Genomic DNA, 57,671 nt, shown 5'->3' with positions numbered 1-57,671 from the left:
ACCTCGTGGCGGGGCGAATTCACCGACGAATACTTCGCGCAACCTGCGGCCGATCCGGCCCAGTTCGGTCTCCCCACCGAGGACGACGGCGCCCGCGACGATCCGCTGCTGTCGGACCGCTCCTGGGCGTTCTCCGACTATCACCCCGATCTCGCGGCCCTCGCCGCGGCGCCGACTCGGATCGTGATCGCTGTCGGTGAGGAGTCGCTCGGCGTGCTCACCGGGCGTACCGCCGTGGCCACGGCCGAACTGCTCGGTGCACAGCCGGTGGTGTTCCCGAGCCATCACGGCGGATTCCTCGGCGGCGAGTTCGGCTATGCCGGGCAGCCCGAGGCGTTCGCGCACAAGCTGCGGGAAGTGCTCGACGACAAGCGGTGAGGTGGTCGATCAGGGCGTGTGCCGACGCGCGCGCCCTACTCCCACAGCGGGTCCGGTAGCAGGCCCTCGGAGGTGCGGAAGCGTCGGGCGAATCCGGCGAGCAGGTCCTGTGATTCGGGGGAGAGGTCGACGGCAAGCCGCATCAACCGCCGGAAATGCGGGTCGGAGAACTCGCCGACCAGCTCCGCCTGTGTCGCGCCGGGACGTGGACCAGTGGAATAGGAATCCCGTACCGCACCCACTTCAACGCTCCCGATCACCTAGATGTTGATAGGTAACTTACCGGCAAACCTGGCAGAACGCCGGGGATATCGCGCATTCCGTGTCGGCGAGTTGCCCGAGAAGTATTGAGCACAGCACTGTTTGGTGATGTCGAACTCCCATCCGTGGTGGTCCACTTGTCAGGAGTGGGAAGTTCGACCGCCGCGCGCTGCCTCGAAGGCAGTGATCCGCGCGGCGGAGGAGATGGGTTCCCGGTGGACAGCACACGGTTGGCAACCATATGGCTCGGTGTGCTGTGCTCAGCGGCCGGTCGGTCTGGGTCTGGATGCCGCCACGCCGGATGCGCTGCGGAGCACACCGACCGCCTGACTCGTGGGGTACGACTCCGGCCAGGCCGTACCCCACGGGGTTGGGTGGCGATCAGCTCGCTTCGGGTGCGGCGACCTCGCGGAGACGGCCGTCGCTCAGCTCGAGCCAGCGCTGCACTCGGATATCGGCGAGGAAGCGTTCATCATGGCTCACCACGACGAACGCGCCGCGGTAGGCGTCGAGCGCGCTCACCAGCTGGCCGACGCTGACCAGGTCGAGATTGTTGGTCGGCTCGTCCAGCAGCAGCAATTGCGGCGCCGGTTCGGCGAACAGCACACACGCGAGGGTGGCGCGCAACCGTTCGCCGCCGGACAGCGCCCCGACCGGCAGCTGTACGCGCGAGCCGCGGAACAGGAAGCGCGCCAACAGATTCATCCGTTGCGCATCGGGCAGATTCGGGGCGAACGCGGCCAGATTGGCGGCGATGCTGCGGTCCGGATCGAGCAGGTCGAGTCGCTGGGACAGATAGGCGACCCGGCCCTCCGCACGACTGATCGTCCCCGTGTCGGGCATCAGATCGCCGTGCACGAGACGCAGCAGGGTGGACTTGCCCACTCCGTTGGGGCCGGTCACGGCGATGCGTTCGGGGCCGCGAATGGCCAGATCGGCGCCGTCTCCGGCGAAGATCTGACGGTCGCCGAACCCGAACCGCAGCCGTTCGCCGAGGAATACGGTCCGCCCGGCCGGTACCTCGGTACCGGGCAGTTCGAGGGCGATCTTCTGTTCGGCGCGCAGCGCCCGCCCGGCCTCGTCCAGTTTCGCCTTGGCGGCGTCGACCCGAGCGCTGTGGGTCTCGTCGGCCTTACCCGCCGATTCCTGGGCGTTACGTTTCATCGTCCCGGCGAAGATCTTCGGCAGCCCGGCGTTGCCGAGATTGCGGGCGGCGGTGCTCGCCCGGCGCGCGGCGCGTTCCCTGGCCTGTTGTAATTCGCGCTTCTCGCGCTTGACCTCCTGTTCGGCGGTGCGGATGTTCTTCTCGGCGATTTCGCGTTCGGCTCGGACGGCAGCCTCGTAGGCGGTGAAATTGCCGCCGTGGAAACGGATATCGCCGCTGTGCAGTTCGGCGATCCGGTCCATACGATCGAGCAGGGCGCGGTCGTGGCTGACCAGTAACAGGCACCCGCTCCAATCACCGAGCACGTCGTAGAGCCTGTGCCGCGCTGCCAGATCGAGATTGTTGGTCGGCTCATCGAGCAACAGGACGTCGGGCCTGCGTAACAGCTGTGCGGCGAGCCCGAGCGAGACGATCTGGCCGCCGCTGAGCGTATGCAGACGGCGGGTGAACGGGATGCCGCCGAGGCCGAGCCGGTCGAGCTGGGCACGGGTGCGTTCCTCGATATCCCAGTCGGCGCCGATCGTGGTGAAATGCTCCTCGGCGGTGTCACCGGATTCGACGGCGTCGAGGGCCGCGAGTATCGGTGCGATGCCGAGGATTTCGGCGACGGTGAGATCGCCCGTCAACGGCAGCGTCTGCGGCAGATAGCCGAGCACACCGTCGACGGCGACGTTGCCGCCGCTGGGCCGCAGGTCTCCGGCGATCAGGCGCAGCAGAGTGGATTTGCCCGCACCGTTCGGTGCGACCAGGCCGGTGCGTCCGCCGGGGACGCTGAACGACAGTTCCCGGAACACCGGGGTGTCATCGGGCCAGGTGAAGGTCAGGTTCGAGCAGACGACATAGGTATCGGACATGGAGGAGACCTCGGGTGTCGGCGGGCGCGTGCGACGCGGCTTCCGCGGATGGATGGACGAACGTCGACATGGCCACGACAGCGGCGCCGTGCGCCTGCTGGTGGCCGTCAGAGCCGGGTGACCCCGGAGATGTCGAGTTCACCTACCATGCCGGTACTCCCTGTGTTCGATCAGTCCTGGTCGACGAGGATAGCAGCCGAAGCCGCATCCGCCGCGGGTGTGTTGGCCGATACGAGGACGGCGCCGAGCGCTCCGGCGGCCTCGAGCAGGGCGTGTGAACGACTGGTGATATCGGCCTCACGCACGGCCAGCGCGGCCGCGATGTCCTCGGATCGGCGGCCGCGCGGCAGGTCCGGGACCAATGCGCGCAACGTGTCGATGCGGTATCCGGCGCGCCGCAGCTGATGGATGATGCGGGCATCGCGTACCTGGGCGGGGGAGTAGCGGCGGGTGCCCGCGGCGGTGACCCGGTCGGGAACGACCAGCCGCTCGGCATCCCAGTGTCGCAGGGTCGATGGGCGCACGCCGAGCGCGTCGGCCAGCTCGGACACGCTCATCGCATCCGATGCGTGGACGTCGGTGATCGGTTCGGCCGAGATCGCGGCGGCGGCGGCCTTCGCCATCCGTAGGTCCGTGCGTTCGCGGTCGAGCCGGGCGTGCGCGGCGTCGAGCAGGGCGAGTGCCTCGCCGACGGGCTCCCGGTGCGCCACCCGCATGATGCGTTTGGCCTCGACCGGGCCGACGCCGGCGGCCAGCGCACGATAGGCCAGGGCGGATCGCAGATGGATCTCGTCGTAGCCGCGGTAGCCCGCGGCAGTGCGCGTCGTCGGGGGCAGCACCCCGTCGCGTTCGAGATTGCGGATCTGCTGCACCGAGTATCCGGCCAGCCGCGCGATATCGACCGTCCGCATCGGTGAATGGCGGGTTGGCACCGGTATCTCCTCGATGACCAGCAGGGTTTCCGACGAAAGTCTCCACAAGCACTTTAATGAAACGCTGGAGCACATGACCATCGACGAGATCATCGACTTCGTGACGGGCCTCGACAGCGTGCTCACCCTCCGGCCGGGCCCCGAGGACGGTTCGCCGGAGATCGCGTGGGGTGACATCTTCTTCTACTACTCACCCAGCGGGGTCGTCCCCACCACCACACAGCCTTTCGCCACGATCGTGACCAAGAACTATCCGGGCGATGAGCAGTCGGGCCTCGACCGGCCCGATGCGTTCCGCGTGAATATCGCCGTGGGCAAAGAGTTGTTCGTCCGCTGGACCGGCCACGCACCGCGCGATACGGACCCGGCCACCGATTTCACCGTTACCGACACCGTGCTGCCCCACCCCGTCTACGCCTCGGCGGGGTGGCTTGCGGTCGTGCGTCCCGGACCTCGAACCGAGGAGACGGTGCGGGAACTACTGCGGTCGGCCTACGACCGCGCGCGTTCGCGGCATGATCGTCGCGCGGGTTCCTCGGGCGACCGACACCACGATCGGTGACGGGCCGGGCGAGCGACGGTCCGTCACCGACGCAGGCGACCCGTACGGGCGAGATTGCGTTTGACCGCTGTCGGCAGGCCGGGGGAATCGGCCTCGATATCGGGTTCGGCGGGATCGGCGCGGACGAACAGTGTGATGGTGGTCGACGCCTGGAATCCATTGCGCGACATCAGTTTCGATGAAGCCTCATTGCTCGATTCGACATCGGTGACGATATGGCGGGCACCACGCGCGAACAGTGCGTCACAGCAGGCTTCGACGAGTCTGCCCGCGATGCCGTGGCCCTGCATATCCGCGGCGACGGCGATCCATTCCAGATAGCCCCAGTCGTCGCGCAGTTCGAATTCCATGGACCCGAGGACGAATCCGACCACCCGATCGGAGTCGAGCGCCACCCAGCACGCGTTGTCGGGGCTGTCGAGATGTTCGGCGATCGTGGTCAGCGACCACGAGGTGTAGGGCTTGACGGAGGTGTCGTAGACCTCGTGGCCGAGGTCGAGGACCTGACGGAGATGGCCGAGGCCCATGGGGACGATCGCGATGGCGGGGTCCATGCGAACAGTTTGCCAGCGGTATGCGCGATTCAGGCGCCTTTGCGGGTGGCGGTTTTCTTGGCGGTCGTCTTCTTGGCCGGGGCGCTTTTACTCGCTGTCTTCTTCGCGGTGCTTTTCTTCGCCGGTGCGGCACGCTTCTTACCGTCATCGGAGCGGCGGCCGCTGGCTTCCAGACTGCGCTGCAATGCGGCGACCAGATCGACCACTTCGGCGTCCTGGGCGGCGGGTTCGGCCTCGGGTTGTTCGGCGACCTTGCCGGTTCCGCTGGCGATGGCCTCGTCCAGCACCCGTTTGAGTTCGATCTGATATTCGTCGGTGAACTCACTAGGATCGAAATCCTCCGACATGGAATCGACGAGCGTCTCGGCCATCTTGATTTCCTGTGGGCGCGGCGCGGTCGCGTTCTCCAGCGATTCGAACGACACCGAGCGCACCTCGTCGGGCCACAGCAGCGTCTGGAGTACCAGCATGCCGTCGCGGACGCGCAGGGCCGCCAGGCGGGTCTTCTGCCGGAGCGTGAAATGCACCAGCGCGGTGCGTTCGATCCGTTCCAGGGTGGCGGCCAGCAGCACATAGGCCTTCGGCGTGGTCGAATCGGGTTCGAGATAGTAGGTCTTGTCGAACAGGATCGGATCGATCTGATCGGTCGGCACGAATTGCAGTACCGGAATCTCGTGTTTCTCGGCGACCGGCAGTTTCGCGAAATCCTCGTCGGTGAGGATCACCTTGTCCCCCTCGGGGGATTCATAGGCCTTGTCGATATCGGCGTATTGGACCGAGTTCCCACAGACCGAGCAGACACGGTCGTATTTGATCCGACCGCCGTCCTTGGCGTGGACCTGGTGGAATCTGATGTCGTGGTCCTCGGTGGCGGTATAGACCTTCACCGGGACATTGACCAGCCCGAACGCGATCGAGCCTTTCCAGATTGACCGCATCACTCCATCATGGACGAACTGCGCCGACCTCGCTCGCCAAACGGTAACCGGAGTGTCGCTGCCGCGATCCGGACGCGCAGCGGTCGCGGAAGTCGGATGAACAGTGTGCGCATGGCGTCGGCGGTGCCTACCGCGTCGGTGCGGCCGGAGAGGTACGCGCGCTGTAGGTCGGGCGGCAGGTCGAAGAAGGCGTCGAAGAATATGGGGAGATCGGCGGATGGGAGCCGCAGCAGCGCGCGCAACCCGGCGTTGCGTAGCCCGTGCACGACCCGGCCGGTCGGCGGCCACGGTGGATCGCCCGCGGCGACGGTGTCGGCGGCGGCGAGCGCGGCGGCCACGCTGTAACCGGTGGCCGGGTGGAGGAAACCGCCGGCCGCACCGAAGCGGAAGCGCCCCGGCCTGCCGCCACTGACCGGGAACCGCACGCGCTCGATACGTTCACTGCCGTCGAGATCGATCCCGCGCGCCCGCAGGCGCCGGTGCAGCCGGGCGGCAAGTTCGGTCTGGCCGAGGGCGGGGCGTCCGGCGAGGCAGGTCTCCTCGAACAGCATCGCGCCTCCGCCCAGCGGCACCGCGTACAGAAACGAACGAGGGGCGTCGACCGGTGCGCCGTTGTCCAGGCGCCAGTCCATGAACAGCGGTGTCGTCCCGGCGCAACGGTCGGCGGGCACGACGACGCCGTAGGCGGTCTGCTCGGCCCGCGACGGCGACCGCGCCAGGCCGCGCGCATCGATGACGCGTTCGGCTCCCAGCACCGCTCCCGACGCCAGCGTCGCGGTGTGCCTGGTGAGGGCCATCGCGCGATCGGTGTGCACCTCGGCGCCGGTGATGTCGAGTGACTCGCGCAGCCGTTCGGTGTCGAGCACGGTGTACCGGCGAGCGATGTGGTGCTCGCGGTCGCCCCAGGCGACGGGCTGGTCGACGCTGGCCGCCGCCACTTCACGGTCGAGCCATTCGGGTAGCTCGTCGTCCCAGACCGCGTATGTTGCCGTCCACGCCCGATGCGGCACCGGATCGACCACCGTGACCGACGCGCCGCGCACCAGACACCGATGCGCGAGCGCTCGACCGGCCGGGCCGAGTCCACAGATGAGGACGTCGGTGGTCATCGGGTGATCGCGCGGTTGGTCGGCACCGAACGGGCGAGCGCCGCGCACGTGCGCCCGGAATCGACGTGGGTCGGACGCCCGGCGAGCGAGCACGCTCTGGTCCTCGGCCATGGGCGGCTCGTCATGGCATGCCCACCGCGGCGGTAGCACGGCATCAGGTCGGACACGGCGAATCCTTCCTCGGGCGCGCCATCGTGGGCCGGATCAGTCAACCCGACGCGCTGTCGGTCGCCGCCGCGGCCCGCGCGGCGAAGCCGTCGCAGAGCGCGTCCAGCCCGAGTTGCAGCAGATCGATCTGGGCGAAGCGGCCGTCGTCGGCCCCTTCGAGATCGGCCAGTGCGGGCGGCACCGGATGCAGTGGGTTACCGGCCAGCAGCGCGCGGAGCCCGTTCTCGTCGTCGGAGTCGAGGCCCTTGCTGGTCAGTAGCGCGGAACTGATGTGCGGCAGCGTCGCGCCGGAGATGTAGTTCCACACGGCGAACGACATCTGGGTGGCTTCGTGAGTGGAGACGTTCAACTCGCGGAAGCCTTCGACCAGCCACGCCAGACAGCCCATGCTGCTGGGGCCGAAGCTGTAGCGCGGCACCGCGAAGGTCAGCAGCACCCACGGATGCTGCTGGTAGAGGTCCCAGTCGATCCGGGCGGCGATCCGGACGCGATCACGCCAGGTCCAGTTCCGCTCGGCCGTCGACGGGTACGGGTAGCGGCCCGCGACCTCGTCGGTCATCGCGGCGATCAGCTCGTCCTTGTTGGTGACGTGCCGGTACAGCGACATGGCGCCGACGCCGAGTCGATCGGCGATGCGGCGCATGGACAGCGCGTCCAGGCCATCGCTGTCGGCCAGCTCGATCGCCACGTCGACGATGGCGGCCTTTGTGAGCTTCGGCTCGGTCATCCCATGACTACCTTTCGATGTCCGGCCAGGATGCGTACACTGTACCCGGACTTCATGCGTACGCCGTACGCGTCAGGGAGAGGAATCGTTGATGACGAACGTGGAGGCGGTGCGGCCCGCCCCGGATGCGGGCGTGGGCTCGCGGCGGGCCTGGCTCGGCCTCGGAGTGCTGGTCCTACCGGTGCTGCTGGTGTCGATGGACGTCTCGGTGCTGTTCCTCGCGCTACCGACGCTGACCGTCGATCTGGATCCCTCGGCCTCCGCCCAACTCTGGATCCTCGATATCTACGGATTCCTGATCGCCGGTCTGCTGATCACCATGGGCAATCTCGGCGACCGGATCGGCCGTCGACGCATCCTGCTGACCGGCGCGGCCGTGTTCGGGATCGCCTCGGTGATCGCGGCCTTCGCGCCCAATGCCGCGGTGCTCATCGCGGCCCGCGCGCTCATGGGTATCGGCGGGGCCACGCTGCTGCCGTCGAGCCTGTCGCTGATCTCGACGCTGTTCGCCGACGCCAAGCAGCGCGCCACCGCGATCGGGGTGTGGACGGCCTTCTTCGCGGGCGGCTCGGCGGTCGGTCCGATCATCGGCGGGGTGCTGCTGCACCACTTCTGGTGGGGCTCGGTGTTCCTGATCAACGTGCCGGTGCTGCTGATCCTGTTCGCGCTCGCCCCGGTCCTGCTGCCGGAACATCGCGCAACCGCGCTCGGCCCGCTGGATCTGCCGAGCGTCGCCTTGTCGATCGGCGGCATCCTGCCGTTGGTGTACGCGGTCAAGCACGCCGCCGAACACGGTATCGACACCGAAGCGGCGGTCACCGGATTGATCGGCGCGGTCGTGCTGATCCTGTTCGTGCGCAGGCAACGTCATCTGGACGAGCCGCTTCTGGATCTGGCGCTGTTCGGCCGCGGCCAGTTCTCGGTGGCGATCGGATCGAGCCTGGCCGGGATGATGTCGCTGGCCGCGATGAGCTATCTGGCCAGCATCTACCTGCAATCGGTCACCGGAAGGGATCCGCTGGTGGCCGCGCTGCTGGGGATTCCGATGGCGATCGCGGTGTTCATCTTTTCGATGACCGGCGCCCAGGTGGCGCATCGACTCGGGGTGCGGATCACGTTCGCGCTGGCCTTGCTCGCCGCGGCTGTCGGCAATTTCATGCTGTTCGGCGTAGGTGTGGACGGCGGGCTGGCCTGGTACATCGCGGGATCGACGATCGCCGGTATCGGCTACGGCATCACCTTCACGCTGGTGTCGGAGGTGGCGGTGTCCTCGGTACCGCCGGAGCGGGCGGGTTCGGCCGTCGGCATCTCCGAGACCAGCTTCGAACTCGGTAATGCGCTGGGGCTCGCGCTGCTCGGATCGCTGGCGGCGATGGTGTTCCGGTCGGGCGGGAACTTCGAACCGACGCTGGGCGAGACGCTCGCGCGCGACGGCGATCAGCCCGCAATCATCGACGCAGCGCGGGAATCGTTCGTGAACGGTATGCACGCCGCGACGACTGTCGGCGCGGTGATCCTGGTGGCGATGGCGGTCATCGTCCTGGTGGCGACGCCGAAAGGTCGCTGACCCTCTCGACACTTCGGCCCCTGGCAGCAGCTGCCAGGGGCCGAAGTCGTCGTGGAGCGGATCAGGAGTTGACGACCCCACCCGTCGCTGGCTGCTGCGCCTCGGCGGGCTGACCGTGCGGCGGCGCGGCGAGGGCGTCGGCGGCGCCGATGGCGGCACCGGCGGCAGCTCCGATGGCAGCCGCCGGAACAGCGATCACCGCCGCGCCGATGGCGGCACCGAGCATCGGGCCCGCGACGAGTCCGGCGGGCAGGAACGGCACCCCGGCGACCAGACCGGCCACGGCACCGACCACCGCCGATGTGGCCGCCAACGGAGTGCTCGCACTCGCACCGGCCACCGCGCCGACGGCCGCGGCGCCGACGGTCTGGCTCGCCACCCGATCGGAGCGGCTGCGTTCCATGCCGACCGAATCGAGGAAGGTGGCAAGGCCCGCCTCGGCATTGGCCGCGCCGTCGTTGACCTGGGCGGCCTGCTGCGAATCGAGCCAGGCCGGGGATTCGATCGAGACGTCACCGAAGCGCAACTGCCCCGCCGGTGGCGCGATCGGCGCGACCGGGGCCACCTGGGTGGGTGCGTGCAGATCGCCCAGCGGGGCCAGATACGCCTTGTCGGGGACCGGTCGAGACCAGGCGAGGGTGGTGTGCGCACCGGGCGCGGCCGCGGACTGCTGTGCGGTGCCGGGCGCCGCCGTCATCGCGTCGGGCGCCGTCGCGGCCTCGGGGGCGCCGGGTTCGGCGATATCCGCCGCGACCGTGGCGATGCCGAGGTGCGTCGCGGCCGGTGCGTGATCGGTCATCGTCGTCGGCTCGGCCGACTGAGTGGTGGCCGTCGCGGTGCCCGTGCCGACGAGCGCCATGACGAGTGGAACTGCGCCCGCCACGACGATCGACCCGACCTTCTGCCGCTGCGGGCTGGTCATCCTGTGCTTGGCTGTGGCCATGATTGCCTTTCATCCGGAAGTGAGTCCGATGTCTGTTCGACATTCGGACCCGCCGCACTCCCCGGATGGGTGGTGTCACGGTCCGTTCGGATCGGCGATCATTGCCGAAAGTTAGCCGGTGGCGCTACTTTTACCGGCTTCGGCCGGTGCCGCCTCCGGCTTGCCGTCGGTGACGGCGGCACTGTTGGCCGACGCGGCGCCGGAACCGGATTTCCAGTTGTTCGCGGAGGGATCGCCGAGGGCCGACATCACCACCTCGGCCTCACCTTCGTCCTCGCCGTTCATCGCCTCCAACGCCAACCGGGCGAATACCCACTGCTCGGTGGCGGCCATCTGCCCGCGGGTGCGGCCGAGGAAGGTCACGAACCACTGGATGACGGTGATGATCCGGCTGCGGTAGCCGACCAGGTAGTACAGGTGCAGGGCCAGCCACGCGAGCCACGCGATGAATCCGCCGAACTCCAGCTTGCCGACCTGGCAGACGGCGCTGAACCGCGAGACCGTGGCCATGCTGCCCTTGTTGAAGTACTTGAACGGCTTACGCTCCGCGGGCGCGTGCCCCTTCAGTCCGGCCTTGATCTGCTTGGCGGCGTAGGTCGCGCCCTGGATCGCGCCCTGCGCCTGTCCCGGCACATTCGGCACCGACATCAGATCGCCGACGACGAAGACGTTCGGATGTCCCTTGATCGTCAGATCCGGTTCGACCACGACCCGGCCCGCCCGGTCCACCTCGGTGCCGTCGGAGCGATCGGCGAGCATCTTGCCCAGCGGGCTGGCCTGCACACCGGCCGACCACACCTTGCACGCGGATTCGACGCGCCGGATGGTGCCATCGGGGTCCTTCACCGTGACGCCGTGCGCGTCCACATCGGTGACCATGGCGTTGAGCTGGATCTCCACGCCCATCTTCTCCAGCCGCCGCTGGGCCTTACCGCCCAGCTTGGGGCCCATCGGGCCGAGCACGGCGCCCGCGCCTTCGACGAGCACAACCCGCGCATCGCGCGGATCGATGTTGTGGAAGGTGCCCTCGAGGGTGCGGTCGGCCAATTCGGCGATCTGCCCGGCGAGTTCGACGCCGGTGGGGCCGGCGCCGACGACGACGAAGGTGAGCAGCCGTTCGCGCTCCTCCTGGGTGGTCGCCAATTCCGCCTGCTCGAACGCGCCGAGGATACGGCCGCGCAGCTCGAGGGCGTCGTCGATGGTCTTCATACCGGGGGCGAAGGTGGAGAACTGGTCGTTGCCGAAGTACGACTGCTGCGCACCGGTCGCCACGATCAGGCTGTCGAACGAGGTGACGGTGTCCTGGTTGAGCAGCCGGGAGGTCACCGTCTTGGCTTGCAGGTCGATATCGATGACCTCACCCATCAGCACCTGGGCGTTGTGCTGTTTACGCAGCACCAGCCTGGTCGCGGGTGCGATCTCGCCGACCGAGAGGATGCCGGTGGCGACCTGGTAGAGCAGTGGCTGGAACAGATGCGTCGAGGTCTTGGAGATCAGGGTGACGTCGACATCGGCGTTCTTGAGGTGCTTGGTCCCGAACAAGCCGCCGAAGCCGGAACCGATCACCACCACCTGGTGACGACGGTTCTCCACGGTTTCAGTGCTCATCGTCGCTGCTCCTCGACAGACTGGGGGTCGACCCCACCGAACGTTTCTGACATGGCACACGGTAGTCGGCACCCACGCCGTCGTCACGACGAGATCCCCGTAGGCCGCGCGTGTCGGTGCGACAACGCACCGTTGTTCGCTGTACGAAGTGAGGCCGGATTCCGGTGAAGCCGCCGGAGAACCCCGGAAAGAGAATACGATGGAGGTTCCTCGCCCAGGGAGGTCCGCCATGGTCGCCGTTGACCGTGCCGCCGTCGAAAAGACCCGCGTGCGTGCCGAATCGGAGAATTCCGCGCTGATCGAGATCCCGCGCGCGCATCCGATCGACCGGGCGCTGAGCCTGATTCCGGCCCGCCGTCGAGTGCTCGCCAATCCGCCCAACGGGAGTACCGCCACCGCCGTCGACGGCGATGCGGGGCTGCCCTACCTCGGTCGGGCGCTGCATTACATGCGCTGGGGACCGGCCGAAATGATGGACCGATATCGACGGTTCGGGCCGGTCACCTTGAACAGTTCACTCGGTATGGAGCGAGTGCTGGCCGCGGGGCCGGAAGCCGTCGACGAGGTGCTCGGCCGCCGTCGCCGGGATTTCGGACAGGGCTGGGACTATTTCATCGGCCCGTTCTTCCGGCGCGGACTACTGCTGCTGGAGTTCGACGAGCACATGTTCCATCGCCGGATCATGCAGCAGGCCTTCACCAGGGACCGGCTGGAGGCGCATCTGGCGTCGTTGACGCCCGTGGTGCGTGAGGTCGTCGATCGCTGGGTGCCGCCGGGACGCGGTGCGAGCCGCACGATCAAACTGTTTCCCTCGGTGAAGGAACTGACCCTCGATATCGCCGGTGAGACCTTCATGGCCGCCGATGTGGGCCCGCAGCGCCGCCGGTTGACCGACGCGTTCGTCGACTGCACCCATGCCGGGCTCGCCATCGTCCGCCATCCCATGCCCGGCGGCCGTTGGCGGGCCGGTCTGCGCGGGCGCAGGGTGCTCGAGGAGTATTTCACCGCGATGCTGCCGCAGAAGCGGCGCAGCGAGGAGCCGGACTTCTTCTCGGGGCTGTGCCACGCCCGCGACGCCGACGGTGCGGTGTTCAGCGACGCCGACGTGGTCAACCACATGATCTTCCTGATCATGGCCGCCCACGACACCACCACGACCACGACCACCGCCGTCGCCTACTACCTCGGCAAACATCCGCAATGGCAGGAGCGGGTGCGCGCCGAGGTGCGCGCGGCCGACCGTGCCGGTGCCCCGCCGACCATCGCCGAACTGGAGCGCATGGGTGATCTGGACCTGGTGGTGAAGGAGAGTCTGCGGTTGATGCCGCCGGTGCCCGGTCTGGTGCGCCGCGCGGTGCGCGATACCGAGATCTGCGGGCACTACATTCCCGCGGGCACACCCGTGGACCTGGCGTATCAGGTGAATCATCTGCTGCCGGAGCTGTGGACCGATCCGGAGATCTTCGATCCGCTGCGTTTCGCCGAACCGCGCCGCGAGGACAAATCGCATCGGTTGGCCTGGATGCCGTTCGGCGCCGGTTCGCACAAATGCATCGGGATGCATTTCGGGACGTTCGAGGTGAAGACGGTGATCGCGGCCCTTGTCCGCGACTACGAATGGTCGATCCCGGACCCGTACCGCATGCCGTGGGGATTCACCACCATCCCGTTCCCGCGCGACGACGCACCGATGCGGTTGCGGCGCATCGGCTGACCGGTGTGTTCCGAGCGGCCGACGCCCGGAACACACCGGTGGACTCAGCGTCCGGCGAGCAGCATCTCGGCGATCTCGGTGTCGGTGTCGGCGCCGTCGGTGTAGCCGCCGGTGTCACCCATGGACGTCATGATCGACAGGGTGTAGCGCTCGCCCGGTCCGGCGAAACCGACCGAGTTGACCACCCAGCCGCCCTGTTCGGCCGACCAGCCGTTCTTCAGGCCCGGTCGCATGGCCGCGCCCGCGCCCCAGACACCCCAGTGCTGGTTCATATCGACCTTGCGCATCCGGTCGAGCAGGTAGTTGCGGTCGTCGGGGTGCATCCGGTCGAGCACATGCGACATGAGCCGGTCCAGGTCGGCGGCGGTGCACTTCTGGAACGACCAATCGGGGAACAGCGCGGTGGTGGTCGGCTGCGGAACGAGCCCGGTCATGCCGTTGGCGCGGAAGGCGTTGTTGTAGGCCATCCGGTCCAGGCCCGCGTACTTGTTCCACAGCACGTCGGCGGCCTGATCGTTGGAGGTGGCCAGCATCGACTCCAGCAGGCCGCGATCCTCGGGCGACAGTCCGATCGCGCCGACGCGGGCCCGATTGAGCAGGTCGGCCGCGATGGCGAGCTTGATGGTGGAGGCGGTCCACACCGAATCCTCGGCGTGCTCGTTGGCGTACACGCCGCCGGAGACCCGGTCGCGCAATACGTAGCCGGTGACGCCGGGCCGGTTCTTCAGATAGGCGTTCACCTCGGCGATCCGGCTGCTCATATCGCAGTCGAAGCCGGACAGGCAGGCCTGGGTGTGCGCGGGCGGCGCGGCCGCGGCGGTAGGCAGGATGGCGGGCACACCGGGAAGCGCGATGGCGGCGGCGGCGAGGACACAGGCGGATGCGGCGACGCGGGGAACGGCCCCGGTAGCGGCCATGGGGAAACGCACGAGGGACCACATTGGCATATCCGTGCGCCCGGCGCACGTCTTGAGCTCAGCGGCCGCTTATGGTAGCGGCGCCGTTATCGCTGTGCGGCAAGAACTTTCGGCGCGCTGATCAGCGCTGGATGGCGTGCTGCTGTGCGGTGGCGCCCTCGTTGAGGCGGTGGCAGTGTTCGAACGCCTCGGCGTGCTGGTCACGCGGCCATGAGTGTAGGACGACGGTGCGGCCGTAGCAGCGCGAGTTGACGAGCTCCCAGCGGTCACCGATGCGGCGGACGGTGAACCCGCCTCTCGGTACCAGGGGAATCACCATCGCATCCATGAAACGTGAACCAGCCTTTCGGTGCAGTCTCCCGTTCCTCCCCGGGGAAGGACTGTGGCACAGCGGGCCGCCGATCCCTGGATGACACGGCCGAATACCCATCGTGTATGTGGCCTATGTCACGCGGGGTGTGATGGGCCGCTGCGGTTGCGCGTCGGTCGCTGGGCGTATAACGGGTGCACGAAGCGCCGAGGTGCTCGACCCGAGGCCGGTGGTGTGTGGCCGGGCGTGCCGAGGCGGACCGCATCGGAGGAGAGGGCGCGCATGCCGCTGCACATCCATCGCGGCGAACGCGCCGACGTGCTGGCCGACGCGCTGGCCACGCTGCTGTCGGACCCACTGCCGGATCCGTTCGCCACCGAGGTCGTCGCGGTACCGGCCAAGGGTGTGGAACGTTGGCTGACACAGCGGCTTTCGGGCGTCCTTGGGGTATCGGCGTCCTCCGGCGCCGATGGGATCGCCGCCAATATCGCCTTCCCCTCGCCCGCTGCGCTGGTGGCCGAGGCGCTGGCCGTCGCGGGCGGGGTGACGCCCGAGGACGATCCGTGGGCGCACGACCGGATGGTGTGGACGTTGCTGCGGGTGATCGACACGTCGCTGACGCAGCCGTGGTGCGCGGTACTGGCCAGGCACCTCGGCGTGCGCGAGGGTGCGTCGAGCCACCGCGCCGGTCGCCGCTACGCCACCGCCGCTCATCTGGCGACCCTGTTCGACAGCTACAGCGCGCAACGTCCGCGGCTCATCGCGGACTGGGCGGCGGGCGCCGATACCGATGGCGCCGGGCAGCCGGTACCGGAGGATCTGCGCTGGCAGCCCGCGCTGTGGCGGTGCCTGCGGGAGGAGATCGGCGCGCCGAGCCCCGCGGAGCGACTCGGGCCCGCCTGCGATGTCCTGCGCGCCGAACCGGCAACGGTGCCGCTACCCGACCGGGTCTCGCTGTTCGGCCCGACCAGGTTGCCCGCCGATCAGCTCGCGGTGATCGCGGCCCTGGCCGAACATCGCGATGTGCACCTGTGGCTGACCCATCCGAGTCCGGCGATGTGGACGGCAGTGCAGAGCATCGCCCCGGCCCGCACCCGAGCGGAGGACGGGACCGGCGCCGCCGTCGACCATCCTTTGCTGGCGGGCCTGGCGCGTGACGTGCGGGAGTTGCAGCAGCGGCTGCCCGCGGCCGCAACAGATCAGCGGTATGGCCGGGGTGGCGGCGCCGATACTGGTTCGGTTCCCGATGCGGACGGCCCGCCGAGCCGGGTCGCCGGTGGCTCGCCGGACACGACTGTCGAACAGGCCGAGGTGGGTGGACGTGGCGCCGAGTGGTCCGGCTCTGTTGCCGACTCCGGTGCGGGTGGACACGTCCGTGCGTCCACGAGCGCGGAAGTCGGTGGCGATACCGGAAGCTCCGACCGCCCCGAGGTGGCCGGGAGGCCGCATCGCGCGACCTTGCTGCACGCCTTGCAGGACGGCCTCCGCACCGATCGCTGGCCCGCCGCACCTGCCGCTGCGGACGGCAGCGTGCAGATCCACGCCTGTCATGGTCCGGCGCGGCAGGTGGAGGTGCTGCGCGATTGTCTGCTCGCCATGTTCGCCGCCGATCCGACCCTCGAACCGCGTGATGTGCTGATCATGTGCCCCGAGGTGGAGGCGTACGCTCCGCTGGTGCGTGCGGCGTTCGGGCAGCGGGTGCCGGGATCGGTTGAACAGGTGGGGGATTCGGGCCAGCCCGGCCATCCCGCGCATCGGCTGCGGGTGCGGCTGGCCGACCGGGGACGCGCCGTCACCAACCCGCTGCTCGGGGTGATCTCGGTGCTGCTCGAACTGGCCGACGGACGCGTCACCGTCACCCAGGTGCTGGATCTGGCCGCCTCCGAAACCGTCCGCCGCCGTTGCAGTTTCGATGACGACGATATCGAGCGGCTGCGGGAATGGGCTGCCGAGACCGGTGCGCGCTGGGGGATCGGGCAGCGGCAGCGGCAGGCGTTCGGTTTGGCCGACTTCGCGCAGAACACCCTCAACAGTGCCGTCGATCGGATCCTGCTCGGCGTCACCGCCGGGGAGACTTCCGAGGACTGGCTCGACCTCGCGTTGCCGCTCGACGACGTCGACAGCAACGATGTCGATCTGGCCGGACGGTTCGCCGAGTTCGTCGATCGACTCGCCGTGGCGCTGCGTGATCTGCGTGGTCCGCGTCCGGCCTCGGAATGGGCCGCGGTGCTCGCCCGCGCTCTCGATCTGCTGACCGATGTACCGGAATCGCAGGCCTGGATCCGCACCGAGGCCCGTCGCGAACTCGCCGCCGCCACCGCCTTCGCCGGTGACGTGCCCCTGCGACTGGCCGATGTGGCGGTGCTGTTGGCCGGACGGCTGGCCGCGCGCCCGACCCGCGCCAACTTCCGCACCGGCGAACTGACTGTCTGCACCATGGTCCCGATGCGTTCGGTGCCGCATCGGGTGGTCGTACTGCTCGGCCTCGACGACGATGTGTTCCCGCGCGCCGGTGCCGTCGACGGCGACGATGTGCTGGCCCGTAACCCGCTGTTGGGTGAGCGCGACCATCGGGCCGAGGACCGTCAACTGCTGCTGGACGCGATCATGGCGGCGGGTGAGCGTCTTGTGCTGTTGCACACCGGCTCCGATCCGGTCTCCGGTGCGCCTCGACCGCCCGCCGTCCCGGTGGCGGAACTGCTGGATGTGTTGCGCGCGCACGTCGGTGCGGCGGGCATGGGCGAAGTGGTGACGCGACATCCGTTGCAGTCGTTCGATCGTCGCAACTTCCGGGCCGAACGGCCGTTCAGCTTCGACACCGTGGCGCTGGCCGGTGCCCGCGCCGCGGGCGGCCCCTCGCATCCGCCGCCGCCGTTCCTGGCCGCGCCGCTGCCCGCCGCCGATCCGGTGGATGTCGGGCTGGCCGAACTGATGTCGTTCGTCGAACATCCGGTGCGCGCATTCCTGTGGCAGCGGTTGGGCCTGCGGGTCCCCGATCAGGACGACGATATCGCCGACCGTCTGCCCATCGAGCTGGACGGTCTGGCGAAATGGGATCTCGGTGAACGTCTGCTGGCGGCCCGGCTCAACGGCGCCGAGGCGGCGGAGCTGCGGGCGGCGGAATGGCGGCGTGGCACGCTGCCGCCGTTCGGACTCGGCGGTGCGGTGCTGCACGAGGTCGAGCACACGGTGGACACCCTGGTGCGGATCGCTCGGCCGGAGTACGAGATCGCGGCGCGCGCGGTCGATATCGTGGTCGATCTCGGCGGCGGCCGTCGGCTCACCGGCACGGTGCCGCAGGTGCGTGGCGACACCCTGGTCCGCACCACCTATTCGCGGCTGGCGCCGAAACATCGGATCACGGCCTGGGTGTCGTTGCTGGCGTTGGCGGCCACGCAGGATCGGCCGTGGCGGGCGGTGACCATCGGCCGCGGCCAATTCCGCCGCCCGGCCTGGCGTTCGGAACTGACCGCACCGCCCGCGCCCGAGGCGTTGGCGATACTGCGCGAGCTGGTGGCGCTGCGCGATACGGGGCTCACCGAACCGCTGCCGATCGCGACCGCCGCCACGGCGGCCTACGCCGAGCGTCGCTATCGCGGCGGCACGATGGAGGAGGGGGTGAGCGCCGCCGAACGCGAATTCAACGGCGGCGCCAACGGTCCGGACAAATATGGCGAGCACACCGACCGCCATCTGCGCTACATCTGGGGGTCGGCACCGCGCATCGACGATCTGATCGCGGCGCCCGCACCGCCGGGCGAGCCGGGGGAGAGCACCCGATTCGGCGCGTTGTCGCGGCGGCTGTGGGCTCCGCTGCTGCGCGCGGAAGAGCAGGCGCAGCCATGACCGCCCATCTCACACCGGACACCCACCCCCGGCTGGAGACCGCCTTCGATCCCATCGGCCCGCTGCCCACCGGCACCACGGTGCTCGAGGCCAGTGCGGGGACGGGCAAAACGTATGCGATCGTCGGATTGGCCGTGCGCTATGTGGCCGAGGCCGGTATCGACATCTCGCAGCTGCTGCTGGTGACCTTCAGCCGCGCGGCCACCCAGGAGCTGCGCGAACGCACGAGGAGCCGCTTCGTGGGCGTCGCCGCCGCACTGGCCGACCCGGACGCCGCGCGCGTCGACACCGACGAGTTGGTCCGCCACCTGGCCGACGCCGATGCCGACGAGGTGTGGCGCAGGCGGGCCCGATTGCTGGCGGCGCTCTCGGATTTCGACGCGGGCGCGATCGCCACCACCCACAGCTTCTGCCAACGCATGCTCGACGAACTCGGGCTGGCCGGTGAACACGACCAGCGCGCACGACTGGTCGAGAACGTGGACGAACTGGTGGCGACCGTCGCCGACGACCTGTACCTGCACCGCTACGCACGCACCGAGCCACCGTTCCCCATCAAGGAAGCGCACACCCTTGCGCTGGCGGCGGTGCGGGACCGGCAGGCGCGACTCGCGCCCGACACCGAGGACCTCACCGGTGAACGCGTCGCCTTCGGTGTGGCGGTGCGCGCCGAAACCGAACGCCGCAAACGACTCTCGGCGGTACGCGATTTCGACGACCTGCTCGTGCTGCTGCACGATGTGCTGACCGATCCGGAGCACGGGCCGCGCGCCTGCGCCCGTATCCGTGACCGGTTCCGGGCGGCGCTGGTGGACGAATTCCAGGACACCGATCCGCTGCAATGGGACATTCTGCGGCTGGCCTTCCACGGGCACACCACCATGGTTCTGGTCGGCGACCCGAAACAGGCCATCTACGCATTCCGCGGCGCCGAGGTGCTGAGCTATCTCGACGCGGCCGCCCATGCCGAGACCCGGCGCGAACTCACCGTGAACTGGCGCAGCGACGCCGGGCTGCTGGCCGCCATCGATCAGGTGATGGGCGGTGCGGCGCTCGGTCACGAGGCCATCACCGTATATCCGGTGGCGCCGACCCAACCGTGGTCGCGGCTGTCGGGGCCGCAGGAGCTGGTGACACCGTTGCGGCTGCGATGCATGCCGCGTACGGGGGCGGGCCCGCTGAACAGGAGTGGATTCCCGACGGTGGGGCGGATGCGGGCCAGAGTCGCCGAGGATCTCGCCGCCGATATCGTCGGGCTGCTCGCGGCCGGAGTGCAGATCGGTGACGGGAACAACGGCGCGCGAGGGCGGCCGATCGACCCCGGCGATATCGCGGTCCTCGTCCGCACCCGTTCCCAGATCGATGTGGTGCGCGCGGCGCTCGATCGCGTCGGCGTCGCCTCGGTGCTGGCCGGTGGCACCAGCGTGTTCGCCACCGAAAGCGCCACCGACTGGCTGTGGGTGCTGCGCGCCCTTGAACAGCCGCATCGCGGTGATCGAGTGCGCCTGGCCGCGTGTACACCGCTGCTCGGGATCACCGCGGCCGAGATCGACAGCGGCGGAGCAGATCTGGTGGGCCGCGTCAGCGCGCAGCTGCGTGATGCCGCCCGGCTGTTCGCTCGCGCCGGATTCGCGGCCGTCTTCGAGAAGCTCTCCGCCGAGGCCGCACTGGCGCCACGGCTGCTCGCGATTGACAACGGCGAACGCCGGCTCACCGACCTGCGCCATATCGCCCAGCTGCTCGACCAGATCGCACTCACCGAGGGCTACGGGCTGACCGCGCTCACCCGCTGGCTCGCCGACCGGGTACGCGATCCGGCCTCGGGTGCGGTCACCGATCGCAGCCGACGGTTGGACCGCGACGCCGCCGCGGTGCAGATCGCGACCGTGCACGCCAGCAAGGGCCTGGAGTTCCCCGTGGTGTATCTACCGTTCGCATGGGACAGCGCCCGGAATCCGAAGGCGGCCACACTGCTGTTCCATGAGGACGACGGCACCCGCGTCCTGGACGTCGGCGGCCAAGAGGCCCCCGGCTACGCCGACCGCAAACGCCGCGCCGAGGCCGAGGAGGCGGGGGAGGAGCTGCGGCTGTTGTACGTGGCGCTGACTCGGGCGATGTGTCAGGTGGTGGCGTGGTGGGCACCGGCGTTCACCACCGATCACGCGCCGCTGCACCGGATGCTGCTCGGCCGCACTCCGGGCGGGGAGGATGTGGCGCACCGGGTATCTGTTCCCGCGGATTCGGTTGTCGCGGAGCGGCTGTCGGCGTGGGTGGATGCGGCAGGTGCCTCGGTGACGCTGCACGTCGTCGACGGTGCACCGGTCGTGCAACCGCGCCGCGCGCGGATCGAGACCGAGACCGGTGAACTCGCGGCGGCGAGTTTCGACCGCCTGCTCGATCATCAATGGCGGCGTACGTCCTATTCGGCGTTGACCGCCGCCGCGCACGCCGCCGCGCCGGACAGCGAACCGGAGGACGGTCGCGGTCCCGACGACGAACCCGACGGCGCGGTGCTCGCGGTCATCGAACCGGAATCCGGTGCGCCATCGCTGATGAACGATCTGCCCTACGGCGCGGAATTCGGCACCCTGGTGCACGGTGTGCTCGAACGCATCGACACCGACGCCGCCGACCTGGCCGCCGAAGTCGCGCTGCGCTGCCGGGAAGGGATCGAGGACATGCTGGCCGAGGCGGACCCGACGCTGCTGGCGACGGCGCTGCTGGCCGTCCTACGCACCCCATCGCCCTACGGTGCCCTCGCCGATATCCCCAGCCGGGACCGCTTGTGCGAACTCGAATTCGAACTGCCCCTGGCAGGCGGCGATACGGTGCGCGCACACGCCGCGACCCTGCGGGGTATCGCCGCGCTGCTGCGCGCACATCTGCCGGCCACCGACGATTTCCACCCGTACGCCGACCACCTGGAAGCACTGGAGGACAACCCGCTGCGCGGCTATCTGACCGGCAGTATCGACGCGGTCCTGCGGTTGCCCGACGGACGTTTCGTCATCGTCGACTACAAGACCAACCGGCTCGGCACCGGCGATCTCACCGTCGAGCACTACACCCGTGACCGGATGGCGGCGGAGATGATCCGCTCGCACTATCCGCTCCAGGCATTGCTGTATTCGGTTGCGCTGCACCGCTATCTACGCTGGCGCCTGCCGGGCTACGACCCGGACGCCCATCTCGGCGGCGCCGCGTACCTGTTCGTGCGCGGTATGATCGGCCCGCAGACACCCTCGGGCCGTGGCGTTTTCGACTGGTCGCCGCCCGCTGCCCTCGTGGTCGCGCTGTCGGATCTGCTGGCGGGAGCCGTGCGATGACCTCCATTCAGATCGCCCAGCGCGGCACGGGATTGCTGCGGGCGTTCAACGAAGCCGGGGTGCTCTCGGCCGCCGATGTGCACGTCGCGGTGCGGCTGGGCAGGCTCGGACGTGAGGAATCCGAACTCGCGCTGTTCGCCGCCGCGCTGACGGTGCGTGCGGTGCGCTCGGGCTCGGTGTGCCTGGAACTGGCCCGGATGCGTGAGATCGGCATCGACGCCGACGAAACCTGGGACACCAGCATCGATCCCGCGCAGCTGCCGTGGCCGGAGCTCGATGACGTACTCGCGGCACTGCGGGCCAGCCCACTGATCCTCGGCGGTGCGGCCGGACCGCTGCGGCCGCTGCGGTTGGTGGAAGAGCGTCGGGAGGGTGGCCCGCTGCTCTATCTGGATCGCTACTACCAGCAGGAACAGGCCATCCGGCGGGTGCTGACCGAACGGGCCGACCGGCATCCGGTGGTCGACCCGGAGGTGGTGCGCCATGAACTCGATCGACTGTTCGCCGACACGGCGGCCGACTCGACGGCGCCCGACCGGCAGCGCCTGGCCGCCGCGCTCGCCGCGACCCACTGGACGACGGTCGTCGCCGGTGGCCCCGGCACCGGCAAAACACATACGATCGCGCGCATTCTCGCCCTGCTCGACGCGCATCAGCGCGCGAATCCGAAGGCGCCGACGCTGCGGATCGCGCTCGCCGCGCCCACCGGGAAGGCGGCGGCGCGGCTACAGGAAGCGGTGCGCGATCAAGCCGATGAACTCGGCCTGCCCGATCTGACCGCGTCGACCCTGCACCGGCTGCTCGGCTGGCAGCGTGGTCGCGGTACTCGCTTCCGGTATCACGAGTTCAATCGCCTGCCCTACGACGTGATCGTGGTCGATGAGACCTCGATGGTGTCGCTGACGATGATGAGCCGGTTGATGACGGCGCTGCGCCCGGATACCCGGCTGGTACTGGTCGGTGACCCGGACCAGCTCGCCTCGGTCGACGCGGGCGCCGTCCTCGCCGATCTTGTTGCCGGACCGGTGGTCGGCACACCGAACCCGATGCTGGAACGGATCACCGGACCGGACGCGGGCGCAGCACACCCCGAGGCACTGACCGCGCTGGAGCAGGCCCGGTTGCGCGGCGGCATCGTCCGGTTGACCCGCGGCCGCCGCTTCGGCGGCCGGATCGCCGACCTGGCGGTCGCGGTCCGCGCGGGCGACGCCGATACCGCGCTCGAACTGCTGCGGGCCGGCGGCGGCGCGCTGTCGCTGTGCGAACCTGATGACATCGTCGCGGTGCGCGCCGATGTGGTCGACGCGGCTCGCCGGGTCACCGAGGCCGCCCTCGCCGGTGACGCCGCCGCCGCGCTCACCGCGCTGGAGTCGCATCGGTTGCTGTGCGCGCATCGGCAGGGGCCGTTCGGTGTCGAACGCTGGGACCGGATGGGTGCGGAATGGGCCGCCGCGGCCGGCGCGGGCCCGGATACCGGGCAGCCGACCTGGTATCCAGGGCAGCCGCTGCTCGTCACCGCCAACGATCACGAGGCCCGCATCTACAACGGCGACACCGGCGTCGTCATCCGCCGCCCGGACGGCTCACTGCGCGCGGCCCTGCAACGCGGCAGCGAACCCTATCTGGTGCATCCGACCCAATTCCCCGCGGTGGTCACCGTTTTCGCGATGACCATCCACCGCAGCCAGGGCAGCCAGTACGACGCGGTCACCATCGTGCTACCCGAACCCGAATCCACCCTGCTCACCCGCGAGTTGCTCTACACCGCCATCACCCGAGCCCGCACCCACGTCCGCATCATCGGCACCGAAGCCGCCATCCGGGCCGCCACCGCCCGACGGGTCCTGCGGGCCAGCGGGCTCAGTCACCGCGTGGACTGAACCGGCGCGGTCGTTCGAAGACGCGGCAGGGACCCATCAACCGATCGCGAGCACACGTGCGGTGAGCGAGAGGACGCCGTCGCGGTGGCGTTGCCGGGAGGTCAGATCGGTGATGTCCGGACGCATGCTGGAGAAGATCGCGATGGCCAGGAATTCGGCGTCGGCATCGGGGGCCACCTGCGCGATCAAACCCGCGAGGAGTTCGCGCCACGGCGCCCAGGTCTCTGCCTGGCACCCCTCGGGCAGTGCGCGCGTCAAGGGCTGCAACTCGACGATGGTGAGATCGAAGACGTAGGCGACGACCGTCAGGATGCGCTCGCCCACCGGAACATTCGTGTCCGCGGCCAGTCGGCGGACCTCATCCCATCCGCGGGCGGTCCGGTCGTCGAACAGCGCGCGGATCAGGCCCTCACGGTCGGTGAATCGGCGAAACAACGTGCCCTTGCCGACGCCCGCCGCCGCGGCGACCTCGTCCATGGAGACATTGCTGAGCTTGTCATCGCAGATCAGTCGCCCCGCGACGGCGAGAATCGCGGCCCGGTTGCGCTCGGCGTCGGCACGCATCGCGGAACCTCCTGTTGACAAAAGCGGACTGATAGTCCGTATCATAGCCTTTCGTTAAACGGACTATTAGTCCGGTTGTGGAAGGTGGAGAGAAACATGCGCGCAGTCCGCTATCACGAGTACGGCCCGCCGGAGGTCCTGCGGCTGGAGGAGGTCGACGATCCGGTACCGGAAGCGGGGGAGGTCCTCGTCCGGGCGGCCGCAACAGGAGTCAATTACTTCGAGGTACAGGTACGGGCGGGAGTGAGCCCCGACCCGCTCGGGCAGCCGCTGCCGCATACGCCGGGGATCGAAGTGGCGGGGACGGTCGTCGCCGTCGGTTCCGGTGTGGCGGCCGATCGGATCGGACAGCGGGTCGTCGGGACGGTCGCCAGCGGCAGCTACGCCGAATTGGTGCGGGTACCGGACGCGGCGGTGATTCCGCTGGACGAGCGGCTCGGCGAGCACCGGGCCCTCGCACTGCTCGGGCAGGGCGCGACGGCCGTCGGCGTGATCGAGACCGCCGGGATCGGCCCCGGCGATACGGTGCTGGTGGAGGCGGCGGGTGGCGGGATCGGCAGCCTGCTCGTCCAGCTGGCCAAACGGGCGGGCGCGCGGGTGGTGGCGGCGGCGAGCGAATCGGCCAAACGGCAGCTGGCCGCCGATCTCGGCGCCGACGTGACTGTCGACTACACCCGGCCGGGATGGGTCGAGGAGGTCGGGCCGGTCTCGGTGGTGCTCGAAACTGTCGGTGGACAGACGGCTCGCGAGGCGTACAGCCTGCTGACCGCGCCCGGCGCGCGGATGGTGATCTTCGGTACCGCGAGCGGCCAGCCGGTCGAGATCGGTTCGGACCGATTGCTTCCGGTGGGCGCCACACTGATTCCGTTCAGTCTCGGCTACCGTCCGCAAGGGTGGCCCGAGCTGGCCCGTCGCGCGGAGCAGCTGACGGTGCGCGGTGACCTCGAACCCGTCATCGGTGCGGTGCTGCCGTTGGCGGAGGCGGCGAAGGCGCACCGCGCGTTCGAGGACCGCACGGCGATCGGCAAGACCATCCTGGCGATCTGAACACCGAGGATCTACCTGCCCGGCCCGATGAATCCATCCGTGACGCGGCTCACGGCGGCCGATGTCACGTTCCGGCGAGCCGCGCACGTCTGGTGTGCATCGAGTCCCTACGACGAAGGATGCGGCGATGCGTGAACAGCAGGGTATGGATGTGGCCGGGCGGGAGATCCTGATCCTCGGTGCCGGGTATGCGGGGTTGTCGGCGGCGGTGAATCTCGGGGCACGGGTGAAGCGGCGCGAGGATGTGCGGGTGACGGTGGTCAATGCCGGCGAGCGGTTCGTGGAGCGGCTGCGGTTGCATCAGGCGGCCACCGGGCAGCAGCTCGCCGAATTCGATATCCCGGCACTGCTGGACAGTATCGGGGTCGGGTTCATTCGCGGCCGGGTCCGCGAGATCGATCCGGACGCGAACACCGTGCGCCTCGCGGACGGGCGGCTACTGCACTACGACACGCTGGTCTACGCACTGGGCGGCGTCGCCGATACCGGACGGGTGCCCGGCGCTGACGACCATGCCTTCGCCCTCGACGGTCCCGCCGACGCTGCGGGCCTGGCCGCCTACCTGAACCGGCTCGACACCGGGACGGTCGTCGTCGGCGGCGCCGGACTCACCGGGATCGAGTCGGCGGCCGAGATCGCCGAACGGTATCCGCGGCTGCGGGTGCTGCTGCTCGGCCGCGACGAACCCGGCGCCGACCTGGCCGATAAGCCCCGCGCCCACCTGCGGGCCGGGTTGGACCGGTTGGGTGTCGAGGTGCGCGCCGGGGCCGAGGTGGTGAAGGTGCTGGCGGATTCGGTCGAACTGGCCGACGGCGCGAGCATCGCCGCCGACGCCGTGCTCTGGACCAGCGGTGTCCGCGCCCTCCCGCTGGCCGCCGCGGCGGGTGTGGTCGTCGACGATCTCGGCCGCATCGTCACCGATGCCACCCTGCGCTCGGTCTCGCATCCGAACATCTACGCCGTCGGCGACGCCGCCGCCATCGAACAGGGCTACGGACTCATGCACGGCACCTGCCAGAGTGGTATGCCGACCGGCGTGCACGCCGCGGTGTCGCTGTATCGGGAGCTGAAAGGTAAGCAGCCCAAGCCTTTTCGGTTCGGCTACTACCACACACCGATCAGCATCGGCCGCGCCGACGCGGTGGTCCAGTTCACGAAACCGGACGGCTCGCCGCGCCGCTGGTACCTGACCGGGAAGCGCGCGGCCTGGTACAAGGAGACGGTGAACGCCGCACCATGGTCGACCTTCCTGCGCATGACCAGGTTCCCCGGTTCGGGTGCCTTCTGGCCGAGCGGCGGCCGCTACACTCGTGGGGCCGGTGCGCGATGAGCGTGCCCGATGACGGCCAGCAGGTATTCGACGAGCACCGCAGCCTGCTGTTCGCCGTCGCCTACCGCATCCTCGGTTCCGCCGCCGACGCCGAGGACGCGGTGCAGGACGCCTGGTTGAAATGGTCGGCCGCCGACCGTTCCGGTGTGGCCGACGCCAAGGGCTATCTGGCGCGGATCGTGTCCAATCTGGCCGTGGACCGGCTGCGATCGGCCCGCCGCCAACGCGAGACCTACGTCGGACCATGGCTTCCCGAACCCATCCTCACCAGCGGTGACATCGTCGACGACGTCACCGGCGCGGAATCGGTGTCGATGGCGATGCTGGTGGTGCTCGAGACGCTGAGCCCGATCGAGCGGGCCGTGTTCGTGCTGAAGGAAGTATTCGCCTTCAGCTACGCCGAGATCGCCGACGCCGTCGACCGCTCCGAGGAGGCGGTGCGACAGGCGGCGCACCGCGCCCGCGGCCACGTCCAGGCGCGGCGGCCACGGTTCAGCGCGGACCGGAACACCCAGCGCGATGTGACCGCGCGATTCGTCGCGGCCGCCACCGGCGGTGACATCAATACCCTCATGCAGCTGCTGGCGCCGGACGTGACGCTGTGGACCGACGGTGGCGGCAAGGTACGCCAGGCCCTGCGCCCGGTGAGTGGCGCCGATACCGTCGCCTCCTGGTTCGCAGCTCTCGGCGACCGCGCCTATCAGGGCGTCGAACCCGCGGATATGCGGGTCGACATGGTCGAGATCAACGGTGCCGCAGGCCTGTTGTTCCGCGGCCCCGATCACGTCATCGCCACCATCACCCTGACGCTCGACCCCGAAGGCCGCATCGTCGCCATCCACAATGTGGCCAACCCGGACAAGCTCCACGGGATCGGCCTGGGCGAGGTACACGACCTCGGCGACCACTGACGGTCGATCCCGCATCACTCGGTTCGTGCGTCCACACCCGACGCGGAACAGGTAGTGCGCTACTCGTGGCAGTGCTGTTGCGGGACAGCAGAATCGGCGCGTGCGAGGCACTTGGCGTCGTACCCGGCGGGTTCCGTCGGTCGTTCGGCAGGGAGTCAGGGGATGGTGCATGGCTGACGAGCAGGTGCGGTTGACGGCGTCGACGAGTGCCGCGCCGACACCCGTCTGCGGTTCGGGAATCCGACCGCGACGAGGTGCGACGACGTCGTCATCCGCATGCGCGACGCGCACAGCGACGCCACCGAACCGACGCCCATCGCTGCACCCCGCGCGCTCCGCGGACCGAACACCCGCCGCCGCACAGCTGTTCGCCGAGCGGACAGTGCGGGCCGTCCTGGAGATCCTCGATCACCGCCGACCGTTCACCCAGCTGGCCGCATTCGCCAGCCCCGACGTGGTCGCCCGGATGCGCACGCTGACCACGGGAGACCTGCCCGGCCGCTCACTGGGACCGGCGGTGCCGGTGCGGGTGACGATCGCCATGGACGACGGCCCCGCGGCCGAGGTCTGCGCCCGATACCGCCGCGGCTCGAGGCATTTCGCCCTCGCCGCGTGCGTCACGCACACCCGCCGACACGGTTGGCGACTCACCGCCCTCCGCATCACCTAGCGTCCTTCGCCGGTGACATCGGCTGTTCCGGTGTGAATGTGCGCGGCGTCGACGGAATCAGCGACCGGCCATGGCACGGATCCGCCGACGGTCCGCGGGCGCTCGCCTCATCCGACAGGCGCGCCGTCGCTGGAAGCATGTTCTCGCATAGATGCTTTCCGTGGTGCTCCGGCAGCGCTCCCGGTGCCCGGCATCCACCAGTTGAGCGGCCCCATCAGCTGCACCAGCGCCGGTACGAGCAGCATCCGCACGAGCGTGGCGTCGATGATGAGCGCCAGGATCATGCCGATCCCGAGGAAGCGCATGGGTGTCAGCGGGGAGAGGGTGAACGCGCCGGTGACGACGATGAGCAGAACGGCGGCGGCGGTGATGACGCGCGCGGTCCGCAGGGTGCCGGTGCGTACCGAGGCGGCGGTGTCGGCTCCGGCGTGATGGGCCTCGACCATCCGTGACAGCAGGAATACCTCGTAGTCGGTGGACAACCCGAACACCACGGCGATGATCAGCACGACCATGCCCGCGGCGAGCGGTCCCGGTGTCACGCCGAGCATTCCGGCCAGGTGCCCGTCATGGAAGATCCAGGTGAGAATGCCGAAGGTGGCGGCAAGGCTGACGAAAGCCATGGCGACCGCCTTGAGCGGCAGCACGATCGAGCGGAATGCCACCGCGAGCAGCACCAGCGTCGCCACCACCATGACCGCGATCATCCACGGCATCGCGGCGGTGATCGAGTCGACGCTGTCCACGGTGGCCGCGGTATCACCGCCGATCCGCAGTTCGGTCCCCGCTGGCGGATCGAGGGCGCGCAGCGTGGCAACGACGTCGATGGCCGCATCGCTACGGTCGGCGCTGTCGAGCATCGCGTGCACGACGACGAAATCCGCTGCGCGCCCCACCTGGAACACCGGGCCCACACCGGGTACCGCATCGATCTCGCGCACCACAGTGGCGACCGCCGCCGCAGCCGGGACGGCGCCACCTGGCCCGTGCAGCACCGCGGTGACACCACTGTTCGCCGCCGGGAAACGTTCGGTGAGCTCATCGACCGTGGCTCGCATCGGATTGTCCGCGGGCAACGCCCGATGGTCGATATCGCCGAGTCGCACTCCCAAAAGCGGCGTCGCCAGCGCCAACAGGATCGCCGTGACCGCCACCGCGACGATCCCCGGCCTGCGCAGCACCGCATCCACGACCCGGCCCCAGAACCGTTCGGTCCGTCCCCGTTCCCGCGCAGCGCCGATCCGCGCACCGAACAGCGCGAGCATCGCGGGCAATACCGTCAGCGACAGTGCGGCGGCCAGGGCGACAGCGGCGATCGCACCGAACCCGAGAGAGCGGAGCACCGGTTGCGGGAAGACGAACGTTCCGGCGAAGGCGCAGATCAGCAATGCGGCCGAGAACGCGACGGTGCGCCCGGCCGTCGCGCAGGTCCGCTCGATGGCCGCGGGCACGCCGTGACCACCGGCGATCTCCTCACGGAACCGGGTCACCAGGAACAGGCCGTAGTCGATCGCCATACCGAGCCCGATCAACGACGCGATGTTCACCGCGAATGTGGTGACCTCGGTGATCTCGGTCAGCGCCCGGATCACCGCCAGCGATCCGCCCACCGCGAGCGCCCCGACGAGCACCGGCAGCGATGCCGCCGCGAAGCCACCGAACACCAGCACCAGGATGAGCAGAGTGACCGGGATGGAGATGGATTCGGCGAGGATCAGATCGTGCTGGGATCGGGTGGTGATCTCATCGGCCAGCGCGCTGTAACCGGCCAACCGGGTGCTGAGGCCCGGCACCCGCAGCTCCGCTTCGACGTCACCGAACGCGGTGATCCGCTGATTCTCATCGCCTGCCAGATAGACCACCGCGAGCCCTTGTCTGCCGTCGGCCGAGCGCAGGAACTGGGTGCGTGGGGGCGTGCTGTGCCAATACGTTTCGACGGGCCGCTCCAGCAGCGCCGGATCGATACGGTCGATCGCGGCGCTGATCTGCGGACCGATCGCCTCGAGCGACTGCCCCTCCGGCGCGGTGTAGACGGCGACGATATCGGCTGTCGTCGGGCCTAGTTGTGCCCGCACGAGTGCGTCCACCCGACCGGATTCGCTACCGGGATCGGTGAACCCTGCGGCGCCGACCTTCTCGGCCGCGCCCGCGCCGTAGGCCGCACACAGCAGCATCAGCCCGATCACGACCGCCAGGACCGTACGCGGTCGGTGGACGACGACCCGAGCCCATGCCGTCATCGGGGGCCCGCATCGGCAGGTTCGGTGGCCAAGGTGGCGACGATCCGGTCGAGCAGCGCATCGAGGCGCTCGGCGACACCGCGTCCGTTACGGGCCGATACCGTCAACTCGGTGCGTCCACCGGATTCCATCAGCCCGAACAGCAACGGCATCGCCACACTGTGCTGCGGGATGATCAGCACCGAGGTCGGCCGGAACTCCGGGGTGGCGAGTTCGTCGAGATCGAAACGGCCCATATGCGATACGGTCGCCGAGGCCAGATTCCGGCCGAACCTCGCGCCGAGCCAGTTGAGAGTGCGCAGCAGGGCGCGGCCCGCCGGTCGCGGGATCTCGGCGAGTCCGCTGTTGTCCATCTGATTCAGTTCGAGCCGCTGCTCCAGGCCCGAACGTTTCAGCGCGTCGATCTCGGTCCAGGTCGTGCCCGCGGTGATATCGAAGAACAAGGGGAGTGCGAGATTGGCGGTGGAGCGCAGCTGTGGGTCGTGACGGCGCAGATCGACCGGCATCATGATCCGGGAGGTACCAGGAGTGTGCTCGGCGAGGATCGCCGCGATCCGGGCCACCGCGCCGGGGGCACTGGTCGCGATGGTGCGGCGGCGCAACAGGTGCCGCGGCGCACCGCGGAGTTGGCGGCCGTGCCCCACCGCCGCCCGATACTTCGGCAACATCAGCGTGGGCTTGCCCGGTGCGCCGATGCGCCGCACCAGCTCCTGGTCGGCCACCGGGTCCGGCATGGCCTCCGGTTCCTGCCCACGCAATGCCGCCAGGACGGCCAGCGCCCAGGACACCATGCCCATACCGTCCATCACCGCGTGAAAGACCCGAAAGATCAGGGTGACCGGCTGCGCGGTCAGCAGCAGCACCTCACAGGTCGCCTCGTCGGTCGGCCCGATCGGACTGTGCAGCACCCGATCACCGTCGAGTGCGGCGTAATCGATCGTCCGATCGTCGACCACCCGTACGGTTGCGGGGACACCGCTGTCGACCCAGTCGCGCCCCCGGCGGACCAGCCTCGACCCCGGGCAGGCCGCCGACGCGACCGCGACCGCCTGCCGCAGCCGCTCCGGATCGATCGCGCCTTCGCCGGGGAAAACGAGCTGCATGAGGAACGGCGGCGCCAGATCACGCATCGGGAAATACATGCGCTCGGTCGGAGAGATCCGGCGGAATGCGCTACCGGAAGCCATATCTACCTCGCTGAGGGGTGTCGGTGCGCGGCTAGCGCAGCGTCCGGGTGAGTTCGGTGATACCGCCATTGGCGGTGAGCCAGGCGATGAACGCCGTGAGACCGGAGTCCCGGTCGACGATGGGGTGATAGCCGAGATCTCGGGCGGCGGCACCGGTGTCGTAGGTGGCCGAGCGGGTGAGCAGCGCCACCACATACCGCGACAGCGGTGGCGACCAACGGGTCGCCACCGGGGGGAGCAGCCAGATCGTCTCGATCACCGCGACCGCCGCGCGCACCAGCCGCGGATTCGGGGTGCGACTCGGCGGTGTGTAGCCGAGGTCGGTGGCCACGGCGGCGAGGAACCGCCAGACATCGGTGCGTTCACCATCGGCGATGAAATACGCCTTACCGCCCACCGCTTCCCCGTCGACGGTGGCGGCCTTCACGCAGGCGTCGACGATATTGTCGACATGGCACAGGCAGGCATGGACCGACCGGCCGAACGACAGGTCCGGTAGCGAACCCGCCGCAGTACGGCCGAGCAGCCGCACGATCGGACCGGAACGGTCCCCGGCGCCCCAGATGGCCCGCGGCCGCAACGCGCAGGTGCGGAATCCGGGCGCGTCGGCGGCCAGCACCGCGCGTTCGGCGGCCGCCTTGGTCTCCGAATACAGGTTCAGATACCGGCGCGGATACGGCAGCGATTCGTCGACGTCGAGCTGATCGCCGCCGTCACGGTCCATCAACGCACTCGGGCTGGAGATGAACACGAAACGCGATACCCCGTGCCGCCGTGCGGATTCGAGCAGAACCTCGGTCGCGCGCACGTTCTCGGCCCAGAACTGGCGGCGGGTACCGCGCTCGTCGACCCGAGCCGCGCTGTGGAATACCACATCGACGCCCTCGGTGGCGCGACGCAACGAGGCCTCATCGGTCAGATCACCATGCACTGTCCGCACACCGTCGAGGTCACCGAGGTCGCCGAGATCGCTGGTGCGGCGCACCAGAATCGACACCTCGTGACCACCGTCACGCACCAGGCGGCGCACCAGCGCACCACCGAGAAAACCGGACGCACCGGTCACCAGAACCTTCATCGTGTGTCCTCCCGCTTCCCGTGATCGATCGTGCGCCACCAGGTGAGGCCGAAAATCTGTGTCATCAGCGCGATTTCGGTGGCCGACCGTCCGGTGTGCCGCGCGGCGCGCAGGGCGATGGGGATCTGGACGGCATGCACGACAGTGCTCAGGAACGCATCGATCCACCACAGGGCGCGCAGCGGCCGATTCGCCGGTGCGCGGCCCGCGGCCGCCGCGACCAGCCCGGCCACCAGGTACAACCAACCGGCGATCGGAACCGCCCGCAAAGCCGTCGTCCTCATCGGGTCGAGCTCCCACGCAGCTGCTTGGTGGCCCACCCGGCGAGCTTCTCCCGGCCGATCTTCGCGTTGTGCCGGATATCCACCGGGAACGACGGGTGGATCAGGAAATGATCCACCGCGGCGGTGAGTTCGGAGCGTGTGGCTTCGGCGCGCAGCGTCGACACCACGGCGGCGGTGTCCGCGCCGGGTTCGGGCTCCACACACAGCACGGGGCGCTGTGCTCCGGGCTCGCCCACACCGACCAGCGCGGTCCTGGCAACACCCGGTACGGAGTTGAACATCTGCTCCACCTGCACGGTGAACATCGGACCGGACGCCGTCAGCACCCGCTGACTCTTGCGTCCACAGAACCAGATCCGGCCCAGCTCATCGATACGCGCCAGATCACCGGTGCGATGCCAGATCCGCGCGCCCTCGGCGATCTTCCCGGCGGCATTGGCCTTGTCCGGCCAGTAATACCGGGTGCTGACGTTCGGGCCGGAGACCACGAGTTCACCGATCCCGTGCGCGCCGAGCGATGCGGCCGTCCGGCGTTCGGCGTCGGCCCAGGTCGGCAGCGGATCGTCGGTGATGGCAACGATCCGTGCCTCGACCCCGTCCGACGGCCGCCCGATACAGACGCCTTCTCCGCGCCGGGTCCGCTGCACCAGACCATCGAGCAGTTCCCGTGATTCGATGGTGGACATCGGCAGCGCCTCGGTGGAGCCGTATCCGGCGTACACCCTGGCCTCGTCGTGAAGAACTTCGCGCAACCCGGCGATGCACCAGTGTGGCACCGGCGCACCACCGGAGAAGACGCTGTCCAATGTCGGTAGCCGGTCCGGCCGCCGCCGCAGCTCACGCAGCAGCGGAATCAGCACCGCGGGGGAGGCGAACATGGTGCGCACCCCGAAACGGTTGATCGCATCCACCACCTGCGCCGGATCGGTGGAACCGACCTTGCTCGGGATGAGCGGCGGCAGCACACAGCGCGCGCCGAGCAGCAGGTCGAGGATTCCGACCAGCGGCAGGGTGATCAGCGAGGTGTCCGGTGCGATACCGTCACGCGCGGCGTGCACCTGATCGACCATGGCCGCGAGGTTGCCGTGGGTGAGTTCGACCGCCTTCGCCGGACCGGTGCTACCGGTGGTGAAGGCGATCAGCAGCACCTCGCCGGGATCGGCCGGTGCGCGATCGGGCTGGTCACCGCCCGGTTCGCGACCCCAGTCGGCGAGGCTGTCCCCACCCCAGCCCCACCTCCTGCCGACGGTGACGCTGGTACGCACACGCCGGAAACTGCGCCGGAACAGCACCCGGACCGCATGGGCCTGCGGTATCCCGATGAACGCTTCGGCCTCGACCGCGCGCAGGCAGTGCACCATCTTCCGCACACCCATACCGGGATCGATGACCACCGGCACCGCGCCGATCTTCAACAGGCCGAACATGATCGCGTACAGCTCGGGGCTCGGCAGCACCAGCACGATCGTTCGGGTGCCCGCGGTGACGCCGTTCGCGGTGAGGCGTTCGGCGATCGCATCGGACCAGCGATCCAGGTCGCCGTAGGACAGTGCCCGGTAATCCGGTGTCCGGTCCTCGGGGACGTGGACGGGGAAGATGACCGCGTCACGGTCCGGATCGGCCTGCGCAACGGCGCGGAACCGATCGATGGCCTGCCAGTAGGTCGCCGTGCTCACGCGGCGACTCCGGCGGCGGCCGCACGGGCGGGCAGCCGGTACAGCACCGCCGCCGCCGAGGGACCCGCACCTGCCGCCACGAACAGCACATGCGTATGTCCGTGCAGGTCGTTGCGCGTCGCCGCCAGATCGTAGGCCTGGGTGAGCGTCGCGGTATGCGGATCACCGTCGGTGAGATCGGGCAACAGGACAGAACCCGCGGAGATACCGAGGGATTCGGCGAGCCGTACCGGGAAGGACGCGCTGGGAGTCGAGGCGATGAGCGCGGTGCCGGTCAGGTCGGCGTGGCCGGAATCGGCCAGCGCGGTCAGCGCCGCTTCGGTGGCGAGGGCGAGCAACCGCTGCTCGGCATCCGGCTCCCGCACCACCGTCATCAGGCCACGGCCCGCCGTCCCCATGGTCGCGGTGTCCACATACGCTTCCACCGCCGGACCGCCGGAGCCGCCGATGCTATGTACCCGGCCGAAACCCGCAGGGCCGTCATCGGATTCGAGTAGCAGCGCGGCGCCCGAACTCGCATACGGGAAGTCGTCGGTGGCGGCGGTGCGGGTCATCGAGGGGTGGGTGTCACCGGAGACGATCAGCACATGGGTCGCGCTGCCGGTCTCCAGGATCGCCGTGGCCACCCGGACCGCGTCCAGTACGCCGACCGCGCCGTTCATCAGATCGAAGGAGAACGTCCGCGGATCGTCCACACCGTATTCGAGCCCGATCCCGGCGGCCTTCTGGATCAAGGCCGATACCGCGGGCTCCACGGTGTTGGCATCGCGGAACACACCGGCATTGATCAGTACCCCGACCTGTTCGGGCCGGACCCCGGCTCGTTCCAGGCACTCCCGCGCGGCCCGGCCGCTGTTGTCGACCACGCTGCGGGTCTGGTCGGCACGGCTGACAGCGGTGGCGGTGATACGCACGCCCATGATCACACCTTCAGGGAGGAGATGGTGGTGGACAGGAAACCGGTGACGACCCCGGAGGCCGCGGGGATCATCAACACCTTCGATCCGGCCGGAATGTTCGCCTCGCCGAGCTGATCGTGCAGCACGATGAAATGCGAGGTGGTGGAGGTGTTTCCGTATTTGTGGATGACATTGAGATCCGGCGGCATCGGGCTGCCGAACTCCCGTTCACCGATCGCGTTCATATACGGGACCGCGGCCGCGCCGAACTGGTGGTGGATGATGTAGTCGAACTCCTCGTCGGCGAAGGTGCGTCCCCTGGCGGCGAGGAAATCGCGCTGGGTGTCGGTCCACAGCAGGAACCGGGACTCGTTGTGCATCTTGCGGTTATCGGTGTACAGGGCCACGCCCTGGGTCTTGTCGCTGGGCATCCCGAGACACAGATGCGAGTACTCCGATGCGGTCATCATCTCGATGTAGTGGATCTTGTCGGCGTCATCGACGGCCTGATCGAGCACGAGCGCGCATCCGGAATCGCCGACGGTGAGCGAGGCGAATTGCAGATCGTATTTTTCCGAGATCTCGTTCACGGCGGTATCGGAAATGGGTGTGATGGCTTCACCGCTGACGACGAGACCATTGCGCACGGCACCCGAACGGATCATTCGATCGAGAATGTAGGTGCCGGTGAGCATTCCCGCGCACGCATTGGAGATATCGAACGTGATGGCCTCGGTCGCGCCGATCGCCCGCCCGATCGCCGACGCGAACGACGGCTCCATATACATGCGGGTCGCGTTCTTGCTGCGGGTGATCGACGTGGAGATGATGACGTCGATCTCCGATGCCGCATACCGTGACCTGGATAAACAGTCGGTGGCCGCGGCGACGGCGAGCGTGAACGAATCCTCGTGACTGTCCGGGCGGGTGTCGCGGACGCGGCGTTCCTCGACGCCCGTGATCCGTTCGAGATCGAATGACGGCGGAATTGCCAACTGGGACAACACCTCATCGGTGGTCACAACGTTCGAAGGCAGATAGGCGCCGATGGATTCGAATCGAGAATGCAGCACGTGTGCTCCTGAAATCGATGACGAATGCGTTCGGGGATCGTTCCTGGTGATCGACGCCGCGGACATTACCCGACGGTAACTACCGTCGGAGTCCGACGAAGTGTCGAACTGTGCTGCGGCGCCGGGGGATTGGAGTGTGTGTTTCGTGCGGTATCACCAACCTGGTCACCGATCGGCTATGACGGCATGTCGATTCGCCACCCTGCTGAAGGGAACGCCAGAGTTCCTCACTACGCGATGGTGGCGATCGAGCAAATATTCGGCTAACCAGCTGGAAGCTCTTGCGTGCCCCCGCTACCCATGAGTCGCTGTGAGTGACTTCACTGAGTGACGGTGGGTCCGGTGTCCGTTTCGGGAGGTCCGGCGGTCACTGCGGTGCGGCGGGGAAGATGCCCGGCAGCTCCATCGCGTAGTTGAGGTCATCGGTATTGCCGAGGGTTGCCAAGACCACCCGGATCATCGTGACGCGGGCGGCGGCAACCGTCTCGGGGTCGGGTTCGGAGCCGGGATCGGCCCCGGCCGAGATGCGGTAGACCACGTACTCGCACACGTGCAGCGAGGCGTCCAGATCCAGCGGCGAAGGTATGGGGCGGCCGAGTTCGGTGAATTTCTCGCGCACGATCGCGCGGATGTCGTCGAGGGCCCGTTCCCGGTAGCCCGATACCGGCGACCCTGGATCGTGGAGTTCGGCGAACAGGGGGCGCAGCATCGCGCCGTGCCCGCGCGCCCAGTCCAGATAGGCATCGATGAGGCGGATGCCGAGTTCGGTGCCCTCGGCGGTGACGGTCAGCGCCTCACGGATGCCGCCGACCAGGCCCTCGTTGGACGAATCGAGGACGACGCGCAGCGGTTCAATCGCATTGGCGAAATATCGGTAGAACGTGGGCCTGGCCAGCCCGGCCTGCTCGATGATCTGCGCGACGCTCAGTCCGCGCGACCCATTCCGGCTGAACACCTCGGCCGTCGCCAGCACGATCCTGGCGCGTACCTCCTCGGCCTGCTGTTCGGTCTGACGCGGTCGGCCGCGGCGTGCGGCGGTGGTCTCAGGCATGGCCGACCTTCATCCCGCGGATCGGTTCATGGCGCTCGGGCACATCGAAGAGCTTGACACGGAGCTCGTCACACCTATTAATCTAACACCAGTGTTCAATTAATCCACCGAACCCAGGAGAAGGCCGATATGACGACTGCCCGGCACACCGACGCCGAAGTGCTGTCCCCGGCGCTGGTGAAACCGCTGCTCGCCCGCGCCGCCGCGGGTGGCGCGCCCTCGGTGGAGGTCTTCGCCCCGGCGACCGGCCGCAAGATCGCCGATCTGCCGCAGTCCTCGACCGGTGATATCGACGCCGCCTTCGACCGCGCCCGCCGAGCGCAGCGCGCATGGGCGGCGCGCCCGATCCGGGAGCGGGTCGCCGTGCTGCGCCGGTTCCACGACATCGTGCTGAAGGAACAGGACACGATCCTCGATATCGTGCAGACCGAGACCGGCAAGTCACGGGTGCACGCCTTCGACGAGGTCGGCGATGTCGCGGTCAACTCCCGCTACTACGCCGCGGTCGCGGACAAACTGCTGGCCAACCGCACCCCGCGCGGTGTGCTGCCGGTGTTGACCAAGGTCGAGGTGCGTCACCGGCCCAAGGGCGTCGTCGCGGTGATCTCACCGTGGAACTACCCGCTCGCACTCGCCGTCTCCGACGCGCTGCCCGCCTTGGTCGCGGGTAATGCCGTGGTCGGCCGCCCGGACAACCAGACCGCGCTGACCGCGCTGTGGGCCGTGGACGCCGCCGAACGCGCCGGACTGCCCGCCGACCTGTGGCAGATCGTGCTCGGCCGCGGTTCGGTCATCGGCGGCGAGGTGATCGGTCGCGCCGACTACGTCGACTACACCGGTTCCAGCGCCACCGGCCGCACCATCGCCAAGCAGGCGGGCGAACGTCTCATCGGCTACTCGCTCGAACTCGGCGGCAAGAACCCGCTGCTGGTGCTGTCGGACGCCGATGTGTCCGCCGCCGCCAAGACCGCGGTGCGGGCCTGTTTCTCCTCGGCCGGTCAGCTGTGTGAATCCATGGAGCGCATCTACGTCCACGATGCGGTCTACGACCGATTCGTGCGCGAGTTCGTCGCCAATGTGGAGGCACTGAAACTCGGCGCCGATCTCGACTACCGCAACGATATGGGCTCGCTGACCTTCCAGCGTCAGCTCGATACGGTGCGCGCGCACGTCGAGGACGCGGTCGCCAAGGGTGCCACCGTGCTCGCCGGTGGTAAGCACCGCCCCGACCTCGGCCCGTACTTCTTCGAACCGACGGTGCTCGCCGGGGTGGCGCCGGGCATGACGGTCCACCGGGAGGAAACTTTCGGCCCGGTGGTCTCGGTGTACCGCGTGGGCAGCGACGACGAGGCCGTGGAACAGGCCAATGACACCGTCTACGGGCTCAATGCCAGTGTCTGGACCAAGGACACCGCTCGCGGGCGCGAGGTCGCCGCCCGGATCAATGCCGGATCGGTCAATGTCAACGAAGGTTTCATCGCCGCCTGGGGCAGTGCCGACGCACCGTCGGGCGGGCTCGGCATCTCCGGCACCGGCCGCAGGCACGGACCCGAGGGCCTGCTCAAATACATCGACACCCAGACGATCGCGGTGCAGCGGGTGCTGCCGATCGGGCCGCTGCCCGGGATGTCGGAAGAGCTGTGGTCCAAGACCATGACGCTGTACTTCGGCCTCATGAAGACACTGCGCCAGAAGTGACCGGCACCTACCACACGTCGAACAAGGGATGGGATTGATGAAACTCGAAACGGTCGCGGGCAAGAAGGTTCTCGTCACCGGCGCCGCCATGGGCCTGGGCAAACTGTTCGCCGAACGCGCCGTGCGCGAGGGCGCCGCGGCGGTGGTGCTGTGGGATATCAACGAGGTCGCACTGAAGGACACCGCCGCCGAACTGACCGCCCTCGGCGGCACCATCCACCATCACGCGGTCGACGTGTCCGATCCCGAGGCCATCGCCGAGGCCGCCGCCGCGGTCCGCGCCGAGGCGGGCGATATCGACATCCTGGTCAACAATGCCGGAATCGTGCGCGGCAACACCTACTTCTGGGAAACCACGAACCGCGCCGATATCGACAAGACCATGGCGATCAACTCGCTGGCCCCGATGTATGTGACCCTCGAATTCCTGCCCGCCATGGTCGCGGGCAGCGGCGAGGCGCGGGTGCTGACCATCGCCTCCTCGGCCGGGCTGGTCTCGAACCCGCGGATGAGCGTCTACGCGGCATCCAAATGGGCGGCGCTCGGCTGGTCGGACTCGGTGCGCATCGAACTCGAACAGGCGGGCCACGATCACGTCAAGGTGACGACGGTCTGTCCCACCTACATCGATACCGGCATGTTCGACGGCGCCAAGGGGTTCCTGTTCACCCCGATCCTGAAGCAGGACGAGGTCGTCGAAACCTCCTGGCAGGAGATGAAGAACGGTGGGGCGCTGGTCATCCTGCCGTGGACCTCACGACTGAACAAGGCGCTGTCGGGTCTGCTGCCGATCAAGGTCCGCGACCTGTTCCTCAACGCGGTGGGCGTGTACCACTCGATGGACGAGTTCACCGGGCGCAAGTAGTCGATGTCCGGGGCCGGAGCCGTTCACCGAGTCGCGCGCGTGGCGCCACCGAGTCAGCGTGCGCAAACGATGGCGGTCGCGTACAGGTCGGGGGAGTGGGCGATCTTCGGGGTGAGCCCGGCGCCCGCGGCGATCGCCGCGGCGGTGTCCTGCTGTTCGACGCTGATCTCTACCAGTAGCTGACCGCCACGAGCCAGCCATTCCGGCGCCGCGGCGGCGACGCGGCGGAAGATGTCGAGCCCATCGGCGCCGCCGTCGAGGGCCGCGGTGGGTTCGTGATCCCTGGCCTCGGGCGGCATCCGCGCGATCTCATCCGACGGCACGTACGGCGTATTGCACAGCAGGATGTCGATCCGCCCGCGCAACCTCGGCGGTAGCGCTGCGAACAGGTCACCTTCATGTGCTCGACCACCGACCGGCATCAGGTTCTCACGCGCGCATGCCACCGCGACGGGGTCGATATCGGCGGCGTCCACGTCGATCCGGGTCATCTCCTTCGCGAGTTCGGTCACCAGCGCGAGGCCGAGCGCGCCCGACCCGCAGCACAGATCCACCACCACCAGCTCATCGCAGCCTGCGGCGCGTGCCGATGCCGCCGCCTCGTCCACCAGGAATGCCGTGCGCTGACGCGGCACGAACACCCCGGGGCGCACGCCGACCCGGATACCCCGAAACTCGGCCCAGCCGAGCAGATACTCGAGCGGCACGCCCGAGACCCGCTGCGCGACGAGCCGGTCCAGTTCGTCGGCCGAGTCGGTCGCCTCCGTCAGCAGCCGCGCCTCGTCCTCGGCGAAAACGCATCCCGCGGTGCGTAACCGCGTGACGATGTCGGCGGCGTCTCTCGTATCCACCTGCCCAGTCTGTCGCGCCTGCGTCTCGGGCGCACTCGAATTCTCGACCCGGGTCTCGGCACTACGAGTACGTAAGCCCCGCCACCGCTGAGGCGGCTGGCACGAACGGGTGCCAGCCGAGGCGCTGCACTCCGCCGCCGATTCGTCTCCGGGGGCAGGTGGCGGCATCGTGTGTCTCTCGCGGTACAACATGTTCGGGTACCACGTATCACCGCAGCGTGTTCTGTCGCCGCCGATGGCTACTCGTTCAGCGCGCCCCGGCCAGCTGGAACGTCCGGGTGGCGTCGAGATAGATGCCACGCTGGGCCTGCTTGCTCGGCGGCGGCAGCTGCGAGACCAGCTGTTCCAACGAGGTCGTCGCACCGACCACCCTGGTGCCGGCGACGATGAAATCGGCGACGGCGCGGCGGATATGGTTCGGCGAGGTCACCACGACGGCGCTGCTTGCGCCGAGATCACGCAGCATCCGAGTGCTGAACAGCGCGTTCTGCACCGTGGACCCGGCCCGGTTCTCCACGTGGATGCGGGAGGCGGGCAGCCCACGGCCGACCAGCCAGTGGAACATCGCATCCGCCTCGGCGATCCCGTTCACCGGATTGCCGCCGGTGACGATCACCGGGGAAAATGGCGAGGCGATGGCCTGGATCCACGCGGCGGTGAGCCGATTCACCAGTTCGGGACGCAACGACCCGTCGGGCAACAGCCCGTAGCCGAGCACCACGATCCCGGTCTGCGGGCCGACCAGTGCGGGCAGCGGATTGGGCAGCGTCGCCACCGCGGCGCCGATCGCGTTCACCACATTGTCGGTGCCCGCTGCCAACCCCGGATCGAGTCCACGCAACCGGCCCATCGCATCCGCGAACGCGGGCACATCGCCCGCATAATGCGACCAGATGGCCTGGAGTGACAACGCCTCCGCGTCGTTCGGGTCGGCGCCGATGAGCCTGCGCAGATCATCGCGGCCCGCGGCATCGTTGCCCGCGGTGAAGTGGCGTTGCGCGGAGTTGTAGAGGGCGTCGGTTTCCGGGCTGGCCTGGGCGGGCACCGTGCCGAGTCCAGCGATGGCGGTCGCGGCGAAGACGGCCGCAACCAGATGTTTCATATGCCTCGAGATCGTCACTACAGTCGACACCTTTCCACGTGTGACACGGGTTTTCGGTACGTCAGCTGGCAGTTAGCCGGTGGCAAACACTCACCACGATACGACCGGTGGGGCGGGATCCGGCGCAATTCCGGCCGGAACACCCGGCGCGGCGCACGGTCCGGGGGCCGGGCGGGTGCGGGCCGCCCGCTAAGCTGAGTGCCCGTGGATACCGTTTCGCTGACCGGCAAGGAACTTGCCGCCGCCATCAATGCCGATACCTTGCAGCGTGCCGCGGCACTGTCCGAGAGCGGGTCCGCGCCCACACTCGCACTGGTCGTCGCGAACGCCGACCCGGCCAGCGCCTGGTACGTGAATTCGCTGCGTAAGGCAGCCGAACGCCTCGGGATCAGCTGCGACACCGTCGACCTCGGCGCCGACGCCACCGCCGACCAGATCCGTGCCGAACTGTCCACCCGCAGCGCCGACACCGCCACCGACGCGATCATGTTGCAGACGCCGCTGCCGTCGGGTGTCACCCTCGACGACGTCAGCTCCGCCATCGCCGCCACCAAGGACGTCGACGGTGTCAGCCCGCTCTCCCTCGGCCTGCTCGCCACCGGCCTCGACGGCTTCGTCCCCGCCACCTCGGAGGCGGTGGTCGAACTGCTGAAGCACCATCAGATCCCGCTGTCGGGCAAGCACGTCGCGGTCGTCGGCCGTTCCAACGTGGTCGGCAAACCCCTGGCGCAGCTGCTGCTCGCCGAGAACGCCACCGTCACCGTCTGCCATTCCCGCACCACCGACCTGCCCTCGGTGACCTCCGCCGCCGATATCGTCGTCGCCGCCGCGGGCCGCATCGGCCTCGTCACCGGCGAGCACGTCCGCGCCGGTGCCGTCGTCATCGACGTGGGCACCAACGAAGCCGAGGACGGCGGCATCGTCGGCGACGTCGACGCCGATTCCGTGCGCGGCACAGCCGCCGCTCTCAGCCCCGTCCCCGGCGGTGTCGGCCCCGTCACCACCGCCCTGCTCATGCGCCATGTCGTGGTGGCCGCCGAGAAGGCGCGCGTCGGCTAGGCGTATCCATCATCGGTTGTGGCTGAGCTGTTCAGCCACATCAACCGGTTGTCGATTCTGCCGACGCCGTAGGGGGGGGCGCCGGTTACGCGGTCAACCGCGGTTCCCAGCCCGGCCCGGCCAACAACACCGCCGCACGTTGACGCACAAGCGAAATTTGCTCCCCCCCCCCCCTCGAAGTTTGTCTTTTGCGTCGACCGCTGGTTGCGGTGACGGCGGTAGCGCAGCGTGACCGGCTCCACGACCACGCCCGGCGCCAGCGCGGACGCCGTCATCAGCAGACCGGTGTCCTCCATGTTGTTCAGCGCCGACCACCCGCCCGCGGCGAGCAACAGATCACGCCGCCACATGACACCTGCGGGATGGACCGGAAGGTTGTACTCATCCGGTTCGGTCACCCAATGTCGTACGAGCGCACCACGTGGAATCGGGCCAGGTGCGAAGGGCATCGGAAAATCCACCAGGTCGCCGGAACCGATCAGGTCACGTGCGGGACCCACGGCGAACCCCGCCCCCGGATGCAGGGCGAGTGCCGTCGCGAGGGTCGACAGTGCGTTCGGTTCGAGTTCGTCGTCGGCGTCCAGGTTTTGGATGAAGGGTGCCTGCGCCCGCCCCAAGGCGACATTACGGGTGATCCCCGGGCCTTCCCTCGTTCCGTTGGTAGCGATCCTGACGCGAGGGTCCTCGGCCGCACCGCAACCGACCAGCTCGGTACGCACCTTGTTGGGCGGACCGTCGATCTGCACCAACCAGATCCAATCGGTGTGGGTCTGGGACCGAAGCGATGCCCATGTGGCGGGAAGGAAGCGTGCATAGTCCGCATGCACCGCCGTGACGACCTCGATCCTCATGGCCGAAAGTGTGCCATCCGAGCCGATCCGGCGCCCGTATGGTAGGTATGCACGGAGGTCGGACTGGTGCCGTTCGGGAGGCAGGGCAGGTATGGATCATGCGGTGATCGAGGCCGGATTGGCGAGTCTGGTGGCCGGGTCCGCGCCGGGGACGCGGGAACTCGAGCGGGAATGTGATGCCTTCGCGAGGCGGTATGTCGCGCAGCGGGTCGAACCGCAATTCGACGTCACCTCAGCGAATTTCGCGTCCGATCCGTTCCTGATCTGTGCCGACCGGTACTGGAATCTACGCTTCACCGCCGAACCGACGCTGGCGACCGCGGTGGAGTGCGCCGGGTGGGCAGCCGAGCGGATCAAGGGTGCGCACCGACAGACGATCCTGGAGAAGTGGGCGATCGGGTACGCGTTCATCACCCGCGGCACCGTCGAGTCGCTCACCGAGATCGCCGATGCCACCGCTGACATCATCGCCAACGACGATTCCGAATGCGGGCGCGCCTATTTCGCGACCCTGTATCACGCGGGCAAGCTGCGCGCGAACCTGTCGTTCGATGAACTGCATCTGTTTCTCGTATCCTCGCCGTTGGCGACGGCGGCCGGACATCACCGCGACGCACCGCTTTTCGTCGCGCTCCAGGCCTTCGCGGGCTTCGGCAGCAGGCAGATCACCACCGAACACGCGTTGACCCTGTTCGAGAAGTCGTGGACGGCCGATGATCGGACACATGCCTCGATCGACATCGCATTGCACGCGCTCGAGGTGTCCGTACCGTTCGACGATCAGGGCACCCTGTTGCGCGCCAAGGCCGCCGAAGCCGTTGCCCAGTACCCGGACAATGCCCTGTTCCACTTCCGCCTCGCCCTCGGCGCCTACCTCTGCGACGACCACGACGCCGCCCTCACCGGCATCGATACCGCCCTCCGCGTGCTCCCCGCGACCGGCTGGCGCAGCAGCCACGAACTGCTGTCCGAACAATTCCTCCAGGTCCGCCGCTCGATCCTGTTGGCACGCAGCGATGCCCGCCGCATCACCGAACAGCAACGCCGCCTGGACGAGCAGGAACAAGCCGTCGCCGCCACCGCCGCGACCGCCCGCCGTTCGGTGGTCCGCGCGATGGAACTCGTCACGGTCTTCGCCGCCGTGATCGCCTTCGCCGTCGGCTCCCTGAACGTCACCCTGAACGGTAACCTCGACCTCGCCTCCCGCATCTGGATCCTGGTCGTATTCGGGGGCGGTCTGGCGATCTTCGCGCTGCTCGTCGTGGGTGGCGTGTGGGTGGTGACGGGCGGCCGACGCGGTCGTTCCGGCGACTGAACTGCCCTTTCGCGGTGGTTCGCCGTGAGGAGGGTGGTCGTGAGCGGACATGAGTCGAGTCACGGCCTCAGGCGCGGATGTCGCAGATGACCTCGAGCGCGAGGATCTGTACTATGCAGTTGCCAAAGGGGGCGCTGTGACCACTGTAGGTTTTCCACTGCCGGAACGGAATTCCCGGTTCGTCAACCACATCGATGTGCTGGAGGAGGCGGAGAAGCACATCAAGAGGTCGCTGACGACGAACCAGACCATCGTGATCAGCGCCGGGCCCGGCGGCGGCAAGACTGCCTCCGCCGTCGAGCTGGTGCATCGGGTCAAGAAGCAATTCGTCGACGGGTATCTGCATTTCGCCTTCAGCGGCGACGCCGAGAATCCGGTGGACATCACCGAGGTGCATTACAGCCTGCTGCTCCAGCTCAGGGTGCATCCGGACGACATCCCGACTCATCCGGAGGCGCGCAGACTGCTGTATCAGGCGCGGACTACCGGCCGTTCGCTGCTGATGTTCTTCGACGGTGTCATCAACACCAATCAGCTGCGTGGCCTGCAACCCGGTCCCGGTCCATCGCTCATCGTCGCTACCGAGACCCGCCCGGTAGAGAGCCGTGACGTGCCCGGCTACCGGCTGTTCGTTCTCGACCCGCTGACCCCTGACGCGGCACTCGCCGTCTTCTCCGCGGTCGCCGGTGCCGAACTGGTCGACGCCGAGCCGGACGCGGCGGCCGAGTTGGTCGTGCTGTGCGACCGGAACCCGCTCGCGCTCTACATCGTGGGCGATGAGGTGAGGCGAGCCGCCGCACGGCGTATCGCATGGCCGTTGCGGGATTCGCTGCGACGGTTGAGCGATCATGGCCGCCGATCGGCGCTGCCGTTGACAGCGGTGTTCGGCACGGCCTACGAGTTGCTGCCCGATCTGGAACGGCAGTGCTATCGCGCCCTCGGGTTCGCGGCTCACGACGGAACCATCGACGCGGCCGCCATGGCCGCGGTGGTGCAGGTCGCGGACTGGACGGCCGAGGAGGCGCTGCTCGAACTCGCCAAACGCTATCTCGTCGATCAGCTCGACGGCCCACGCTTCCGCGCCCGCACGCTGGTGCGGGCCCATGCCAGGGAACTCGACACCCGAACCGATGCCGAACGCGACGCCGACCATCAGCGTCTCCTACGCTACTACTGGGCGGTGACCTTCGCGGCGGACGCCGAATTGGCGCCCGGCCGTCGCTGGCGTGACCAGCTGCTCGCCGAGATACCGAGCAGTCGAGTGCGTTTCGCCGACGCCGCTGCCGCGCGTGAGTGGCTGACCATCGAGCACGCCAATATCCGCGCCGCTGTCGACTATGCCTACCGCACCCGCCAGTACTATGTGGTGGCTTCCTGGTGCGTGATGCTGTGGCCCTTCTACGAGAAGGAGAAGAACACCGCCGATCTCATCGTGCTGCACGAATGGGGCATTGCCGCGGCGCGAGCAATCGGGGAGACGGCGATCGAAAGCCTGCTGCACATCCAGCTGGGTTTCGGCCACTACTGGCTGCACGATCTGGACGCCGCCGCCGATTCGTTCGCGGCCGGTGTGCGCACGGCGACGATCCGGGAGTTGTCTGCCTCGGCGATGGAAGGTCTCGCCCTGGTTCGCCTGGAACAGGGACGCGACACCGAGGCGCAGGAATTCCTGCGGCGCAACCATGAGCTGGCCCTGCTCATCGACGATGCCCGGCGTATCGCGATGGCGCTGTTCCACCGCGCGAAGGCCGAGCCGCCCGATATCGCGCTGCCGATGCTCACCGACGCCGAGTCGAGATTCCGCGAACTGACCTCCGACGAGACCGAGAACCTGGCGAAGGTCGGCCTCTGGCGCGGTCGGAAGCTTCGTGCGGTCGGCGATTTGGATGCGGCCGAGGCATGCTCGACGTCGGCTCTCGACGTCTTCACCGCCCGCCGCCGCCATTACGACCGGGCGCACGCGCTGGTCTCGCTCGCCGAAACCGCGTTCGCGCGCGCCGACATCGCGAAAGCACGGGAACACTATGAACAGGCGCTGATCATCTACACGGATCTGGGGATTCGGGTGCGGGCCGACGAGGTGCGGTCCAGACTGAACGACCTGGACTGATCGCAACGGAATCGACACCATCGGAGCCGGTTCCGTTCACGCGCACGCTGCCGTCGTGCACCGGCGCGACCATGAGGTGATCAGTGCGTCCCGCGCAGGTCAACGTCCATGATCCGGCGAGATCGGCTGTCGGCGTACCATTCTGGATCCGATGGTAGGCGACCGATACGAACAACCGGCAGGCACTGTCCGGTCCGGCGATACCGATGATGCTGCCGTCTGCGGTACCGGCCAGCCAGTGTCCGGCCTCGTCCGGCGCCGCCGCGATAGCGCACCCGGGCATCCGGGCCAGGGTTTCGCAGATCCAGGCGGCAGTGTCCGAGCCGTCGGCGCCGATGACGACGTCGGCGAGCCGCAGCCACTGTCTACGCGGTTCGTCGACTCCCACCGCGATGTGCGCTCCCGGCAGTGTCGTTGTGTCCGAGCGCAGCCGCTCGGCCGGATATCGGGTCACCGTGGCGGCGTGCGCGCCGGTGTCGTCCACCAGTACGAGATGTGCGGTCGGACCGTTCAGTCGCTCGGTGGGCAAGGCGATGGCGGAGATCTCCGCCGGCTCCGGTGGTTCGGGCAAATTCATCGTCCGGTACATGGCGGTGCGCAGGATCGCCGGACTGGAATCGGGCTCGGAGGTCGTCAGCGCGGTGATGGCCGAAAACCGTTGCGGGTCATGCGTGTCGATCACCTGGCGCAACTGAGCGGCCGGATCGGCGGTTGGGTCCAGTCGCGGTGCGGCGGCGAGCAGTTGTGCGATGGGTGATCGCGGGTCGACGGTGTGTTGTGGCGCGGTCGCGAGAATCAGTGGACTGCCGAGTGCTGCGGAGTAGAAGCCAACCGAACTATGATCACCCACTACTACATGGGCGGCAAGAATTGCGGCCCGCCAGAAATCGACATCGGGGCTGACGTGCAGCCCGGCTCGCCGCGCTGCGGATAGATATTCGTCGACCTGCCAGGGCGAGTGTTCGGCGGCGATATTGGGGTGGGGCGCCAGCACGATACGGAATTCATCGGATGGCAGTTTCTCCGCGAGAATCCGAGGCAGTTCGGGCGCGGTTCCGGTCAGTGAAGGGGCACCCCAGGTGGTCGAGACCACGACGAGCTTCTGTTCGGTGCGCAGCCCGAAGGCGCGCCGATAGGCGGCGCGCAATGGTCGGCTCGCACGCAGCCGATCATAGGAGATATCGCCCGCGACAAGGACTTTCGCATCGGCCTCGGGGCATGCGGCGCGCAGCCTACTGCGCTGCTCGCTGTGCGAGAGGACGATGATGGATGGTACGACCGCACCCTTGTGTAGCAGCCATTCCGGCGATAAACCGAATACCGTGTTCTTTGTTCTTTGTTCTTTGTTCTTTGTTCAGGTATTTATTATATCCCATACCGTGCGGCATGACCATCAGTGGGGCGTTTATTTTATGAAGTTCTCCGCCGTAGCTGGCGGAAATGGCGAGATCGTATTCGAGGCGCAACGCCTGTCGCCAGCTCAATGATCGGACGCCTCGGGTCGCGAGGTATTCCTCGGTGCCATTGTCGAAGGCCGACGATCCGGTCCGGGTGAAGAGGATTCGAATCCGTGGGTCGGGGGCGAGGAGGGGGAGCGTATCGAAGAGTCTGGTGGCGGCCGTGACGTTGTGGACGATGGCGAGCACGGTGCGCTCGGTAGGGTAGGTCGTCCACCGGGCTCGGCGGTCGGGTCGGAAATCTGGACCGCTGTGGGGTGGCACGGGTACCGATCGTAGGGGATGGCCGGGGTGAGGGTCGCGTTCGCTCGGCTACTGCGACTTGCTAAAGTATGCAATCAGTCATCGACTGTGGTCGGCGGCGGAAAGGCTGGTCGATGCCCGGATTGAGTAGACCGCTCTATCAGATGAAGGCCGAGTTCTTCAAGACATTGGGGCATCCGGTACGGATTCGGGTGCTCGAACTGCTCAGTGAGCGCGAGCATGCGGTGTCGGAGATGCTGCCGGAAGTCGGTGTGGAACCGGCGAATCTGTCGCAGCAGCTGTCGATTCTGCGGCGGGCCGGGCTGGTGACGGCGCGGCGGGAAGGGCTGTCGGTGACGTATGCGCTGACCTCGCCACGGGTCGCCGAATTGCTGGCGACCGCGCGGGCGATTCTCACCGGCGTGGTCGCGGGTCAGGCCGAACTGTTGGAGAACGTCGCCGATGGTGGGTGAGACCGGCCGCTGACGCACCGATAACGCGGGTCGAAGTTGTGACCACTGATTGCATAATTTCGAAACTATCTACCTAGAGTATTTCGTAAGGAGAGTGTCGTGACCGACCGATCGGATACCCCCACCAGCCACACCGCGATCGAATCGTGGGTGCGCGAGGTCGCGGAGCTGACCTCGCCGGACCGGATCGTCTGGTGCGACGGCTCGGCGCAGGAGTGGGATCGGCTGACCCAACAGCTGGTCGCCAAAGGCACCTTCGTGGCGCTGAAGGCGAAACCGAATTCGTTCTGGTGCGTATCCGACCCCGATGACGTGGCCCGCGTGGAGGACCGCACTTTCATCTGCTCGCGGGAGCGCGCCGATGCGGGGCCGACCAACAACTGGGTGGACCCGGTCGATATGCGCACGGTGATGACCGAGCACTATCGCGGCGCGATGACCGGACGCACGATGTATGTGATCGCGTTCTGTATGGGACCGCTCGACGCCGACGAACCGAAATACGGTGTGCAGATCACCGATTCGGAGTACGTGGCGGTGTCGATGCAGATCATGACCCGATCCGGTGCGAAGGTATGGGACCAGTTGGTGGAGGGCACCGAGTTCGTGCGCTGCCTGCACTCGGTGGGTGCCCCGCTGGCCGAGGGCGCCACCGATGTGGCGTGGCCGTGTGATCGCACCAAGTACATCGCCCACTTCCCGGAGGACCGCACGATCTGGAGCTATGGCTCCGGCTATGGCGGTAATGCGCTCCTCGGCAAGAAGTGCTTCGCGCTGCGGATCGCATCGGTCATCGGGCGAGACGAGGGCTGGCTGGCCGAGCACATGCTGATCCTGAAACTCACCTCGCCGCAGGGGAAAACGCACTACATCGCGGCCGCGTTCCCGTCATCGTGCGGTAAGACCAACCTGGCGATGCTCGAGCCCGCGCTCGACGGCTGGAAGGCCGAAACCGTCGGCGACGATATCGCCTGGTTGCGTTTCGGGCCCGACGGCAGGCTCTATGCGGTGAACCCGGAGGCCGGCTTCTTCGGTGTGGCACCGGGTACCGGCGCGTCGACCAATCCGAATGCCATCGCGACCATCGAGCGCGGCAACTCGATCTTCACCAACACGGCGTTCACCGACGACGGCGACGTCTGGTGGGAGGGCCTCACCGAGGCTCCGCCCGCCCATCTCGTCGACTGGCACGGCGAGGATTGGACTCCCGCATCGAGTAGCTCTGCGGCACACCCGAATTCGCGCTATTGCACCCCCATCGAACAGTGCCCGTCGGTGGCGCCCGAGTGGAACGATCCGGCGGGCGTGCCGATCTCGGCCATCTTCTTCGGCGGACGCCGGGCGAGTACGGTCCCGCTGGTCGCGGAGTCGTTCGATTGGGCGCACGGGGTGTTCCTGGCCTCGGTGCTGTCCTCGGAGACCACCGCCGCAGCGGCGGGCGCGGTCGGCGTGGTGCGGCGCGACCCGATGGCGATGCTGCCGTTCCTCGGCTACCACGTCGGTGACTACTTCGCGCATTGGCTCGCCCTCGGCGCCGGCGCCGATGCGGCGGCGTTGCCGAAGATCTTCCAGGTCAACTGGTTCCGCCGCGACGCCGACGGAAAGTTCCTGTGGCCGGGGTTCGGCGAGAACGTCCGGGTGCTGAAGTGGGCGCTGGAACGGTTGGACGGCGACGCACCTGCCACGACGACACCCATCGGTTACGTGCCCTCGGCCGAAGCACTCGATCTGGCCGGGCTCGAACCGAAGTATGTGGACCGGGTCCCGGCCGCGCTGGCCGTCGACGCGGACGAATGGGCGCGCGAGACCGCGCTGATCGACGAGTGGTACGCCACCATCGGCGGGAATCGACTGCCCGAACAACTACGTGAGCAGCTGGCGGAGTTGAAACTGCGGCTGGCGCGAGTGAAGTGAGTATTCCGGCGTTGCTGCCGCGCGCGTCGGACTGGCGACCCGCCGTCCGCGCGCCCGGCCCGGATCTGCTGTCCGGTCTGATCGTCGCGCTGGTCGCGCTGCCACTGGCGCTCGGCTTCGGTATCAGCTCCGGTCTCGGCGCGGCGGCCGGGCTCGCCACCGCGATCATCGCCGGTGCGCTCGCGGCGGTCTTCGGCGGCTCCCGGTTCCAGGTGTCCGGCCCGACCGGCGCGATGACGGTCGTGCTGGTCCCGATCGTCGGTGAACACGGCGCCAACGGTGTGCTGACCGTCGGACTGCTTGCCGGCGTGCTGCTGGTCGTGCTCGCCGTGCTCGGCGTCGGCCGCGCGGTCCGCTATATGCCCGCCCCGGTGATCGAGGGGTTCACCGCGGGCATCGCCGTGGTCATCGCGCTGCAACAGTTCCCGGCAGCGTTCGGGATCGCCGATGCCGAGGGCGAGAAGGTGTGGCAGTCGGCGTTCGACGCGGTGCGGCAGTGGCTGGAGCAGCCGACGCCCGCGCAACCGCTCATGGCGGTGGCGGTCGCCGTGGCGATCCTGATCGGCGGCCGATATCTGCCGAAACTGCCGTTCTCGCTGGTGACCGTCGTGCTGGCGGCCGTGGTCGTGGCGGTCTTCGATATCGATATCGCTCGCATCGGCGCGCTACCGTCCGGACTGCCCGCGCCCTCGCTCGGCTTCCTGGAACTGGACCAGCTCGGCGCGTTGCTGCTACCCGCGCTCGCGGTGGCCGCGCTCTCGGCGCTGGAGTCGTTGCTGTCGGCGACCGCCGCCGATTCGATGGCGGTCGGGACCAGACACGACCCGGACCGCGAGCTGTTCGGCCAAGGGCTGGCGAATCTGGCGGCACCGCTGTTCGGCGGTGTACCCGCGACCGGGGCGATCGCGCGGACCGCGGTGAACGTGCGCTCCGGGGCCCGCACCCGGCTCGCCGCGCTCACCCATGCCGTGATTCTCGCGGGCATCGTGTATCTGGCGGCGCCACTGGTCGCCGATATTCCGCTCGCCGCCCTGGCCGGAGTACTGCTGGCCACGACGGTGCGCATGGTGGAGGCGGCTTCGCTCGCGGCGATCGCACGGGCCTCGCGCGGCGACGCGCTGATCATGGCGGCGACGTTCCTGGTGACCGTCGCGGTGGATCTGGTGACGGCCGTCGTGATCGGCGTCGGTGTGGCGGTGGTGCTCGCCCTGCGGTCGGTGGCGCGGGAAGCCGGGCTGCACCAGGTGCCGCTGGACGAATCCGATCATCTCGCCGAGGAACACGCGCTGCTGCGCGATCACATCGTCGCGTACCGGATCGACGGCCCGCTGTTCTTCGCCGCCGCGCACCGCTTCCTGCTGGAGCTGGCCGAGGTCGCCGATGTGCAGGTGGTGATCCTGCGGATGTCGCATGTCACGGCGGTCGACACCACCGGTGCGCTGGTGCTGAAGGATGCGATCCGGAAACTCGAGCATCGGCACATCGAGGTACTGCTGTCCGGCGTCCGAGCCGATCACCTGCATCGCCTGCGCACGATCGGGGCGCTGCCGGAAGGCGGTGCGGCGAAGGTCTTCGCCGATACGAACGAGGCCATCGCGCACGGCCGCGCGCGGCTGTTGTCGTGAGTGGCAACGCTTACGCCCCGTGGACGTCGGACGATGCCGGTTAGGGTTGACGATGTGAACGTGGATGTGACCCCGCTGCCGGGAATCGGTGTGCGCAAGGATTTTCAGTTGACGGGTGTCCGTCGCCGGATCGGTGTGATCGACCATAAGGACGGCAGTATCGATCTGATATTCACCAAGGTCGGTGATCCCGACACCACTGTGCAGATCCCGTTGAGCGAGACCGAGGCCGGTGTGCTGGCCAATCTGCTCGGGGCACCGCAGTTGGTCGCGCAGTTGCGTGCGGAGCACCGCGATATGGAGGGCGTCAACACCCGGCAGCTGCCGGTCCTGGACGGCTCTCCCTACGACGGCCGCACCCTGGGCGAGACCGGGATGCGCACCCGGACCACCTCGTCCATCGTCGCGGTCATGCGGGCCGGTCAGGTGATCGCCTCACCGGGCCCGGACTTCGCGTTCACCGCGGGGGATCTGCTGGTCGTAGTCGGTACCGGTGAGGGCCTCGATGCCGCCGCCCGGATCCTGACCGACGGCTGACCGGTGCAGGTGAGTTCAACCGCGCTGGCTTTGATCCAGTTGGGGGCGGTGTTCTTCGGGTTGGGTGTGCTCGGTCGGATCGCGGCGAAGATCGGTATGTCACCGATTCCGCTGTATCTGATCGGCGGTCTGGTGTTCGGCAACGGCGGATTCGTCGAATTGCACGAGGTGGAGGAGTTCATCCACCTGGCCAGCGAAATCGGTGTGGTGCTGTTGTTGCTGCTGCTCGGGCTCGAGTACAGCGCCTCGGAACTGGTGACCGGGATGCGCAGATCCTGGCCCGCCGGTCTGCTCGATATCGCGCTGAATGCGACACCGGGCGTGATCGTGGCCCTGCTGCTCGGTCTCGGACCGACCGGCGCCATCGCGATGGCAGGTGTTACCTACATCTCCTCCTCGGGCATCGTCGCCAAGGTCCTCAACGATCTGGGGCGGCTGGGCAACCGGGAAACGCCGGTGGTGCTGTCGATCCTGGTGTTCGAGGATCTGGCCATGGCGGGCTACCTCCCGGTGCTGACCGCAGTGCTGGCCGGTGTCGGACTCGTGGCGGGCTTGAAGACGCTCGGCATCGCGATGATCGCGATCACCGTCGTGCTCGTCGTCGCATTGCGCTACGGCAAGTATGTCTCCGCCGTGGTGGCCAGCGACGACCGCGAGATCTTCCTGCTCAAACTGCTCGGCGCCGCACTGCTGGTGGCCGGGATCGCCTCGGCCGTGCAGGTCTCGGCGGCGGTTGGCGCGTTCCTGCTCGGCATCGCCATCTCCGATTCCACCGCGCACAACGCCACCAAGATGCTGGAACCACTGCGCGATCTGTTCGCGGCGATGTTCTTCGTGCTGTTCGGGCTCAGTACCGATCCGGCCAGTATTCCGCCGGTGCTCGGCTGGGCGATCCTGCTGGCGGTGATCACCACCGCGACCAAGATCGCCACCGGCTGGTGGGCGGCCAAACGCGCCGGTGCCACCAGTCTCGGCCGGGCCCGCGCGGGTGCGGCTCTGGTGGCGCGCGGCGAATTCTCCATCGTCATCGCGGGACTCGCGGTCGCCGCCGGTGCGGTGCCCGACGGGTTCGCGGCCCTTGCCACGACCTACGTGCTGTTGATGGCGGTGCTCGGGCCGGTCGCGGCCCGTGTGGTGGAACCGGTGGTCGGGCTCATCGTGCCGCGCGCCAAGCCCGCCGAGGACCTCGTCGACGAATGATCCGTGCGCCCGGTGTCGGCAGCGGCCCGCTACGCGGGACTGTTGCCGGTGCCGGGACCGGACGGTAGGGTGCCCTGAAGGTCAGCTGGGGAGGTGCGCGAATGGCTACCTGGCGGTTCACCGGCCTGGAGTTCGACATTCTCTGGTCCGCGTACGGCCACGACCGACTGCCGTATCCGCTGCGCTACCGACCGGTCGCCGACGATTTCGACGACCTGCGGCGCCAACGCGAAGCAGCCGTCGATGTGCTGCTGGAGAAGTACTATTCGGTCGAATTGGTCGATGTGCTCACCATCCTGCGTGAGCCGGAGGTACGCGTGGAGGTCAAAGGGTACGGCGGCCGGAATATGGCCCGTACCTACCGCTTCCACGGTGCGATGCACGGATCCGCCGGTGCGACACTGGTACAACTGCCGGGGACCTCGGCCGATATCGGCGGCGATGTGATCGTCACCAACTGCGCCGCGAATCAGGTGCCCGCCCAAGCGGTGGCGGCCCTGCCGCCCGCGCCCGCCGGTACCCGCCCGGCCGTGGAGGTCCGCCGCGCGGATCTGAGCGCGGACCGCTCCCGCTATGTGCGCAACGTCGACGAACTCAGTCTCACGCAGCAATTGGACCGCGTCTTCAAACGTCGACGGCAATCGGTGGGCGAGATCATGATCTTCCCCGGCCCCGCCGTCGACTCGCGGCCCGCGTTCGGGCGCAGCTTCTGGTGGATGGACTACGAGGACGGCCGCTACTACGTCAAGACCGGCGACCCCATCGTCGCCAAACCGGCCGGCCCCACCGCCCTCACCACCGAGATCGCCCGGTTGGCCGGGCTGACCCGGCGCTTCTATCGCGACGATCGCGAGCACGACGAATATCTGCGCGTGCGCCGCTGAGCGAGTTCACCAGCGCGGCGTGGCGAGATCAACAGCGCAGCGTGGCGCCGATCCCGTCGAGCACGCAGTCGAGTCCGAAGTCGAACTGCCAGGCCGCCGTATCGTTGTTGGAGCCGTTGACCAGGTAGTCGGCCAGCGCGGGATAGCGGCCCGCGCCGGTGAGTTGGGCCATGTACGGGTGGTAGGCGCTGCGCACATCGTCATCGGAATCCCAGCCCTGCCTGCCCATCAGCTGGTGCTGGGCGACCTCGGCGGCGGCCGCGCCGTGAGTGAACGCGGTGACGGTGGCCAGGATCGCCATCTTCGCGTCGACATCCACGTCCAGTCCGGTCATCGAGGAAAGGGCCTGCTCGGAAATATCGGCCATCCGTGGGGTCAGGACTCCCGGTAGCCGCGCGTAGATCTGCACCAGCCACGGATGGCGCAGGGTGACGGCGCGGACCTGGTCGGCGTAGGCGCGGAGAACATGCTTCCAGCCCTCGGACGCCGCCGGTAGGTCGATATCGGCGTGGGCCATATCGACCATCAGCTCGAACAGGTCGTCCTTGCCCGAGATGTACCGATACGGGGCCATCGTCGCCACGCCGAGGTGCTCGGCCAGGCGACGCATCGACACGGCGCCCAGTCCTTCGGCGTCGGCCAGTTCTATCGCGGCGAGGGCGATCCGGTCGTGGCTGAGCGGAACTCGCGCCGACGTGGGTGGTTGGTCCAGGCGCTCCCAGATCGTGCCGCGCCCGGCGTTATCGCTCTCGGCTGTCCGTGCCACTGTCGCCCTTCTCTCGCTGTCGGCCCGATCGTACCACCGTTGTGTACAACGTATTCCTCGAGATACGTTGTACACATCAGATACAACGTACGCGGGAGATGATTGTGACCGTCGAACCGCACGCCGATGCGCGTGAGCACTCCGAATACCCTCCGCCACGACGGATCTACGCCGCGATGAGCGGGCTCGTGGTCGCCTTCGTCGCCGCCAATCTGGACTTCACCATCGTCGGAACGGCACTGCCGACGATCGCCGCCGAGCTGGGCGGGTTCACCGAGCTGTCACATGTGGTGACGGCGTTCGCGGTCGCCACCGCGGTGACCACCCCGATATGGGGCAAACTCGGCGATCTCTACGACCGCAAAACAGTGTTCCTCGCGGCGTTTTCGCTGTTCCTTCTCGGATCGGCACTGTGTGGGGCCGCGCAGACGATGGCCGGGCTGATCGGCTTCCGCGTGGTGCAGGGGCTGGGCGCGGGCGGTCTGCTGGTCGGCGGCATCGCGATCGTCGGGGAGCTGGTGCCGCCGCGTGAGCGTGCGAAATACCAGGGGCTGATGGCAGTGGTGATGCCGCTGGCTATTCTGGCGGGCCCGGTGATCGGGGGACTGTGCGCCGACGGCATCGGCTGGCGATGGGCGTTCTACCTGAACCTTCCGCTGGGCGCGGTGGCCACTGTGCTGCTGCTGACGCAGTTGCGGTTGCCGAGGCGTGAGCGGGCCAGCCGTGGCGGCGTCGACCGGGTCGGCATGGCATTGCTCGGTGTGAGCATCGTGGCTGTCACGGTACTGACCTCGACTGCGGGCAATCGGTTTGCCTGGATCTCGCCACCGGTGATCGCGTCGGCGCTGCTCGCGGCTGCCACGCTGGCGGTCTTCGTGTGGTGGGAACGTCGCTCGGACGAGCCGGTGGTGCCCATGACGTTGTTCGGCGTCCGCAACTACACCCTGGCCGC

Annotated in this window: 49 protein-coding genes (2 of these 49 cut by a window edge); 23 read left to right on the top strand and 26 right to left on the bottom strand. The window is 68.3% G+C overall.

The window, feature by feature from the left end; genetic code table 11:
• On the top strand, positions 1-378 hold the 3' portion of the coding sequence (locus QH168_RS22110; RefSeq protein WP_280236681.1) for an alpha/beta fold hydrolase. Its footprint begins 492 nt before the window's first position; the window shows 378 of its 870 coding nt (coding positions 493-870); the start codon falls outside the window, past its left edge; it ends in the stop codon at positions 376-378.
• Positions 379-413: 35 nt separating this feature from the next.
• Here QH168_RS22110 and QH168_RS22105 read toward each other — a convergent pair whose 3' ends face one another.
• The 3 genes from QH168_RS22105 to QH168_RS22095 form a co-directional block, all read right to left on the bottom strand.
• Positions 414-638: a hypothetical protein gene (locus QH168_RS22105; RefSeq protein WP_280236680.1), complete on the bottom strand. Its 225-nt coding sequence runs from the start codon at positions 636-638 to the stop codon at positions 414-416.
• A 382-nt stretch (positions 639-1,020) separates the two neighbouring features.
• Positions 1,021-2,658 carry an ABC-F family ATP-binding cassette domain-containing protein gene (locus QH168_RS22100; RefSeq protein WP_280236679.1) on the bottom strand — a complete coding sequence of 546 codons (1,638 nt, stop codon included), beginning with the start codon at positions 2,656-2,658 and terminating at the stop codon, positions 1,021-1,023.
• 170 nt (positions 2,659-2,828) lie between these two features.
• Complete coding sequence (locus tag QH168_RS22095; RefSeq protein ID WP_280236678.1) at positions 2,829-3,590, bottom strand: MerR family transcriptional regulator; 762 nt, start codon at positions 3,588-3,590, stop codon at positions 2,829-2,831.
• A 73-nt stretch (positions 3,591-3,663) separates the two neighbouring features.
• On the opposite strand from QH168_RS22095, the gene QH168_RS22090 reads away from it, so the two are divergent.
• Positions 3,664-4,152, top strand: a complete 489-nt coding sequence (locus QH168_RS22090; protein WP_280236677.1) for a DUF6194 family protein — start codon at positions 3,664-3,666, stop codon at positions 4,150-4,152.
• A 23-nt stretch (positions 4,153-4,175) separates the two neighbouring features.
• On the opposite strand, the gene QH168_RS22085 is transcribed toward QH168_RS22090, so the two are convergent.
• From QH168_RS22085 to QH168_RS22070, 4 genes are all read right to left on the bottom strand, one after another.
• Positions 4,176-4,706, bottom strand: a complete 531-nt coding sequence (locus QH168_RS22085; protein ID WP_280236676.1) for a GNAT family N-acetyltransferase — start codon at positions 4,704-4,706, stop codon at positions 4,176-4,178.
• A gap of 29 nt (positions 4,707-4,735) precedes the next feature.
• Positions 4,736-5,644, bottom strand: coding sequence for a Ku protein (locus QH168_RS22080; protein WP_280236675.1), 909 nt, complete (start codon positions 5,642-5,644; stop codon positions 4,736-4,738).
• On the bottom strand, positions 5,644-6,753 hold the full coding sequence (locus QH168_RS22075; protein WP_280236674.1) for a lycopene cyclase family protein: 1,110 nt from the start codon (positions 6,751-6,753) through the stop codon (positions 5,644-5,646). The genes QH168_RS22080 and QH168_RS22075 overlap by 1 nt, the downstream gene beginning before the upstream one ends.
• Before the next feature lie 208 nt (positions 6,754-6,961).
• Entirely contained in the window at positions 6,962-7,648 is a 687-nt protein-coding gene (locus tag QH168_RS22070) for a TetR/AcrR family transcriptional regulator (protein ID WP_280236673.1), read from the bottom strand.
• Between the two features lie 91 nt (positions 7,649-7,739).
• Between QH168_RS22070 and QH168_RS22065 the strand changes: the two genes are divergently transcribed.
• A complete protein-coding gene (locus QH168_RS22065; protein ID WP_280236672.1) occupies positions 7,740-9,215 on the top strand; it encodes an MFS transporter in 1,476 nt (491 codons plus the stop codon).
• A gap of 61 nt (positions 9,216-9,276) precedes the next feature.
• Here QH168_RS22065 and QH168_RS22060 read toward each other — a convergent pair whose 3' ends face one another.
• Both QH168_RS22060 and QH168_RS22055 read right to left on the bottom strand, forming a co-directional pair.
• The gene (locus QH168_RS22060; protein ID WP_280236671.1) at positions 9,277-10,158 is read right to left on the bottom strand and encodes a hypothetical protein; all 882 of its coding nucleotides are present in this window, start codon (positions 10,156-10,158) and stop codon (positions 9,277-9,279) included.
• A gap of 111 nt (positions 10,159-10,269) precedes the next feature.
• Entirely contained in the window at positions 10,270-11,766 is a 1,497-nt protein-coding gene (locus QH168_RS22055; protein WP_280236670.1) for an NAD(P)/FAD-dependent oxidoreductase, read from the bottom strand.
• Between the two features lie 229 nt (positions 11,767-11,995).
• On the opposite strand from QH168_RS22055, the gene QH168_RS22050 reads away from it, so the two are divergent.
• Positions 11,996-13,480, top strand: a complete 1,485-nt coding sequence (locus QH168_RS22050; RefSeq protein ID WP_280236669.1) for a cytochrome P450 — start codon at positions 11,996-11,998, stop codon at positions 13,478-13,480.
• 44 nt (positions 13,481-13,524) lie between these two features.
• Here the strand turns inward: QH168_RS22050 and QH168_RS22045 are convergent, their stop codons facing one another.
• The gene (locus tag QH168_RS22045) at positions 13,525-14,421 is read right to left on the bottom strand and encodes a tat pathway signal sequence (protein ID WP_280236668.1); all 897 of its coding nucleotides are present in this window, start codon (positions 14,419-14,421) and stop codon (positions 13,525-13,527) included.
• A gap of 97 nt (positions 14,422-14,518) precedes the next feature.
• Entirely contained in the window at positions 14,519-14,716 is a 198-nt protein-coding gene (locus tag QH168_RS22040; RefSeq protein WP_280236667.1) for a hypothetical protein, read from the bottom strand.
• Between the two features lie 273 nt (positions 14,717-14,989).
• Between QH168_RS22040 and recC the strand changes: the two genes are divergently transcribed.
• Genes recC through recD form a run of 3 tightly spaced genes read left to right on the top strand, consistent with a single transcriptional unit; the run spans position 14,990 to position 23,759 of the window.
• A complete protein-coding gene (recC, locus tag QH168_RS22035) occupies positions 14,990-18,553 on the top strand; it encodes an exodeoxyribonuclease V subunit gamma (RefSeq protein WP_280236666.1) in 3,564 nt (1,187 codons plus the stop codon).
• Positions 18,550-21,879 carry a UvrD-helicase domain-containing protein gene (locus QH168_RS22030; protein WP_280236665.1) on the top strand — a complete coding sequence of 1,110 codons (3,330 nt, stop codon included), beginning with the start codon at positions 18,550-18,552 and terminating at the stop codon, positions 21,877-21,879. Before recC ends, QH168_RS22030 begins: the two co-directional genes overlap by 4 nt.
• Entirely contained in the window at positions 21,876-23,759 is a 1,884-nt protein-coding gene (recD, locus tag QH168_RS22025; protein ID WP_280236664.1) for an exodeoxyribonuclease V subunit alpha, read from the top strand. Before QH168_RS22030 ends, recD begins: the two co-directional genes overlap by 4 nt.
• A gap of 36 nt (positions 23,760-23,795) precedes the next feature.
• Here recD and QH168_RS22020 read toward each other — a convergent pair whose 3' ends face one another.
• Positions 23,796-24,323: a TetR/AcrR family transcriptional regulator gene (locus QH168_RS22020; RefSeq protein WP_280236663.1), complete on the bottom strand. Its 528-nt coding sequence runs from the start codon at positions 24,321-24,323 to the stop codon at positions 23,796-23,798.
• 96 nt (positions 24,324-24,419) lie between these two features.
• On the opposite strand from QH168_RS22020, the gene QH168_RS22015 reads away from it, so the two are divergent.
• From QH168_RS22015 to QH168_RS22000, 4 genes are all read left to right on the top strand, one after another.
• A complete protein-coding gene (locus tag QH168_RS22015) occupies positions 24,420-25,370 on the top strand; it encodes a quinone oxidoreductase family protein (RefSeq protein WP_280236662.1) in 951 nt (316 codons plus the stop codon).
• Between the two features lie 127 nt (positions 25,371-25,497).
• The gene (locus tag QH168_RS22010; protein WP_280236661.1) at positions 25,498-26,700 is read left to right on the top strand and encodes an NAD(P)/FAD-dependent oxidoreductase; all 1,203 of its coding nucleotides are present in this window, start codon (positions 25,498-25,500) and stop codon (positions 26,698-26,700) included.
• The gene (locus QH168_RS22005; RefSeq protein WP_280236660.1) at positions 26,697-27,611 is read left to right on the top strand and encodes an RNA polymerase sigma-70 factor; all 915 of its coding nucleotides are present in this window, start codon (positions 26,697-26,699) and stop codon (positions 27,609-27,611) included. Before QH168_RS22010 ends, QH168_RS22005 begins: the two co-directional genes overlap by 4 nt.
• A gap of 169 nt (positions 27,612-27,780) precedes the next feature.
• The gene (locus QH168_RS22000; protein WP_280236659.1) at positions 27,781-28,281 is read left to right on the top strand and encodes an Rv3235 family protein; all 501 of its coding nucleotides are present in this window, start codon (positions 27,781-27,783) and stop codon (positions 28,279-28,281) included.
• A 107-nt stretch (positions 28,282-28,388) separates the two neighbouring features.
• On the opposite strand, the gene QH168_RS21995 is transcribed toward QH168_RS22000, so the two are convergent.
• The 8 genes from QH168_RS21995 to QH168_RS21960 all read right to left on the bottom strand — a co-directional run bounded on the left by QH168_RS21995 (position 28,389) and on the right by QH168_RS21960 (position 37,769).
• Positions 28,389-30,521: an MMPL family transporter gene (locus QH168_RS21995; RefSeq protein ID WP_280236658.1), complete on the bottom strand. Its 2,133-nt coding sequence runs from the start codon at positions 30,519-30,521 to the stop codon at positions 28,389-28,391.
• Positions 30,518-31,708, bottom strand: coding sequence for a peptide synthetase (locus QH168_RS21990; protein ID WP_280236657.1), 1,191 nt, complete (start codon positions 31,706-31,708; stop codon positions 30,518-30,520). The genes QH168_RS21995 and QH168_RS21990 overlap by 4 nt, the downstream gene beginning before the upstream one ends.
• A 31-nt stretch (positions 31,709-31,739) precedes the next feature.
• Complete coding sequence (locus QH168_RS21985; protein ID WP_280236656.1) at positions 31,740-32,786, bottom strand: NAD-dependent epimerase/dehydratase family protein; 1,047 nt, start codon at positions 32,784-32,786, stop codon at positions 31,740-31,742.
• Positions 32,783-33,070, bottom strand: coding sequence for a hypothetical protein (locus QH168_RS21980; protein WP_280236655.1), 288 nt, complete (start codon positions 33,068-33,070; stop codon positions 32,783-32,785). Before QH168_RS21980 ends, QH168_RS21985 begins: the two co-directional genes overlap by 4 nt.
• Positions 33,067-34,746, bottom strand: coding sequence for a fatty acid CoA ligase family protein (locus QH168_RS21975; protein ID WP_280236654.1), 1,680 nt, complete (start codon positions 34,744-34,746; stop codon positions 33,067-33,069). Before QH168_RS21975 ends, QH168_RS21980 begins: the two co-directional genes overlap by 4 nt.
• Positions 34,743-35,666, bottom strand: a complete 924-nt coding sequence (locus tag QH168_RS21970; protein WP_280236653.1) for a hypothetical protein — start codon at positions 35,664-35,666, stop codon at positions 34,743-34,745. The genes QH168_RS21975 and QH168_RS21970 overlap by 4 nt, the downstream gene beginning before the upstream one ends.
• Positions 35,667-35,668: 2 nt before the next feature.
• On the bottom strand, positions 35,669-36,718 hold the full coding sequence (locus QH168_RS21965; protein ID WP_280236652.1) for a 3-oxoacyl-ACP synthase III family protein: 1,050 nt from the start codon (positions 36,716-36,718) through the stop codon (positions 35,669-35,671).
• Between the two features lie 367 nt (positions 36,719-37,085).
• Positions 37,086-37,769 (bottom strand): TetR/AcrR family transcriptional regulator, encoded by a 684-nt coding sequence (locus QH168_RS21960; protein WP_280236651.1) that lies wholly within the window; start codon positions 37,767-37,769, stop codon positions 37,086-37,088.
• 129 nt (positions 37,770-37,898) lie between these two features.
• Between QH168_RS21960 and QH168_RS21955 the strand changes: the two genes are divergently transcribed.
• Positions 37,899-39,467: a succinic semialdehyde dehydrogenase gene (locus tag QH168_RS21955; protein WP_280236650.1), complete on the top strand. Its 1,569-nt coding sequence runs from the start codon at positions 37,899-37,901 to the stop codon at positions 39,465-39,467.
• A gap of 37 nt (positions 39,468-39,504) precedes the next feature.
• Positions 39,505-40,332, top strand: coding sequence for an SDR family NAD(P)-dependent oxidoreductase (locus tag QH168_RS21950; protein ID WP_280236649.1), 828 nt, complete (start codon positions 39,505-39,507; stop codon positions 40,330-40,332).
• Between the two features lie 53 nt (positions 40,333-40,385).
• Here the strand turns inward: QH168_RS21950 and QH168_RS21945 are convergent, their stop codons facing one another.
• Both QH168_RS21945 and QH168_RS21940 read right to left on the bottom strand, forming a co-directional pair.
• Positions 40,386-41,183, bottom strand: a complete 798-nt coding sequence (locus QH168_RS21945) for a putative protein N(5)-glutamine methyltransferase (protein WP_280236648.1) — start codon at positions 41,181-41,183, stop codon at positions 40,386-40,388.
• Between the two features lie 247 nt (positions 41,184-41,430).
• Positions 41,431-42,285 carry a YdcF family protein gene (locus QH168_RS21940; protein ID WP_280236826.1) on the bottom strand — a complete coding sequence of 285 codons (855 nt, stop codon included), beginning with the start codon at positions 42,283-42,285 and terminating at the stop codon, positions 41,431-41,433.
• Positions 42,286-42,489: 204 nt separating this feature from the next.
• Here QH168_RS21940 and QH168_RS21935 point away from each other — a divergent pair, with 204 nt between their 5' ends.
• Positions 42,490-43,344 carry a bifunctional 5,10-methylenetetrahydrofolate dehydrogenase/5,10-methenyltetrahydrofolate cyclohydrolase gene (locus tag QH168_RS21935; RefSeq protein WP_280236647.1) on the top strand — a complete coding sequence of 285 codons (855 nt, stop codon included), beginning with the start codon at positions 42,490-42,492 and terminating at the stop codon, positions 43,342-43,344.
• On the opposite strand, the gene QH168_RS21930 is transcribed toward QH168_RS21935, so the two are convergent.
• Positions 43,341-44,195, bottom strand: a complete 855-nt coding sequence (locus QH168_RS21930) for a glycosyltransferase family 2 protein (RefSeq protein WP_280236646.1) — start codon at positions 44,193-44,195, stop codon at positions 43,341-43,343. The two genes, QH168_RS21935 and QH168_RS21930, sit on opposite strands and share 4 nt — an antisense overlap.
• Before the next feature lie 91 nt (positions 44,196-44,286).
• On the opposite strand from QH168_RS21930, the gene QH168_RS21925 reads away from it, so the two are divergent.
• Both QH168_RS21925 and QH168_RS21920 read left to right on the top strand, forming a co-directional pair.
• Positions 44,287-45,510, top strand: coding sequence for a hypothetical protein (locus QH168_RS21925; protein ID WP_280236645.1), 1,224 nt, complete (start codon positions 44,287-44,289; stop codon positions 45,508-45,510).
• 136 nt (positions 45,511-45,646) lie between these two features.
• The gene (locus QH168_RS21920; RefSeq protein WP_280236644.1) at positions 45,647-47,620 is read left to right on the top strand and encodes a tetratricopeptide repeat protein; all 1,974 of its coding nucleotides are present in this window, start codon (positions 45,647-45,649) and stop codon (positions 47,618-47,620) included.
• On the opposite strand, the gene QH168_RS21915 is transcribed toward QH168_RS21920, so the two are convergent.
• The gene (locus QH168_RS21915) at positions 47,550-48,767 is read right to left on the bottom strand and encodes a hypothetical protein (RefSeq protein WP_280236643.1); all 1,218 of its coding nucleotides are present in this window, start codon (positions 48,765-48,767) and stop codon (positions 47,550-47,552) included. The two genes, QH168_RS21920 and QH168_RS21915, sit on opposite strands and share 71 nt — an antisense overlap.
• A gap of 85 nt (positions 48,768-48,852) precedes the next feature.
• The gene (locus tag QH168_RS21910) at positions 48,853-49,266 is read right to left on the bottom strand and encodes a hypothetical protein (protein WP_280236642.1); all 414 of its coding nucleotides are present in this window, start codon (positions 49,264-49,266) and stop codon (positions 48,853-48,855) included.
• 188 nt (positions 49,267-49,454) lie between these two features.
• Between QH168_RS21910 and QH168_RS21905 the strand changes: the two genes are divergently transcribed.
• From QH168_RS21905 to QH168_RS21880, 6 genes are all read left to right on the top strand, one after another.
• Complete coding sequence (locus tag QH168_RS21905) at positions 49,455-49,793, top strand: ArsR/SmtB family transcription factor (RefSeq protein ID WP_280236641.1); 339 nt, start codon at positions 49,455-49,457, stop codon at positions 49,791-49,793.
• Positions 49,794-49,892: 99 nt separating this feature from the next.
• Complete coding sequence (locus QH168_RS21900) at positions 49,893-51,707, top strand: phosphoenolpyruvate carboxykinase (GTP) (protein ID WP_280236640.1); 1,815 nt, start codon at positions 49,893-49,895, stop codon at positions 51,705-51,707.
• Positions 51,704-53,332 carry a SulP family inorganic anion transporter gene (locus QH168_RS21895; protein ID WP_280236639.1) on the top strand — a complete coding sequence of 543 codons (1,629 nt, stop codon included), beginning with the start codon at positions 51,704-51,706 and terminating at the stop codon, positions 53,330-53,332. The genes QH168_RS21900 and QH168_RS21895 overlap by 4 nt, the downstream gene beginning before the upstream one ends.
• 54 nt (positions 53,333-53,386) lie before the next feature.
• Positions 53,387-53,869, top strand: coding sequence for a cation:proton antiporter regulatory subunit (locus tag QH168_RS21890; protein WP_280236638.1), 483 nt, complete (start codon positions 53,387-53,389; stop codon positions 53,867-53,869).
• Positions 53,870-53,878: 9 nt separating this feature from the next.
• The gene (locus tag QH168_RS21885) at positions 53,879-55,069 is read left to right on the top strand and encodes a cation:proton antiporter (RefSeq protein WP_280236825.1); all 1,191 of its coding nucleotides are present in this window, start codon (positions 53,879-53,881) and stop codon (positions 55,067-55,069) included.
• Positions 55,070-55,170: 101 nt separating this feature from the next.
• On the top strand, positions 55,171-55,953 hold the full coding sequence (locus tag QH168_RS21880; protein ID WP_280236637.1) for an ESX secretion-associated protein EspG: 783 nt from the start codon (positions 55,171-55,173) through the stop codon (positions 55,951-55,953).
• Positions 55,954-55,981: 28 nt separating this feature from the next.
• Here QH168_RS21880 and QH168_RS21875 read toward each other — a convergent pair whose 3' ends face one another.
• Positions 55,982-56,719 carry a TetR/AcrR family transcriptional regulator C-terminal domain-containing protein gene (locus tag QH168_RS21875; RefSeq protein WP_280236636.1) on the bottom strand — a complete coding sequence of 246 codons (738 nt, stop codon included), beginning with the start codon at positions 56,717-56,719 and terminating at the stop codon, positions 55,982-55,984.
• Positions 56,720-56,823: 104 nt separating this feature from the next.
• On the opposite strand from QH168_RS21875, the gene QH168_RS21870 reads away from it, so the two are divergent.
• Positions 56,824-57,671, top strand: the 5' portion of a protein-coding gene (locus tag QH168_RS21870; protein WP_280236635.1) for an MDR family MFS transporter. 670 nt of this gene lie beyond the right edge of the window; 848 of the gene's 1,518 nt are visible here — the first part of the coding sequence; it begins with the start codon at positions 56,824-56,826; the stop codon falls past the right edge of the window.

This window comes from Nocardia cyriacigeorgica, assembly GCF_029868385.1.
Taxonomy (GTDB): domain Bacteria; phylum Actinomycetota; class Actinomycetes; order Mycobacteriales; family Mycobacteriaceae; genus Nocardia; species Nocardia cyriacigeorgica_F.
This window is presented reverse-complemented; position numbering and strand designations above follow the sequence as displayed.

Coding starts and splice junctions, on each gene's coding strand:
- QH168_RS22085 (WP_280236676.1), bottom strand. CDS start 4,706: ATGGACCCCGCCATCGCGATCGTCCCCATGGGCCTCGGCCATCTCCGT.
- QH168_RS22100 (WP_280236679.1), bottom strand. CDS start 2,658: ATGTCCGATACCTATGTCGTCTGCTCGAACCTGACCTTCACCTGGCCC.
- QH168_RS21960 (WP_280236651.1), bottom strand. CDS start 37,769: ATGCCTGAGACCACCGCCGCACGCCGCGGCCGACCGCGTCAGACCGAA.
- QH168_RS22060 (WP_280236671.1), bottom strand. CDS start 10,158: ATGGCCACAGCCAAGCACAGGATGACCAGCCCGCAGCGGCAGAAGGTC.
- QH168_RS22075 (WP_280236674.1), bottom strand. CDS start 6,753: ATGACCACCGACGTCCTCATCTGTGGACTCGGCCCGGCCGGTCGAGCG.
- QH168_RS22070 (WP_280236673.1), bottom strand. CDS start 7,648: ATGACCGAGCCGAAGCTCACAAAGGCCGCCATCGTCGACGTGGCGATC.
- QH168_RS22005 (WP_280236660.1), top strand. CDS start 26,697: ATGAGCGTGCCCGATGACGGCCAGCAGGTATTCGACGAGCACCGCAGC.
- QH168_RS21985 (WP_280236656.1), bottom strand. CDS start 32,786: ATGAAGGTTCTGGTGACCGGTGCGTCCGGTTTTCTCGGTGGTGCGCTG.
- QH168_RS21925 (WP_280236645.1), top strand. CDS start 44,287: ATGGATCATGCGGTGATCGAGGCCGGATTGGCGAGTCTGGTGGCCGGG.
- QH168_RS22030 (WP_280236665.1), top strand. CDS start 18,550: ATGACCGCCCATCTCACACCGGACACCCACCCCCGGCTGGAGACCGCC.
- QH168_RS22040 (WP_280236667.1), bottom strand. CDS start 14,716: ATGGTGATTCCCCTGGTACCGAGAGGCGGGTTCACCGTCCGCCGCATC.
- QH168_RS21995 (WP_280236658.1), bottom strand. CDS start 30,521: ATGACGGCATGGGCTCGGGTCGTCGTCCACCGACCGCGTACGGTCCTG.
- QH168_RS22045 (WP_280236668.1), bottom strand. CDS start 14,421: ATGTGGTCCCTCGTGCGTTTCCCCATGGCCGCTACCGGGGCCGTTCCC.
- QH168_RS21980 (WP_280236655.1), bottom strand. CDS start 33,070: ATGAGGACGACGGCTTTGCGGGCGGTTCCGATCGCCGGTTGGTTGTAC.
- QH168_RS22000 (WP_280236659.1), top strand. CDS start 27,781: ATGGCTGACGAGCAGGTGCGGTTGACGGCGTCGACGAGTGCCGCGCCG.
- QH168_RS22015 (WP_280236662.1), top strand. CDS start 24,420: ATGCGCGCAGTCCGCTATCACGAGTACGGCCCGCCGGAGGTCCTGCGG.
- QH168_RS21950 (WP_280236649.1), top strand. CDS start 39,505: ATGAAACTCGAAACGGTCGCGGGCAAGAAGGTTCTCGTCACCGGCGCC.
- QH168_RS21905 (WP_280236641.1), top strand. CDS start 49,455: ATGCCCGGATTGAGTAGACCGCTCTATCAGATGAAGGCCGAGTTCTTC.
- recC (WP_280236666.1), top strand. CDS start 14,990: ATGCCGCTGCACATCCATCGCGGCGAACGCGCCGACGTGCTGGCCGAC.
- QH168_RS22090 (WP_280236677.1), top strand. CDS start 3,664: ATGACCATCGACGAGATCATCGACTTCGTGACGGGCCTCGACAGCGTG.
- recD (WP_280236664.1), top strand. CDS start 21,876: ATGACCTCCATTCAGATCGCCCAGCGCGGCACGGGATTGCTGCGGGCG.
- QH168_RS22055 (WP_280236670.1), bottom strand. CDS start 11,766: ATGAGCACTGAAACCGTGGAGAACCGTCGTCACCAGGTGGTGGTGATC.
- QH168_RS21955 (WP_280236650.1), top strand. CDS start 37,899: ATGACGACTGCCCGGCACACCGACGCCGAAGTGCTGTCCCCGGCGCTG.
- QH168_RS22065 (WP_280236672.1), top strand. CDS start 7,740: ATGACGAACGTGGAGGCGGTGCGGCCCGCCCCGGATGCGGGCGTGGGC.
- QH168_RS21970 (WP_280236653.1), bottom strand. CDS start 35,666: ATGGGCGTGCGTATCACCGCCACCGCTGTCAGCCGTGCCGACCAGACC.
- QH168_RS21880 (WP_280236637.1), top strand. CDS start 55,171: ATGGCTACCTGGCGGTTCACCGGCCTGGAGTTCGACATTCTCTGGTCC.
- QH168_RS21930 (WP_280236646.1), bottom strand. CDS start 44,195: ATGAGGATCGAGGTCGTCACGGCGGTGCATGCGGACTATGCACGCTTC.
- QH168_RS21990 (WP_280236657.1), bottom strand. CDS start 31,708: ATGGCTTCCGGTAGCGCATTCCGCCGGATCTCTCCGACCGAGCGCATG.
- QH168_RS21940 (WP_280236826.1), bottom strand. CDS start 42,285: ATGAAACATCTGGTTGCGGCCGTCTTCGCCGCGACCGCCATCGCTGGA.
- QH168_RS22080 (WP_280236675.1), bottom strand. CDS start 5,644: ATGCGGTCAATCTGGAAAGGCTCGATCGCGTTCGGGCTGGTCAATGTC.
- QH168_RS22010 (WP_280236661.1), top strand. CDS start 25,498: ATGCGTGAACAGCAGGGTATGGATGTGGCCGGGCGGGAGATCCTGATC.
- QH168_RS22020 (WP_280236663.1), bottom strand. CDS start 24,323: ATGCGTGCCGACGCCGAGCGCAACCGGGCCGCGATTCTCGCCGTCGCG.
- QH168_RS22050 (WP_280236669.1), top strand. CDS start 11,996: ATGGTCGCCGTTGACCGTGCCGCCGTCGAAAAGACCCGCGTGCGTGCC.